The sequence below is a fragment of the Methylobacterium sp. ARG-1 genome, assembly GCF_001262595.1.
Taxonomy (GTDB): domain Bacteria; phylum Pseudomonadota; class Alphaproteobacteria; order Rhizobiales; family Beijerinckiaceae; genus Methylobacterium; species Methylobacterium brachiatum.
The window spans coordinates 1-55,467 of sequence record NZ_LHCD01000001.1; the positions used below are offsets into that span (position 1 = coordinate 1).

A 55,467-nucleotide genomic window follows, 5' to 3' on the forward strand; every position below is an offset into this window, starting at 1 on the left:
GGCCCAGATCGGCCCGTAATGCGCGCGGATCAGCTCCCCATGGCCGCGACCGGTCGCGGTCCCGAGGCGCACCGTGAGCTCCTGGACGATGTACAGGATCGGCACGAGCAGGATCTGCAGCAGCAATAGGGAGTAGCCCCAGCGGGCGCCGCTCTGCGCCGCCGTGATGAGGCTGCCGACATCCGTATCGGCCAGCATCACGACGAGACCGGGGCCGGCGGTCTTGAGCAGGGTGGACAGGCGAGGCAGGGAAGCGGCGTGCGGCACCGCATCGGAACAGCGGCGGGCGCGGGCCGTTCCGGCGGGAGCCTGCGGCGTTTTCTCGGGTCTGGCAGGTAGGAAGAGGTTGTGATGACCAAGAGCACGGATCGCGGCGGGGGCTGGAGCCTCCAGGCGAGTGCCGTCCCGGACGGGGTGCGGCTGGAACTCGCCCTCGCCGACCTCGGCGGCAGCCCGGTCACGGCGGCGATCGTGCTGGACCGGTCGGAGGCCCGCGCCTTCGCCCGCGCCCTGCTGGCGGCGGCCGGTGATGCCGCCGAACGCACGTTTCCGAAGCCCGGAACCTGACCGGGCGCGCCTAAAACATCACTGCTGGTTCAGGCCCGGATTGCGGCCGGGCAGGCGCGGCACCACCGTGCCCCGCTTCTCGATCGGTCCATCGCAGGCATAGGCGAACTCGCTCTTCTGCGGGTCGAACACCGTCTCGCCGGTGATCCGGCAATCCTCCCGCACGGTCTCGTCCAGATAGGCGCGGGCGGCGGTGCGGAACCGCTTCACCCGGCTCGCCGCCGGATCGGGATCGATCCGCACCTCGCTGAGATTGCAGCCGGCATATTCGCGCAGCGCGTTCGAGACGATCAGCATCCGGCGCAGCTGCCGGTTGTCGTAGACCTCGTAGGGCTCCTTGCAGCCGATCGTGACCACCTGCGGGGTGAGCGCGACGTAGTTCCGCGAGATGTACGAGAATCCGGTGGTGCAGCCGGCCATTGCCAGGCCGAGGGTCACCAAGCCGATGGGCAGCAGAGCCGCGCGCCGTCGCATCCTCGTCATCCCAAGCCCAGTTCCAGCCCCGTGGCGCATTGAAACGGCCCCGCTTGACCAGTCAATGCGTTTGTCGCCCCGACCGGCGCTCAGCCCCCGAACGCGTCCCCGACGAGCCGGTGCACGTACCGGAACGCCTCCGTCGCCCCGGCTGCGGCGCGGGCCTCGCCGTCGCCCGCGAGCGCGATCCGGTCGAGCGCGGTGGTGAATTGCCGCCAGTGCAGCCCGCGACCGTCCGGATGCCCGGCGAGGTGGCGGGCGCCGTGGCCCTCCGAGAGGCCGAGCTTCCGGGCTTCCTTGATCAGGATGGCCGCGCCGAGATTCGAGCCCTCCGCGACGTAGAGCCAGCCGAGCCCGGCCACGGGATCGATCGCGTCCCCGTCCTCCGCGGCTACGTCGGGGATCCGGCCGGCCACGTCGCGCAGATCCTGCGCGATCAGGGCGAGACGGCGCCTCCCGTCGAGATCGGGCAGGACGAAGCCCAGCGCGCCGTCGCGATAGAGCGGATCGACGCGTGTATGGAATCGGTATTGGACCTGCAGGAACAGCGCGTACCGTTCGAGGCTCGCGAAGGGCTGGCGTGCCATGACCCGCCGGTCGAGCTGATCATGGGCCGCTGCCGTCGCAGACCGCAGGCGCTTCACGCGGCTGCCCGGTTCGACAATATCGGATGTTGAGACGTCCATTCGACCCATGTCTTGATGGGGCACTCGACCGTTCCAGGCGGTCGAGGCCTATTCTGTCCGGGGCGAGGTCGGGACCTCGCCGTCCGGCACGAACCTTCATAGCGTCCGGACCATTCGATGCGATTCAGGTCACCGTGAGGCCGATGGGCAGAGTGCGCAGGCTTGCGCGACAGGGCGCGTCGGCCCATCAAGCTTGGCCGGATCAGGCTTGCGGAACACTTGCGGAACGTTTAACGTGTTCGTGATTTGTTTCCGAGGCCGCGCCGATGCGGTCCGCCAAGCCGCGAGTCCCCCGTCGATGCTCACGCGCAAGCAATTGGACCTCCTGCGTTTCATCCAGAGCCGCATGCAGGAATGCGGCGTCCCGCCCTCGTTCGACGAGATGAAGGACGCCCTCGATCTGAAGTCCAAGTCGGGCATCCACCGGCTGATCACGGCCTTGGAGGAGCGCGGCTTCCTGCGGCGCCTGCCGAATCGGGCGCGGGCCATTGAGGTGATCCGCATTCCCGAGAGCCTGTCGCAGGCAGCCCCGCCGCCCGCCGAGCCCCGCCGCTTCACCCCGAGCGTGGTCGAAGGTGGCAAGTCCAAGCTGCCGCCTCAACCCGCGACCACCCGGATGATCGATGATGGCGGGCGCGCCATCTCGATTCCGGTGATGGGCCGGATCGCGGCCGGTACGCCGGTCTCGGCGATCCAGAACCAGAGCCACGCCATCACCATGTCGCCGGACTTCCTGGCCGGCGGCGAGCATTACGCCCTCGAAGTGCGCGGCGATTCGATGGTGGATGCCGGCATCCTAGACGGCGACCTCGTGGTGATCCGCAAGCAGGACACGGCCAATACCGGCGACATCATCGTGGCGCTGATCGACGACGAGGAGGCCACGCTGAAGCGCCTGCGTCGCCGCGGCTCCTCGATCGCCCTGGAAGCCGCCAACCCGGCCTACGAGACCCGCGTGCTGGGTCCCGACCGGGTCCAGATCCAGGGCCGGCTCGTCAGCCTCGTCCGCCGCTACTGAAGCGGCTCGGTCGGCGCGTCGCCGGGCGTGGCGTCGGGACCGGCAGCGTCGGGCTCGGGCGGGATCGGGGTGCCGGGAGCGGGCGTTTCGGTCCGCTGCTCCGGTGACGGCCCAGCACCGGGGGACGGTCGCCAGGGAACGGAGCGGCCCTCATCATGGGCATAGCGAACCGTGAATCCCTCGCGGTCGGCCCGAAGGGCGACGGCGCCGTGGGCGGCGAGCGCCCGGCGGTCGATCACCAGTGGTGCGTGGCAGGTCGGCGGCGCGGCGAGCCGGGTAATTAGCACCGCCGCCCGGGCGCAATCCTCTGCGAAGGCGCGCCGGTCGCGGACCAGGGCGATGGCGCGGCCATCCGGCAGGCGCGCGGTGCAGCCGAGACGGTCGCAGCGTCCGCTCTGCGCGACACCGCCGATCACGGTTTTGGCCGACCGGCCGTCGCCATCCGCCTTGAGCCACTGCTCCAGCACGAAGGCCGAGGGGCTGCCCAGCGCCGCCAGGCGCCCATCGGTCCCGCGCACGGCCGCACCGCCGCCCTGCCGGTCGATATAGAGGTCGAAGCGGTCCGGCATCGCGGCGAGGCCGAGCCCCAGCAGGGCGGGCGGCAGGGCGAGCCAGCGCAGCCGCGAGACCGGGAGCGTGGCCAGGAGCAGCCCCGCCGCCAGCAGCACCAGCGCGCCGGTGCCGAAAGCCGGCAGCACCAGGGTGGCCCGATCGAAGCCGGCGATCCATTCGGCGATCGCCAGCATGCCGCCCACCGCCTGCCCCATCAGCCACCAGACCGGCCGGTCGAGGGCGAAGGGATAGGCCAGGATCCCGATCACCGCCGCGGGCATCACCACCAGCGAGACGAGCGGCAGGGTCAGGGCGTTGCCGATCAGCCCGAACGGCTGGATCGTCTGGAAATGGTAGGTGGCGAATGGCGCGGTGGCGATCTGTGCCACCAGCGTCGTCGCCAGGGTACCGGTCACGGCCGAGATCCCGTCGCCGATGAGCCGCTCGATCCGGCCTGCCCCCGGCCGCCGGAACAGGCCTCCGTCGATCAGCCGCGCGCAGGCGATCAGCCCGGCCACCGCCCCGAACGACATCTGGAAGCTCGGCCCTAGAAGCCCCTCGGGCTCCCGTGCCAGGGCGATCAAAGCGGCGAGCGCCAGGTTGCGCATCGACAGGGCCGGTCGGTCGACCAGGATCGCACCCAGCATGATCAGGGTCATGATCAGCGAGCGCTCGGCGGCGATGTCCCAGCCCGAGAAGGCGCAATAGGCGGTGACGCCCAGCATCGCGAACCCGGCGGCGATCTTCTTGATCGGCCAGACCAGGGCGCAGAACGGGATGAGAGCCAGGACCGCCCGCACCAGCCAGAACACCACGCCGGCGGCCAGCACCATGTGGAGGCCCGAGATGGAGACGACGTGATAGATGCCGGCGGCCCGGAGTGCGTCGTTGGCGGCCGGTCCGATCAGCCCACGCTTGCCCGTCACCAGCGCCGCCGCCACCGCCCCCGCCTGGCCGCCCTCGGCCTGCGCGATCCGGCGCGTCAGCGCGTTGCGGGCCTCGTCCAGCAGGGCCGCGAGCCGCAGGCCTAGCGGCGGCGGTGCGGGCGGCGCCCGAACCGTGATCGCGCCGATCAGCGAACCCACCGCACCGATTCCCTGGAAGTAGGCATCCCGGGCGAAGTCGTAGCCGCCGGGTCGTGCCGCCTCGGGCGGCGGTAGCAATCGTGCCGTGGCGGCGATGAAATCCCCGGGCCGCAGGGGCGGTGCCTTCCGGAATGAGACCCGAACCCGGTGCGGCGTCGCCGGCGGATCGAGGCCGGCGAAGCTCTCGACCCGGATCACGAGCCGGGCACCGACCTCGCGCTCGTCCAGCGCTTCGATCATTCCGGTGAGCGGCCCGATGGTGGTCCGGGACAGGATCGGGGCCGCCACCTGCCCGACCCGCCAGGTCGCCGCGGCGAAGCCGAGGAATCCGGTAGCCAGCGCCAGCGCGAGAGCCAGACTCCCCGGCCGCGCGCCCAGGAACGGCACCGGCGCGAGCGCCAGCGCCGCCCCGACGAGCGGCGCGGCGAGAAATGGCGTCCCGTCGGCGCCCGCGAAGAACACCAGGATCCCGGTGCCGAACGCCACCGCCAGCCAGGGGAACAGGCGGCGCTGCTCGACCTCCCGGGCGAGGCCGCCGGCAAACCAGTCGCGCAGCGCCGGCGCCAACGCGGGGCGCGGGCCGGCGAGCGCCACCGCGCCGCCCGCCAGCCTCGCGCCGATCCGCCGCATCCGCCCTCGCCTCGCGCCGGGCGACTCAGCTCCGGCGGGGGATTCTTAACGCACCCCTCGGCCCGTGCTACAGCGCGTACTTCGTGCTACGGGCGCCACTTGGTGCGACGGGCGCCGCCCGAATGCCCCGCCCCCTCGCCCTCCGCCCCCGAACATATCGGCCCGATGTCCTCAGCCGTCGTCACGCGCTTCGCCCCCTCGCCCACCGGCTACCTCCATATCGGAGGAGCCCGCACGGCTTTGTTCAACTGGCTCTATGCCCGTCACACGGGCGGCAAGATGCTGCTGCGCATCGAGGATACCGACCGGGAACGCTCGACCAAGGGCGCGATCCACGCGATCCTCGACGGCCTGTCCTGGCTCGGCCTCGACTGGGACGGGGACGTGGTTTTCCAGTTCGCCCGGGCCGAGCGCCACCGCGCGGTCGCCGAGGAGCTGCTGGCCGCCGGCCGCGCCTATCATTGCTACGCCTCCGCGGAGGAGCTCACGCAGATGCGCGAGACCGCCCGGGCCGAGGGCCGCGCCCCGCGCTACGACGGGCGCTGGCGTGACCGCGACCCGTCCGAGGCGCCCGCCGGGGTCAAGCCGGTGATCCGGCTGCGCGCGCCCACCGAGGGCGAGACGGTGGTCGAGGACGCCGTGCAGGGCCGGGTGACCTGGGCCAACCGCGATCTCGACGACCTCGTGCTGCTGCGCTCGGACGGCACGCCGACCTACATGCTCGCCGTCGTGGTCGACGACCACGACATGGGCGTCACCCAGATCATCCGCGGCGACGACCACCTCACCAATGCCGCGCGCCAGAGCCAGATCTTCTCCGCGCTCGGCTGGGACATCCCCAAGATGGCCCATATCCCGCTGATCCACGGTGCCGACGGCGCCAAGCTGTCCAAGCGCCACGGCGCTCTGGGCGTCGAGGCCTATCGCGACCTCGGCTACCTGCCGGCGGCCCTGCGCAATTACCTGGTGCGGCTGGGCTGGAGCCACGGCGACCAGGAGGTCTTCTCCACCGAGGAGATGATCGCGGCCTTCGACCTGCGCGCGGTGGGGCGCTCGGCGGCGCGGTTCGACTTCGCCAAGCTCGCCAACCTCAACGGGCTCTACATCCGCGGCAGCGCCGATGCCGATCTGGTCGCCGCGATCGAGACGATCCTGCCCAATGTCGGCCCTGAGCGCGGCCTTCCGGCGACGCTCCAGCCCGACCTGAAGGACAAGCTGACCCAGGCCATGCCGGGCCTGAAGGAGCGGGCCAAGACGCTGATCGAGCTCCTCGACAGCGCCTATTACCTCACCGCCCAGCGCCCCCTGGCACTCGACGACAAGGCCCGGGCGCTCCTCTCCGACGAGGGCCGGGCGCGCCTCGCCGGCGTGCTGCCGGCCCTCGAAGCCTTGCCCGACTGGAGCGCGGCCGCCACCGAGGGCGCCGTGCGCCAGTATGCGGAGACCGCCGGGTGCAAGCTCGGGCAGGTGGCCCAGCCGCTGCGAGCCGCGCTCACCGGGCGGACCACCTCCCCGCCCCTGTTCGACGTGATGGCCGTGCTCGGCCGGGCCGAGACCCTGGCCCGCCTCGGGGATCAGGTGGCCTGACGCATCGTCCCGAAGGCGAGCGTCTTTCGGGCCACGACGATGCGCATTGCGAAACCCGGCCGGCTCGCCCGGGATATGAAATCGGGGATGATCCGGTCGCGCTGATCGGGCGACCGGGAACTGCGGGCGCCGGGTTGGATTTCGCTTGGCGAAGGGGGCGGGTTGTCACCCACCCCGTTGCTGCTGCACTGCCGTTTGGGTAACCCATGGCGCGTGAGCACCCGCAACATAACGCGGCGTGCTCCGGCCCCGGGGTCGCCTCGGGCAACCCGAGGCCGGCATCCGCCACGTCGCCAGAGAAGGGTCCACGTTCCATGAGCGCATCCAGCACCATCACCGTGGACGGCAAGGAGATCGAACTGCCGGTCAAATCCGGCACCATCGGCCCGGACGTCATCGATATCGGCAAGCTCTACGCCAAGACCGGCGCCTTCACCTTCGACCCGGGCTTCACCTCGACGGCCTCGTGCGAATCGAAGATCACCTACATCGACGGTGACGAGGGCGTGCTGCTCTACCGCGGCTACCCGATCGAGCAGCTCGCCGAGAAGGGCGACTTCCTCGAGACCTGCTACCTGATGCTGTTCGGCACCCTGCCGACCGCGGCCCAGAAGGCTGATTTCGACTACCGGGTCACGCGCCACACCATGGTGCACGACCAGATGAACCGGTTCTTCACGGGCTTCCGCCGCGACGCCCACCCGATGGCCGTGATGGTGGCCTCGGTCGGCGCGCTCTCGGCCTTCTACCACGACTCGACCGACATCACGGACGAGAGCCAGCGGATGATCGCGTCGATCCGCATGATCGCCAAGATGCCGACGCTGGCCGCGATGGCCTACAAGTATTCCATCGGCCAGCCCTTCGTGTATCCGAAGAACGACCTCGACTACACCTCGAACTTCCTGCGGATGTGTTACGCGGTGCCGTGCGAGGAGTACGAGGTCAACCCGGTCTTCGCCAAGGCGCTGGACAAGATCTTCATCCTCCACGCCGACCACGAGCAGAACGCCTCGACCTCCACCGTGCGGCTCGCGGGCTCCTCGGGCGCGAACCCGTTCGCCTGCATCGCGGCCGGCATCGCCTGCCTGTGGGGGCCGGCCCATGGCGGCGCCAACGAGGCCGCGCTGAAGATGCTGATGGAGATCGGCACGCCCGAGAACGTCGGCAAGTACGTCGCCAAGGCCAAGGACAAGAACGACCCGTTCCGCCTGATGGGCTTCGGCCACCGGGTCTACAAGAACTACGACCCGCGCGCCCGCATCATGCAGAGCACCACGCACCAGGTGCTGAAGGAGCTCGGCAAGACCGAGGATCCGCTGCTGCACGTCGCCATGGAGCTGGAGCAGATCGCCCTCAAGGACGAGTACTTCATCGAGAAGAAGCTCTACCCGAACATCGATTTCTACTCGGGCATCACCCTCAAGGCGATGGGCTTCCCGACCGACATGTTCACCGTACTGTTCGCGGTGGCGCGCACGGTCGGCTGGATCGCGCAATGGGCCGAGATGATCGAGGACCCGATGCAGAAGATCGGCCGTCCGCGCCAGCTCTATGTCGGTCCGACCCAGCGCGACTACGTGCCGGTGGACCAGCGCGGCTGAGACGGCCCATCGACCCCGACGTGACCCCTGGGGCGGCCGAAGGGCCGCCCCTCTCGTTTGCGCCCGCCGGCGGGCCGCTCGTCACCCTCAGCCTTCCCTGTCGGCCGCCCTACGATTGGGCGTCGATCCGCGCCTTCCTGGCGAAGCGGGCGATCCTCGGGGTCGAATCGGCCGAGACCGGCGACCAGATCTATGCACGCACGGTCTGCATCGGCGGCCGGCCCGGCATCGTCGCGGTCGCGTTCGGCGACGATGCGCTGCACGCGACGCTCCACGGCTTCGACTCAAGCTCTGAACCGGAGATCGCCGCGCGCCTGCGCCGCCTGTTCGATTGCGATGCCGACCCGGCGGCGATCGCTGCCTGCCTGTCCCGGGACCCGACTCTGTCGGACTTGGTGGCGGCCCGCCCAGGATTGCGCCTGCCGGGCGCCTGGGACCCGTTCGAGACCGGCTGCCGGGCGATCCTCGGCCAGCAGGTGTCGGTCGCCGCCGCGATCCGGCTCGCCGGGAAACTGGTCGCGGCCTTCGGGACGCCCCTGGCGGAGCCGGTCGGTCCCCTGACCCACGTCTTCCCGACACCGGCTCAGCTGGTCGAAGCCGATGTGGCACTCGCCCTGAACATGCCCCGCTCCCGCGGCGCGGCGATCCGGGCACTGGCGGCGGCGGCACTCGCCGATCCGGACCTGTTCGCCCCCGCCGGGACCCTGGAGGCGGCGGTGCTGCGCTTCACGGCGATTCGCGGAATCGGTCCCTGGACGGCCCAGTACATCGCCATGCGGGCGCTCAAGCTGCCGGACGCGCTACCGGTGGGCGATGTCGGCCTGCTGCGCGCCCTCGAGACCGGCACCGGCCGCCCGAGCCCGGCCGCGCTCCTCGCCCGGGCCGAAGCTTGGCGGCCGTTCCGGGCCTACGCGGCCCAGCATCTCTGGGCCGCGGACGAGGTTCTTCCGCGCGCGGGGTGACGACGCCTCCTCAGCGCCCGAACCGCTCGAATTTCGGGAAGCTGCGCGCCATCATCAGGCCGACCTCGCCGCGATGGCCGAGCCACTTCTCCAGCACCGCTGCGTTGGCCAGCCGCCCCTCGGCCGAGCCGTCCTGCCAGGGCAGGCCGTCCGTCAGCTTGAAGACGTGCGCGTCCGTGAGGCCACCGCTGCGGCAGCGCTGGAGGCGGACGCCCTTGCCGCGGGAGAGTTCAGCCACCTCCGAGATCGGGAAGATCAGCAGCAGCTTCTCGGTATTCACCACCGCCACGTGATCGCCGTCGGCCGGGACGAGCACCACGGCGGTCGCGTCCCCGTCCAGGCCGAGCACGCCCTTGCCCTTGCGGGTGTTGGCCACCAGCGCGTCGGAAGGCGCCACGAAGCCGCGCCCGTCCGAGCCGGCGATGAGCAGCTTGGTCTCCGGCTTGTAAGGCAGCGCCGCCACCACCTCGGTGCCGTCGTCGAGATCGACCATCAGGCGCACCGGATCGCCGAAGCCGCGGCCGCCGGGCAGCTTGGAGGCCTCGATGGTGAAGACCTTGCCGTTCGAGGCGAGCAGCAGGATCTTCTGGGTGGTCTCGCTCGGGAAGGCGATCTTCAGCCCGTCATCGCCCTTGAAGGCGACGCCCGAGAGGTCGGAGACGTGGCCCTTCAAGGCCCGGATCCAGCCCTTGTTCGAGACGATCACGGTGATCGGCTCACGCTCGACCAGGGCCGCGGTGAAGTCGATGCCGCCGACATCGGGCGGGCTCGCGAGCGTCGTCCGGCGCTTGCCGAGCTTGGTCTCGGGCCCGAACGTCTTCTTCACGGCGCGGATCTGCGCCTGGATCGTCTTCCACTGCGCCGGTTCTGAGGCCAGGAGCGCATCGAGCTCGGCCTTCTCGGCGGTGAGCGCGTCCAGCTCGCGCTTCAGCTCCATCTCCTCCAGCTTGCGCAAGCTGCGCAGGCGGGTGTCGAGGATCGCGTTGGCCTGGACCTCGGTCAGCTCGAACCGGGCCATCAGGGCCGGCTTCGGCTCGTCCTCCTCACGGATGATGCGGATCACCTCGTCGAGGTCGAGATAGACGATGAGCAGGCCGCCCAGGATCTCGAGCCGGCGGTCGATCTGCCCGAGCCGGTAGCGGGAGCGGCGCTGCAGCACCACCCGGCGGTGGTCGACCCATTCCCGCAGGCATTCGGTGAGCCCGATCACCTTCGGCACGAGGCCGCCGACGAGGACGTTGAGGTTGAGCGGGATGCGGGCTTCGAGTTCCGTGAGCCGGAACAGCGATTCCATCAGGATCACGGGATCGACCGTGCGCGAGCGCGGCTCCAGCACGACGCGCACGTCCTCGGCCGATTCGTCGCGCACGTCGGCCAGCAGCGGCAGCTTCTTCTCCTGAAGAAGCTCGGCCATCTTCTCGATCAGCCGGCCCTTCGGGATCCCGTAGGGGATCTCGGTGACGATGATGTTCCAGGTGCCGCGGCCGAGATCCTCCTTGTGCCAGCGGGCCCGGACCCGGAAGGCGCCCCGGCCGGTCCGGTAGGCCTCGGCGATCGATTCGGGCGAATCGACCAGGATGCCGCCGGTGGGGAAATCCGGCCCCTGCACGAAGCTGTTGAGCTGGGCCGAGGTCGCCCCCGGATGGCTGATCAGGTAGAGCGCGGCGTCGCAGAGCTCGGCCGCGTTGTGCGGCGGGATCGAGGTCGCCATGCCGACCGCGATGCCCTGGCTGCCGTTGGCGAGCAGGTTCGGGAAGGCGGCCGGCAGCACCACCGGCTCCTCCTTCTCGCCGTTGTAGGAGGGGCGGAAATCGACCGTGTCCTCGTCGATCCCGTCGAGCAGCAGGCGGGCGACCTCGGTGAGCCGCGCCTCGGTGTAGCGGTAGGCGGCCGGGCCATCGCCGTCGATGTTGCCGAAATTGCCCTGGCCGTCGACCAGCGGATAGCGCTGTGCGAAGTCCTGGGAGAGCCGCACCAGCGCGTCGTAGATCGCCTGGTCGCCGTGCGGATGGAAGTCACCCATCACGTCGCCGACGATCTTGGCGCATTTCTTGTGCGCGGTGTTCGGGTCGAGACGGAGCAGCCGCATCCCGTACAGGATGCGCCGATGCACGGGCTTCAACCCGTCGCGGGCATCCGGCAGCGCCCGGTGCATGATCGTGGAGAGCGCATAGGCGAGGTAGCGCTCCTCCAGCGCGGATTTCAGCTCGACGCTCTCGATCCCGTCGCCGGACGGCGGCTCGAAGGGCTGGCCCATGACGGCTCCTGTCTCAGGGCGGGGCCGCCGACCGGCAGCACCGCCACAACGCGCGATCCGTCATTCCGGGGCGCCGAAGGCGAGCCCGGAATCCAGAACCGCCCGCCGTGCCCGGGGTGACGGACGCGTCCACCCGTTCGACGATGCGGCTCTGGATTCCGGGCTCCGCTGCGCGGCCCCGGAATGACGGGGTTGGTCTCAACCGAGGCTCGGGCGGTCCCCGGCTCGGTCGCATGCAGAACATAGCGCGAACATTACTCGGCCTCGCGACCGAGCGCAACGAATCGCGCGCGCTCCTCCGGCGCGGCGAGGCCGCGCGGGCCCCAGACGTGCCGGTCGAGGAAGTACCCCGTCAAGGTAAACCCTTGCGCAACGCCGTCCGGCCCCGGGGATCCACCTGCATGCAGGAAGGTCGGCAGCGCAAGCAGGCGATCGCGGAACGGCTCTCCGGCGGAGGCGCTGACCGCCCGGCCACTCTTGGGCGAGACGTAGGCCAGGGCGTCGTTGCCCCCGGTGGCCGCGCAGGCGGTGAGATCGAGGCCGAAGCCGAGTTCCGACAGAATCTCCAGCTCGAACCGCACCATCAGCGGCGGCGCCACGGCCGGATCGTCCAGATGTTCGACCAGGATGCCCGCCGCCTCGTAGAGGGCCGGATGCGGATCGCGCTCGGGCAGGAGACGCAGCAGCGCGGCCATGTGGCCGAGCCCGTAGAGGGCGATGCCGGAGCCGATCATCCGCGAGACCTGGGATTCGAGCGGCTCCACCGTGTAGGCGCCGAGCCCCTCGTCGAGCCGCGCCCGCCAGGTCAGCCGGACCCGGTTGCCGGGCTGGAGCACCGGCTGCATCCGGCGCGAGCGCCCGCCATGGACGAGCCCAAGATGGCGGCCGTGCGCCTCGGTCATCGCCTCCAGGATGACGCCGCTCTCCCCGTGCCGGCGCAGGCCCAGCACCAGCGCGTCGTCGGTCCATTGCATCACGGTCACATCACCGGCTGAGAAGGCGCGGATCGCGGCACCGGCGATCCGCCTCCAATCCCCTCATATAAGGGCTCCGGAGCCGCGCTGCCGCCTTTGCGCGCCCCGCGGGTGACGGTAGCTTGGCCGGGAAGGAATCACCCGCATGCGCCGCGTCGCTCCGGTTCTTGCCCTGGCCCTGACCATCACCGGCGCGCTGGCCGCCCCTAAGGCGGCTAAGCCCGCCGAGGACGCGCCCTCCCCGGCCCTGAAGCAGCGGATCGCGGCTTTGGCGCTCAAGCAGGTCGATTTCGGATCGGTCTCGCTGCTGCCGGTGCGGTTCGACGGCAGCCGGCTCGCCGGGCCGATCGAGGATGGCGGCCGGACGATCTATTGCGTGTCGAGCCGGATGAGCGGCCGCACCTTCGGCAAGCCGGAGCGGCCGAAGGCGGTGATGCGCTATGCGGCCGACCGGCTGGAGGTGATCGACGACGACGAGGTCTGCACCGGCCACCGCAGCCAGCCGTTCCCGGAACTGGACGCCCTGGGCAACGCGCGTTGAACCTGCCGCGTTGACAGGCATGCCGTCACCCCAAGCGCGCCGTCTCGACCTCAGCCTCGACCTGATCGCCCGCGCCCATGCCACCCCCATCCCGGACGACCCGAGCGCCCTCGAGGTTCTGAGCGACGCGGAGCTGCGTCCCGGGCTCGAGGCGATCACCGCGGGCCGCGAGGGGCACGACATCTGGGTCTTCGCCTACGGCTCGCTGATGTGGCGGCCGGAATTCCCGGTGGCCGAGAGCCGGATCGGGACCGTGCGGGGCTTTCACCGTCGCTTCTGCCTGCTCCAGCGCCGGTTTCGCGGCACGCCGGAGCGGCCGGGCTTCGTCCTGGCGCTCGATCGCGGCGGCCTATGCAAGGGCGTGGCGTTCCGGCTGCCCGGCCTGGAGATCCGCGAGGCGCTGATGCCGGTCTGGCGCCGCGAGATGCGCGGCCGGGGCTACGTCGCCCGCTGGCTGCCGGTGGCGACCGAGGCCGGCACCGTCTCGGCGCTGACCTTCCTGGCCAACCGTGCCAACGAGCGCTACGCCGGCCGCCTCTCGGATGCCGAGATCGCGGAAAAAATCGCGGCCGCCTGCGGGCATGCCGGCCCCAGCGCCGAGTACCTGTTCCGGACCGTCGAGGCCTGCGAGCGCCTCGGCATCCGCGACCGGCATCTCTGGAACCTTCAGGCGCTGGTGGCTGCCCGGCTCAGGGCCTGCGCGCCGGGCGCGTGAGGCTCACGCCCAGGCGCGCTTCATCGCGATGACGACACGGCCGCCTGCCTGCTCCGTATCCGGGTTGCGCGGCTCGCGGATGCCGGGCGCACGCCCGGTGGTGACGTAGACCACGAGGGTGAGGGCGAGGAGGATCTTGATGCGCATCGCGACGCTCAGGGTTGAGCAAGCGTGCATAGGATCGATCGGTTTTTACGGAGTTGCTGCGAGGCTCACAGGTTGTGGTTGTGGGCCCTTCCTGCAGCCGTGGTGAACGAACGGTTGCGGCCGAACCGCGATCGCCTGAGCATCATCTGAGGCGGCGGCTTCCGAGCTTCGGAAAAAGATGATGCAGAACCAAGGATCTAGCGCATCGCGTGAGTTCCGGTATCCGGCGCGATGCGCTATGCCGCCGGCCCGAGTTTCCCACAGGCGGAGGACAGGATGCGGCTCCGGATCGGCGTGGCCCTGGCGATTCTGGTGATTGCGGTCGCCGTGCTCGCCGCCGGGCCCTGGCCCCACGGTTTCCGGCTGTCGGACATCCTGACCGGGGGCACGCCGGTGCTGCCCGACGGGTCACGGCCGGTGCCGGGCTCCACGGACCTCGCCGGCAACGCCACCCTCGGCGCCGGCCAGCATCCGGCCACCCTGCGGCTTGCCTGCGATCCGGCCGGGGCCGGTCTCTCGGCGGTGCTGACGGTGCCGCGCTTCGCGGATTTCGCAGCGGGTTTCGACGTGGCCGGCCTGCAGGGCGGCGGAAACGCGGCGCCGCTCACAAGCATCCTGGTCTCGAACCCCGCCGGCGTCCGTTCCGTGCGGATGGCCGCGCAGGGCGCGGAAGCCCGCGATCCCGACAAGAGCATCAGCCTTACGGTGGCCGGCGCGCGCCGCGGCGAGGACCCATTGCGCGGCGTCGCGCTCGCGCTCGCCCAGGCCGGCACGCGGCTCACCTGGACGCAGGCGAGCCCGCGCGGCGGGGATCAGACCCTGACGGTGGTCTTTTCCGTGTCGGACAGCGATGCGGTGGCGTTGAAGACGGCTCTCGGAAGCTGCCTCGCCGCGCCACCGCTGTAGACGTTGTAGGGTGGTTCGGCGCCGCGCGGGGCGACGCCGCATTCGATGGGCTCAGCGGCCCTTCTTGTAAAGCTTGCTGGCGATCTCGAAAATCTCTTCCGGCGCGTAATCCGGCGCGAAGGCACCGTAATTGCCGTCGAGTTCGGGAATCTTGCCGCCCTCGGGGGCGCCGTCGATCACCTCGAGATTGCCCGGCGGATCACCCGGCAGCGCCACCTCGTCGTTCGACCAGACGCCGGCCGCTTCCTTATAATCGACCTCGCTGAAGGTGTAGAGGCGGCGGTGCTTGCCCTCGTCGAGGTACTTCTGACACTCCGGCACCCGCGACAGGTCGATGTTCGGGGTCGGCAGCATCTTCTCGATCTCGACGCCGGTCAGCTTCTTCAGGGCCAGCGCATAGGCGTGCGCGTGCAGCGAGCCACGCACCAGCAGATACGCGCAGACCTCACGGCCGGTCGGCTCGCTCATGGTCTCGTAGACCCGCAGCTTGTGGATGCGCGCACCGCATTCCAGGTGGAAGTTGTGCAGCAGGTCGATGATCAGATTGCCGGTGGTCGTGACCATGTCCATGTTCCAAGACGCGGCGTTCGAATTCATTGGCATCGCGCCGCCGCCATTCGACAGGAAGCTGCCGGCGAGACGCACATCCTGCATCTCGGCGAAGGGCGCCTTGGAGATGTCGACGTCCTTGGCCGGGTTGCCCGGGCCGTTGTTCAGCATGGCGATGCCTGTCGAGACCAGCTCGACGTGGCCGATCTCTTCGGCGAAAATGCTGGAGACGAGGCTGTAGAATGGGCGGAGCTTGGTCTTGTTCCGGAAATTGAAGCTCTGGAACATGTAGTTCCCGAGTGTCGACATCTCGCCGTACTTACCGCCGAGCAGTTCCTGCAGGGCGGCGGCTGCGTTGGGCTCGGGCTTCTTGGGCTCCGGCAACTCCGCGAGCAGGCGGTCGATCTTCATGAACATGCGGGCAGCTCCGTTTGCGCGAGGTGCGCTCGGAACTTACGGGTGAGGCGCCGACATGTTCCGACCGCCCGCCGGGCTTCTTCCGTGCCCGGCGGGGAACTTTTCAGCCCCGAGACACTGCCGCCCGTCGATCGATCCCTGCCCAAAAGGTTCAACCCCCCTCCCTCGCCACCGTTCCCCGGTTCGGTCTCCCTGCCGCGCCAATCCTGAAGCCGGCAATCGGACAGGCTCTCGGGTTCAGGACGAGGCGCGAGCCGATCCGCTTGTCAGGCGGCCTCACTGATCCCCTCGACAGCGAGCCCTTCCCGGTACCGGCGGTGGACCTGACGGGGCTCGACCCGCGCTGCCTGCGCCAGAAGGTCCGACTACGCCACGGCCGAACCGCCCGGCACGATCGTGGTCGAGCCGGGCGCGCGCTTCGCCGACCTCGTGCGGGAGAAGGGGCAAGCGATCCGCTACGGCGTGGGCGTCGGCCGGGAGGAGGCGTTCAACTTCGGGGGCCGGCCACCATCGCCCGCGATGATCCGGCGCGAGCCTCAGCGCTACGGGCCCTTCGCCGGCGGTCTGCCGGGCGGCGCCCGGCATCCCCCTCGGGCCCCGCGCGCTCTACCTCTACCGGGACGGTCAGGACACGCTCTACCGCCTGCATGGCACGATGGTGTCCTCGGGCTGCGTCCGGTTCCTGAACCAGGACATCATCGACCTCTTCGGCCGCGTGCCAGTGGGGACGCGAGCCGTGGTCCTGGCCGCGACCGGATCGGCGGCGAGCTAGACAGCTGATCCCAGGTTTCCACGAACGCTTCAGCCTTCGTCCTGTCATCCCGGGGCGCCGCCGACGGAGCAAGTTACTGATCTGTCGACGTTTCTGGATCCCGGGCTCCGCTTCGCGGCCCCGGGATGACGGGGCTGTTCTTAGACCGACCTCCGCATAGACCACGGATCGCCGGCCAAGCAGGCTTCCGGCCCGATGTCAGCTCACCTCTACCTGCACCACCCCCGGCACGGTCCGGAGCTGGCCGGCGAGCTGGGGCGAGGCCTGGAACTTGCCCGGGAGCCGGATCTCGACCTCGCGGCCGCCGCCGTCGAGCTTGAGGATCAGCGAGACCTCGCTCTCCCCCCGCATCGACAGCCGCTGCTGCACCGGCGCGACCCCGCGCGGGTCGCTCAGATGGATGCGGATGCCCTTCTGGTGGCGGGCGACCGCGTGGTCGAGGGGCTCCGCGGTCAGGATCCGGGCGCGCACGTCCTCGCCCTCCAGGTTCGCCTGGAGCTGGAGCACCAGGGGCCGGCCCGGCTCGAGGATGTCGCGGTACTGGCCGAGGCCTTCGGAGAAGATGATCGCCTCGAAATGCGCGGTCCGGTCCGAAAGGGTGACGATGCCCATCTTGTTGCCGGTTTTGGTGCGCCGCTCCGCCCGGTCGAGCACCGAGGCGGCGACCCGGCCGACGCTGCTGGTCCCGGCCCGCACCGAGCGGCAGAAATCGGCCCAGCTCTGCACCCGCAGCTTGTCCAGCAGGTCGCCGTACTCGTCGAGCGGGTGGCCCGAGACGAAGAACCCGATCGCCGTGTATTCGCGCTTGAGCGTGTCGGCCATCGGCCAGACCTCGTGCGGCGGGATCCGCAGGGACACGTCGTCCGCGACCACGCCGCCGAACATGTCGGTGACGCCCGTGGAGGCCGCCTCGGCGGCGCTGGTGGCGAGCTTCATCATCGGCTCGACCGCCGCGAAGGCCCGGGCCCGGTCGGGCTCGATGCAGTCCAACGCACCGGCCTGGACCAGGCTCTCCAGGGTGCGCTTGTTGATCATCCGCGGGTTCAGGCGGCGGGCCAGACAGGCGAGGTCCTTGAACGGGCGGTCGCCCCGGGCCTCCACCAGCGCCCGCACCGCCTCCCGGCCGACGCCCTTGATGGCGGCGAGCGCGTAGAAGATCTTGCCGTCGCGCACCTCGAACACCTCGCCGGAGGTGTTGATCGAGGGCGGCTCGACCGTGATCTTGAGGCGCTGCGCGTCCTGGCGGAATTCGGCGAGCTTGTCGGTGTTGTCGATGTCGAGCGTCATGGCGGCGGCCAGGAACTCGACCGGGTAATTCGCCTTCAGGTAGCCGGTCTGGTAGGTCAGCAGGGCGTAGGCCGCCGCGTGGCTCTTGTTGAAGCCGTAATCGGCGAACTTGGCCAGGAGGTCGAAGATCTCGTTGGCCTTGGCCTTGGTCAGCCCGCGCTCGGTGCAGCCCTTGAGGAACCGGTCGCGCTGCGCGTCCATCTCGGCGCGGATCTTCTTGCCCATGGCGCGCCGGAGCATGTCGGCCTCGCCGAGCGAGTAGCCGGCGAGCACCTTGGCGATCTCCATCACCTGTTCCTGGTAGACGATGATGCCGAAGGTCTCCTTCAGCATCGGCTCCAGCTTCGGATCCGGGTACCAGGATGCCTCGTTGCCGGCATCGCGGCCGAGCTTGCGCTCGCAATAGACCGGGATGTTGGCCATCGGGCCCGGCCGGTAGAGGGCGACGAGGGCGATGATGTCCTCGAACCGGTCAGCCTGCATCTCGCAGAGGGCCTTGCGCATGCCGGCGGATTCCACCTGGAACACCCCGACCGTCTCGCCCCGGCCCATCGGCGTGTAGGTGTTCTTGTCGTCGAGCGGCAGGCTCGCCAGGTCGATCTCGATGCCGCGCTGCTTCAGCAGGTCGGTGCAGCACCGCAGCATCGTGAGCGTCTTGAGGCCCAGGAAGTCGAACTTCACCAGGCCGGCCTGCTCGACCCACTTCATGTTGAACTGGGTCACCCGCATCCCGGTCTTCGGGTCTCGGTAGAGCGGGACCAGCTCCTCGAGGGGCCGGTCGCCGATCACCACGCCGGCCGCGTGGGTCGAGGCGTGGCGGTGCAGGCCCTCGAGCTTCTTGGCGATGTCGATGAGCCGGGCGACGATCGGCTCCTCCTCCATGGCCTGCTGGAGCTTGGGCTCGCCCTCGATCGCCTGGGCGAGCGTCACCGGGTTGGCCGGGTTCTGCGGCACGAGCTTGGTCAGCTTGTCGACCTGCCCGTAGGGCATCTCCAGCACGCGGCCGACATCGCGCAGCACGCCGCGGGCGAGCAGCGTACCGAAGGTGATGATCTGCCCGACCTGCCGCTCGCCGTAGCGCTGCTGGACGTAGCGGATCACGCGCTCGCGGCCCTCGACGCAGAAGTCGATGTCGAAATCCGGCATCGAGACGCGCTCGGGGTTGAGGAAGCGCTCGAACAGCAGGCCGAAGCGGAGCGGGTCGAGGTCGGTGATCAGCAGCGACCACGCCACCAGCGAGCCGGCACCGGAGCCGCGGCCCGGACCCACCGGAATGTCGTGATCCTTGGCCCACTTGATGAAGTCGGAGACGATCAGGAAGTAGCCCGGGAATTTCATCTTGACGATGACGTCGAGCTCGAAGGCGAGGCGCTTGCGATAATCGTCCTCCGAGAAGCCCGGCGCCGTGCCGTGCTGCTTCAGCCGCAGCTCCAGCCCGGCCTCGGCCTGGCGGCGCAGCTCAGTCGGCTCGTCGGCCGCCACCGCCTGGACCGGGGCGTCCGACGCCTCGGCCAGCGCTTCGGCCATGGGCGGCGTCTCCCCCGCCGCCACCGAGCCGAAATTCGGCAGGATCGGCTTGCGGGTCCGCGCCCGCACGGCGCAGCGCATGGCGATCTCGACCGTGGCCTGGAGCGCGTCCGGCAGATCGTGGAACAGCGCGGCCATCTCGGCGCGGGTCTTGAAGGCGTGGCGCGGAGTGACCCGGCGCCGACGCTCGTCCGAGACCAGCCGCCCGTCCGCGATGGCGAGCAGCGCGTCATGGGCGTCGTAATCGTCGGGCTTGGCGAAGAACGGCTCGTTGGTCGCCGCGATCCCGAGGCCGTGGCGACCGGCGAGGTCGAGGAGCGCCGTCTCGATCCGCCCCTCCTCGGGCAAGCCGTGACGCTGGATCTCGACGTAGAGCCGGTCCTCGCCGAACGCCGCCTTGAGCTGCTTCAGCCGGCTCAGGGCCAGCTCGGGCCGGCCGGCCCGGAATGCCGCGTCGAGGGGCCCGGACAGGCCGCCGGTGAGCGCGATCAGGCCGGCGCCGCACTCGGCCAGGGCGGCGGCTTCGACCCGCGGCGCCTCGCCGAGCGCCGTGTCGAAATAGGCGCGGCTCGCCAGCCGCAGCAGGTTGGCATAGCCGGCCTCGTCCTGGGCGAGCAGCACGACCCCGTGGCTCGTGGGCGCCGCGCGCTGGTGCGGGTCGGCCGCCTCGAACGCCACCGAGAGCTGCACGCCGGCGATCGGCTGGACGCCCTCCCCGGCTGCTTTCTCGGAGAATTCCAGCGCCCCGAACAGGTTGTTGGTGTCGGTGAGGGCCAGAGCCGGCTGCCGGTCGGCGACCGCGGCCTTGACCAGGGAGCCGACTTTCAGCGCCCCTTCGAGGAGGGAATAGGATGAATGGACGTGGAGGTGGACGAATCCGACCTCCTTGAGCTGGCGTGGCATGGCCGACCTTGATCCGGGGTCGCCCAACATCCCTGCTCGGCCTTGCCAAGTCGACGTATGGCGAAGCCATCGGCGACGATATCCACCGGTCGTGTTCCGGGCGCACCAGTTCGGACGCCCGCTGTGGACAATCCGCGCTCGAGCCCCGATCGCCTGTGCATAAGGCGTTTCGGGCGGGAACCGCACGCCAAAACGCAAAGCCCGGCTAACGGACGGGTGCCAATGCTATCGCCCAGGCGCCGACAGCCGCGAACAGCATCCCGAACGCCATGAACTCGACCATTCCGGTCAGGACCAACCGCTTCAGCATCGTCGTGCCTCCCGTGTTCCGCCCCCATTGTGTTCATGTTTTGTTCCGTTGAAAGCGCCTTCGGGTCTGCGGCGCCTGCGGCTTTAAAACGTGGTAAACAAATAGTTGCTTGATGCAGATTGGGTGGCCTGGCATGCCGCCGGCCTATACGGGCGTTCGATATTTGACCGGGGGGGTCAAAGGAGCAGGCTATTCCCGCGCAACATATGGGGGGACGGATCCAGGTCGCACTGGTGGCCGTCGGCACGCATGGCGACGTGCTGCCGTTCATCGCGCTGGGCCACACGCTTCTGGCCCGCGGGCACGGGGTCTCGCTGGCGGCACCGGCCCCGTTCGAGGCGATGGCGCGCCGCGCAGGCCTCGCTTTCCAGCCGCTCGGCTCGGCCGCCGATTACGAGTCCGTCATCGACCAGCCTGAACTCTGGCATCCGCGCTGGGGCTTCCGCCCGATGTTCGACTTTGCCATGCAGGTCGCCGAGACGACCTGCCTGTGGCTCGGTGCGACCCGGGCGCGCGGGGTCGAGCAGATCGTCGTCGCCTCACCCCTGGCCTGGGGCGCGCGGTTGGCGCAGGAACTCTACGACATCCCGTCCGCCACGCTGCACGTGATGCCGTTCCTGATCGAGAGCCGGTCCGATCCGCCCCGGCTGCCCGGGCTGCCGCTGCCCCGGATCCTCCCGGCGGCCGCGCGCGCCTGGCTCAACCAGGGGGCCGACACGGTGGCGGTCGGCCCGTTCACGCTTCCGCCCCTGAACGCGCTGCGCGCGCGGCTGGGCCTCGATCCGGTCGCCCGGCTGCGCCACTGGTGGAACAGCCCGACCCGCATGCTGCTGATGTTCCCGGACTGGTACGCCGCCCCCCAGGCGGACTGGCCGGCCCAGGCGGTGCAGCTCGGCTTCCCGCTGGTCGACCGGTTCGGCGACGTGCCGGCGATGCCCCCGGAGCTGGAGGCCTTCCTGGCCGCGGGCGACGCGCCGCTCGTGTTCACCTACGGCTCGGCGATGCGCCAGGGCGCGCCCTTTTTCGCGACCGCCTTGGCGGTCTGCCGCCGGATGGGCCGGCGCGGCGTGCTGCTCGCCCCCCAGGACGGCCAGATCCCGAAGCCGCTGCCGCCGGGGATCATCCACCTGCCCTACGCCCCCTTGAGCGCGCTGCTGCCGCGCAGCGCGGCCCTGGTCCACCATGGTGGCGTCGGCACGGTGGCGCAGGCCCTGGCGGCGGGCATCCCGCAGCTCGTGGTCCCGGTCGCGTTCGACCATTTCGACGAGGGGCAGCGGCTCAAGGATCGGAGGCTGGGCGCAACCTTGAGCCGCCGCGCCTTCCGGCCGGCCCGGGCCGCCCGCCTCCTCGGCCGCCTGCTGTCCGATCCGGCCGTGACGCGCGCCTGCGCCCGGGCCAAGGCGCGCATGGCCGAGGGCCCCGACGCGATCGGCGCGGCCTGCGACAGGGTCGAGGCGTTGGCGTTCCTGGAGGCCGAACGCGGATCCGGGCGGAACGCCGCGCAGGCCGCCCGCCGGTGAGGGGTTTCGCCATCGGGGTCGCGTGAGCTGGCCCCGGCCGTATCAGCGATACGATGGGCGATCAGGGGCGCCGGGGCATCCGAAAGGCCCGGATGCTCGGCACCGTGCCTGAGGGGGCGGCGAGCCACGCCCGGCGCTGCTCGATCAGCGCCGTGAGCCGTTCGCGTCGGGCGTTGGGGCGCCTGCAGTCGCAGCCGTCGAGGTCCGTGGGCTCGCAGCTGAGGATCGACGCCACCGCGACGACGATGGTGAGAATGGCCAACGCCGCGAACGGCCAAGCGAGGCCGAGCCCGACCAACGCGGCAATCGCGAGCTTCCCGGCCAATGAGCCCACGACCTTGGCCTTCATCAGGACGAGGAGGCTGGTGCCACCCCCCGCCCCGCCGCGCAGGGCGCGGACGATCCGTTTGCGGAAGCGATGCTGTGCGGCCAGGGCCTCCAGGCGTCGCAATTGCCGGCTGACCCGCGCGATCCCCGAACATACCGGATCGGGACCGGCGGCGGCATGGGATCGATCCGTCACCGCCTCTCCCGATCCCGGCTCTCGTCCGACCTGCATGCCCCGAGCCTAGCGCGCCCACCTGCGCGGGTCGATGCCGGCCGAATTTTTCCACGAGCGGAGACACTTTCGCCCGCCAAACCCGCACGGGGCCCTGCAAAGGCTGACGGATCTCCGAGACGGATGTCGCCGGCGGCCGGCCGGCGAATGGAGACTATGGTCCTGCATCGCTGGACATGTGGCCCGACCGCGCGATGATGCGGCTCACGGTGACTGGCGTGCCGACGCCGGGGACGAACGCTGGACGCGGGTTGTTTTTCCAAGGTCGTGGTGCGTCGATCCACGATCGTCTGATCGGGAGGCTGCGGTGATCCGCCTGCTGTCGAGTGTCATGGTGCTGGGTCTGGCGCACGGCGCCTACGTCGCGGATGTCATCGTGGATTATCGGGATGGCGGCTTCCGGGATGCCGAGCCTTCGGTGTTGCCGGACGAGCGGGTCCGGCTGGTGCGGATCATGGCGGAAGAGGCGCCGAAGGCCCTGCGCATGGAACTGGGCACCGATTTCGTGGTGCTGGGCTCGGCCGCCGGCGCGTTCACGCGGGCGGACAGCCGCGAGCGCGCCTATCTCGTCCAAGAGAAGGCACCTGTGGCCAGCGACCCGTTTCCGGATGCGGCGGCACCCGTTCTCGTCGTGGTCGGCGACGGCATGAAGGCGCGCTTCTTCCGCCTTCCCAAGGACGTCCAGTATCAGCGGCTCGTCGCGGCGGCCGATGTCGATCGCGACGGACGCAGCGAGGTGCTGCTCGAATCCGGTGCCTACAACATGGGCGAGAGCGTCACCGCGCTCACCGTCGTCAAGCTCGACCCCGCCACCGGGCTCGCGACACCGGGGCAGGTTCTCCGGGATGTCTTCACCGACAGCTGCGACGGCGGCTCGGGCCGTAAAGCCCGCACGGCCTCGACCCTCGCCCTCGACGCATCGTCGGGAGGTCTCGTCGCGCGCCGCTACCAGCTCAAGTGTCGATGAAGGACGCCGCCCTCACTCCAGCGGCGTGATCAGCCCGTCGCGGATCGTCACCCGGCGGTCCATGCGGGCGGCGAGGTCCAGATTGTGCGTGGCGACCAGGGCCGCGAGGCCCGAGGCCCGCACCAGCGACATCAGCACCGAGAAGACGTGGCCGGCCGTGCCGGGGTCGAGATTGCCGGTGGGCTCGTCGGCGAGCAGCAGCCGCGGGCCGTTGGCCACCGCCCGGGCGATGGCGACGCGCTGCTGCTCGCCCCCCGACAGCTCGGCCGGGCGATGCGGCAGGCGCTCCTTGAGGCCCAGGAAGCTCAGGAGCTCGGTGGCGCGGGCCTTGGCCTCCGCCCGGCCGAGGCCCCGGATCAGCTGCGGCATCACCACGTTCTCGAGCGCCGAGAATTCCGGCAGCAGATGGTGGAACTGGTAGACGAAGCCCATCTCCTCGCGGCGCAGGCGGGTGCGCTCGGCATCCGGCATCGCGGCCGTGGGCCGCCCGCCGATATAGACCTCACCGCCATCGGGCCGCTCCAGCAGGCCCGCGAGGTGCAGAAGCGTGGACTTGCCGGCGCCCGAGGGCGCCACCAGGGCCACGAGCTCCCCGGGCCAGATCGCGAGGTCGGCCCCGCGCAGGATCTCCAGGGCCCCTTCGGCCTGCGGGTAGCGCCGCTCGACGCGGGCAAAGAACAGGGCCGGCACCGGCGGAGTGCCGGCGGGCTGGCTTGCATCGCTCATGGGGTGCGGACCGTCAGCCGTAGCGCAGGGCCTGCACCGGATCGAGCCGGGCGGCACGCCAGGAGGGATAAAGCGTCGCCGCAAGCGACAGCAGGAGCGCGGTGATCACCACGGCGGTGATCTCCTTCGGGTTCATCTGGGCCGGGATCTCGGCGAGGAACCGCACGGTCGGATCCCAGGCGCCGGGAAACAGCACATGCTGGATCGGCTTGATGTTCAGGGTGATCAGGACCCCGAGCCCGAGGCCGCTGAGCGTGCCGACCAGGCCGATCAGCGCGCCGTTGATCAGGAACACGCGCATGATCGTGCCCGGGGTCGCCCCCATGGTGCGCAGGATCGCGATGTCGCTCGACTTGTCGCGCACGAGCAGGATCAGGCCCGAGACGATGTTGAGCGTCGCCACCACGACGATCAGGCTGAGGATCAGGAACATCACGTTGCGCTCGACCTCCAGCGCCCCGAAGAAGGTGCGGTTGCGCTGGCGCCAATCGGTGAGCAGGATCGGGCGCTCGGCCGCCATCTCCAGGGGCTCGCGCATGTCGCCGACCTGATCAGGATTGTCGACGTAGATCTCGATCATGCTGACGTCGCTCTCCCGGTTGAAGAACGCCTGCGCCTCAGTGAGCGGCATGAACACGAAGGTCTGGTCGAACTCGGTCATGCCGACCTCGAACACCGCCTTGACCGCGTAGCTCTTGGTGCGGGGCGCCGTACCGAACGGCGTCGACGAGCCCTTGGGGGTCACCAGCGTGATGTTGTCCCCGGCCTGGAGGCCCAGGGAATCGGCGAGCCGCCGGCCGATCAGGACGCCGCTGCCGTCATCGAACCCCTCAAGGGTACCGCCCCGGATCGCGCTCGACACCGCGGCGAGCGCGTCGAGATCGGCGGCGCGCACGCCGCGCACGATCACGCCGGAGCCGCCGAACTGCGACGAGGCGAAGGCCTGGCCTTCGACGAGCGGCACCGCGGCGCGCACGCCGGCCACCTTCGAAAGGCGCTCCGACAGGTCGACCCAATCGTTGAACGGCCGGTCGATCGGGGTGGCGAACAGGTGCCCGTTGATGCCGACGATCTTGGAGAGGAGTTCCGCCCGGAACCCGTTCATCACCGAGAGCACGATGATCAGGGTGGCGACGCCGAGCGCGATGCCGAGCACGGAGAAGAACGCGACCACCGAGACGCCGCCGCCCCGGCGGCGCGCCCGCAGATAGCGGCCGGCGATGATCCACTCGAACGGTGCGAACGGGGCCGTGCCCTCGCGGAAGGAGGCCGCGAAGCTCCTCACCCGGTCGATCGCCGCTGCTCCCGTCATCGGATTAGCCCTAAGCACCATTGAGCGCGCTGTCGCCGCTCCCGCGGCGAAAATGATGCATGAACACGGATTGAAGCAGAATTGCTGCTCGCAATGCTGCCTAGAGCCGTTCCCGATCGTGTTGCAATCGGAAACGGCGCGCAGGCGGTGTTGCGATGCGCTCGCCGGCACCGAACCGGGATCCGCGTCGGCCGGGAGCGCTCCGGAGTCGCTCGCTCCGCGGCCGAGCGGTCAGACGCGGCGGATGCGGGCCAGCAGGTCGACGGTGGCGAGGCTCTCGCGCTCGCCCCCGGCCCGCCGCTTCAGCTCGACCTTGCCGTCGGCCAGGCCCTTCGGCCCGACGATCACCTGCCAGGGCAGGCCAATCAGGTCGGCGGTGGCGAATTTCGCACCCGGACGCTCGTCGCGGTCGTCGTAGAGCACGGACAGGCCGGCGGCCTCGATCTCCGCCTGGATCTGCGCGCAGGCGGCGTCGGTGCCGGCATCGCCGACCTTGAGGTTGATCAGCGCCACGTCGAAGGGCGCCACCGAATCCGGCCAGATGATCCCGGCCTCGTCGTGGCTCGCCTCGATGATCGCCGCCACCAGCCGGCTCGGGCCGATGCCGTAGGAGCCCATATGGACCGGCCGCTCGATCCCGTCCGGCCCGGCGACCTTGGCGCCCATCGGCTCGGAATACTTGGTGCCGAAATAGAAGATGTGCCCGACCTCGATGCCCCGGGCGGCGAGGCGGTCGGCCTCCGGCACCTCCGCGAAGGCCTCCGGCTCGTGGATCTCGTCGGTGGCGGCGTAATGCGAGGTCCAGGCGTCGACGATGCCCTGGAGCGCGGCCACGTCGTCGAAATCGACGGTCTCAGGCGGGGTCTCGAAATCGAGATAGGCTCGGTCGCAGAACACCTCGCTCTCGCCCGTCTTGGCCAGGATGATGAACTCGTGGGACAGGTCGCCGCCGATCGGGCCGGTATCGGCGCGCATCGGGATCGCCCGGAGGCCGAGCCCCGCGAAGGTGCGCAGATAGGCCACGAACATGCGGTTATAGGCGTGGCGCGCCCCGGCCTGGTCGAAGTCGAACGAGTAGGCGTCCTTCATCAGGAATTCGCGCGAGCGCATCGTGCCGAAGCGCGGCCGCACCTCGTCCCGGAACTTCCAGGAGATCTGGTAGAGGTTCTTGGGCAGGTCCTTGTAGGAGCGCACGCTGGCGCGGAAGATCTCCGTGACCATCTCCTCGGCGGTTGGGCCGTAGAGCATCTCGCGGTCGTGCCGGTCTTTCAGGCGCAGCATCTCCTTGCCGTAGGCGTCGTAACGCCCGGATTCCCGCCACAGCTCGGCCGACTGGACGGTCGGCATCAGGATCTCAATGGCGCCGGAGCGATCCTGCTCCCGGCGGATCACCGCGCAGACGCGCTCCAGCACCCGCAGGCCGAGCGGCAACCAGGCGTAGATCCCGGCCGCCTCCTGACGCACCAGGCCGGCACGCAGCATCAACCGGTGGGAGACGATCTCGGCTTCCTTGGGCGTCTCGCGCAAGGTCGGCATGAAGTAGCGAGAAAGACGCATGTTTTCCGAGTCTTGGCCTGGATCGGGCCGGGAGGAACCACGGCACGACGGCACACAACACGCCGGGGCCGCAAATTACAAGCACCGTCGGATCACGGCGCGCGTAATCGGGCCGCGCCGCCACGGGCCGGCCAGCCGGGCCCGATGCCGCAATCGGAAGCGATCTGCCCATTTGCCGGCAAGAAAGCGCAGATTTTTCTCGCAGACCCGGTGACAACACGAATTGTTGTTCCTATAAGCGGGACGTGATGTTTGCGACGCCCGCAAGAGGCGGCGCAGGGTCCGAGTCTCGGGAGGAAAACCGACCGCCACGCAGGCAATGCGTAGGACAATTAAAGGTCGAGCCACTGCAGCTTGAAAAGCAAGGCCTTGGGCCTTGCTTTTTTTGTTGTTGGACATCCTTCGCGGCGGCGCCCCCGATCCTTCGACGGAGACGCGAACCCTGAATACGGCGCTCCCCAGCTCATCGGCCGCGAGTCTTGCCTGCCGATCAGGGTGCGTTGCCTGCCTGCGGCAATCGGCATGCTGTGAAGAGCGGTGAAAGCGCGAACAAGTCGATGGTTTGTCGACTATTGGACTTTGCCGGCGCAAGCGATTAACCCGCAACACCTTTTCGCGGCGCATGCTGGGGGATGGACCTTAACGGGTGAGCCCGCCATGCATTTTCAGATCCGCCAGGCCGAGCATCTCTGGTCCTGGGTCCTGCTCAACGAAGCCGACGAGACGGTCGCTGAATCGAACCGGACCTTCCCGTCGGCGGCACAGGCCTCCGCGGCCGCCCTCGCCTTCGCCCATCTGGTCTCGCGCGCGGGCAAGGCGCTGACGGTGCGGTCGTCTTCCGGGACGCTGCTGTAGACCGGCCGTCTTCCGTAGGGGCCCCAGCCCTACAATCCCGTCAGCGGGAACACCGCCAGAGCGGCCAGGAAGGCGACACCGGCGACCAGCGTCGTCCAGATCGCCTTCTCGCGCAGCCGCGGAGAGGCCGGAGCGCCGAGGTCCTGTCCCGGAACCACGTGCCCGGGCCGGGTCTCGGGCTGGTTGCGCAGGGGCAGCACCGCGAAGAGCAGCGTCCACCACACGACGAAGTAGAGCGCGATCGCCCCGCCGATGGTGAGCCTGAACTGGCTCACCCCGACGGCCACGAAGGCGGCCACGAGCACGGCCACGGCGACCAGGGTCGCCGGGGTCGAGCGCGTCAGCGTGGTCAGGATCCGGCTCACACCTGCTCCAACTCGACCAGCGTGCCGAGAAAGTCCTTGGGGTGCAGGAACAGGACCGGCTTGCCATGGGCGCCGATCCGCGGCTCGCCCGTGCCGAGCACCCGGGCGCCCTGCGCCTTCAGCCGGTCGCGGGCGGCCAGGATGTCGTCGACCTCGTAGCAGACGTGGTGGATGCCGCCGCCCGGATTGCGGGCCACGAAGGCCTCGATCGGCGAGCCCTCGCCGAGCGGCGCCATCAGCTCGATCTTGCTGTTCGGCAATTCCACGAACACCACCGTGACCCCGTGCTCGGGCTGCGGCAGCGGCGGTGTGAGTGTGGCGCCCAGCGTGTCGCGATAGACCGCGCAGGCGGCGTCGAGATCCTGCACGGCGATGGCCACGTGATTGAGCCGCCCGATCATTTTTTGATTCCTCCCACCATCGAAGCTCTCTTTCCGAGAGCGTCTTGTCCGGGCTGCGGCTCAGCCACTGCGAGCTGACGCCACGTGCCCCCCTCCCGTGCGGGAGAGGGTTGGGGTGAGGGATCCGCCCTATCCGGAAGATCCTGCCCCCTCACCCTGTCCCTCTCCCAATCGGGAGAGGGGGCCTGCGCAGCGTCCGGCTGTCGTCAGACAAGCCGGTGCATCCCACGCCCGAGACACTAGAGCGCCGTCGGGTCGGCAACCAGTGTCACACCTCGACGACCTGCACGTGGCAGGCGGGCTTCTTGCCCCAGACCTCGTTGACGGCCGTGCGCACGGCCCGGTCGACCGTCTTCTCGACGCCCTCCGAGTCCTTGAGCTTGCCGCGCGACATCCCCGACAGGGTGCGCGAGACCGCATCGACCACCGTCTCGATCAGCGGCTCGCCGGAACGGCCGCGGTTGGGCAGGCCGATGATGTCCACCGCCGGATCGCCCAGCACGACGCCGTCCTCGTCGATGGCGATCGCCACCGAGACCAGGCCGGCCTGCATCAGCTTGCGCCGCTCCGGGATCGCCCGGTCCTTCTCGTCGATCAGGACGTTGCCGTCCTTGTACAGGCGGCCGGCCTTCACATGGTCGATGACCTCGGGCTTGCCGGGGCTGAGGCGGACCAGGCTGCCGTTGCGGGCCTTGACCACGTTCTGGACGCCCTGGGCCCTGGCGAAGCGGGCATGCTCGTCGAGGTGCAGCGCCTCGCCATGGACCGGGATCGCGGTGCCCGGCCGGGTCCACTTGTACATCTCGACCATCTCGTCCCGCCGGGGATGGCCGGAGACGTGGACCAGTTCGGTCCGGTCGGTGATGACCTCAACGCCCTGCTCGACCAGATCGTTGATGATCGAGCCGACATCGCGCTCGTTGCCGGGGATCGCCCGGGAGGAGAAGATCACCCGGTCGCCGGCGGCCAGGCTGATATCCGGATGGTCCCGGCGGGAGACCCGGGCCAGCGCCGCCCGCGGCTCGCCCTGCGAGCCGGTGAGCAGGGCCACGACCCGCTCGCGGGGCAGGTTCTTCCAGGAATCCGACCGGCGGAACTCGGGCAGGCCGTCGAGGTAGCCGCACTCGCGCGCCACGTCGATCACCCGGTCCATGGCCCGGCCGACCGCGACGACCTCGCGCCCGCAGGCGGCGGCCGCCTCGGCCACCGCGCGGATGCGGGCGACGTTCGACGCGAAGGTGGTGACCGCGACCCGGTGAGGGGAATCCGCGATCAGGGTCTTGAGGGTGGCGGCAACTTCCTTCTCGCTCGGCGAGAAGCCCTCGCGGACCACGTTGGTCGAGTCGCAGACCAGCGCCAGGATGCCCTCGTCGCCGAGTGCCGTGAACGCCTCCGGCGAGGTGATGTCGCCGGCCACCGGGGTCGGGTCGATCTTCCAGTCGCCGGTATGGACCACCAAGCCCGCAGCCGTGCGGATCGCGATGGCGTTCGACTCGGGGATCGAGTGCGAGACCGGGACGTAGTCGATCTCGAACGGGCCGACGGTCACGCGCCGGCCGGGCTTCACCTCGCGCAGCTCGACCTTCGGGGCGCCGGGCTCGGAAAGGCGGCGCGTCTCCAGCAGGTTCTTGGCGAAGCGCGTCGCGTAGACCGGCACCTTGAGGCGCGGCCACAGCTCCGAGATCGCCCCGATATGGTCCTCGTGCGCGTGGGTGATGAAGATCCCCAGCAGGTCCTTCCGCCTCTCCTCGATGAAGGAGAGATCGGGGAACATCAGGTCGATCCCCGGCATCTGCTCCTCGCCGGCGAAGCCCATGCCGCAATCGACCATGATCCACTTCCGGCCCTTCTCCGGACCGAACCCGTAGAGGGCCGCATTCATCCCGATCTCGCCCACGCCGCCGAGCGGCAGGAAGACCAGCTCCTCCTGTCCCATCACCATCTGTCGTCGTCCAACGTCATGCCGCCGTCGCGGCCGTTCCGAAATGCACCTCGCCCGCCGTCACGGTATGCCGTTTTCCGTCGGGGGCGAGGATCACGAGCCGCCCCCCCTCGTCGATGGTCTCGAACACCCCCCGCAGGATGTGCTCGCCGCTGCGCACCGCGATCTCCGACCCAAGACCCGCGGCCCGCGCGAGCCAATCCTCGCGCAGGTCAGCGAAATTCCGTCCCCGGTCCCAGGCGCGTGCACGCACCGCCATCCGGTCCGAGAGATGTTCCAGTAGCGCTTCGGCGTTGCCGGCGTAACCCGTCGCGGCCAAGCTCGCGGCCTCGAGCCCCTGCGGCGCCGCCGCGACGTTGACGCCGAAGCCGATCACCGCCGCCCTGCGGCCACCCGGCAGCGTCTCCGCCTCGAGCAGGAGCCCGGCGAGCTTCCGGCCGTCGAGCAGCACGTCGTTCGGCCATTTCAACCAGACAGATCGGGCTCTGCGGCCGGTTCGGGTATCCGGCAGGGTGCCGCAGGCCGTCTCCAGCGCCTCGATCAGGGCGAGGCCCGCGACGAAGCCGAGTTCGGCGAGGTGACCCGGCGCCACCCCGGCCACCGGCCAGAGGACGCTGGCGGCCAGGTTGCCCGGCAGCGACGCCCAGACGTTGCCGCGCCGACCGCGGCCCGCCTCCTGCCGATGCGTGACTACCCAGAGCGGGCCGGTCTCCCCGGCCCGAGCCTGCGCCATGGCCTCCGTATTGGTCGAGCCGAGACTGTCGTGGACGTGCAGGCGGTGGCCCTGGGCGCGCGCCTCGGACCCGAGACGGTAGCTCAAGGCGTTCTTTTCTGATCGCGCCGCAGGCTCATCGGAAGCGAGGCTGGGTCTAGAATAGGGACCGGGCCGCCCGGCCGGCGACGCCGACCAGCGGTCCGGGGAGCAGGAAGAACAGCACCACCACGACGCTCGACAGTGCGAGCACGACGCGCAGGCCCGGGGCCATCGCCTCGTAGGGCTCCTTCGGCTCGTCGAAATACATGATCTTGACCAGCCGCAGGTAGTAGTAGGCGCCGACCACGCTGGTCACCACGCCGATCACCGCCAGGGTCACAAGGCCGGCCTTGATGGCGGCGGCGAAGACGTAGAATTTGGCGAAGAACCCGGCGAGCGGCGGGATGCCGGCCAGCGAGAACATCATCGCGGCGAGGCAGAAGGCCACCCAGGGATGAGTGCGCGACAGGCCCGACAGGTCGTCGATCGACTCGAACATCACCTCCCGGCGCCGCAGCGACAAGATGATCGCGAAGGTGCCCAGCGTCATCGCCAGGTAGATGATCATGTAGGTCACGAGCCCGCTGATCCCCTCCTCGGAGCCGCAGGCGAGCCCGATCAGCGCGTAGCCGATATTGGCGATCGACGAGTAGGCCATCAGGCGCTTGATCGAGCGCTGGCCGATGGCCGCGAACGAGCCGAGCGCCATCGAGACCACGGCGACGAAGATGAAGATCTGCTGCCAGATCGCCGTCACGTCCGGCATGGCGCCGATGAAGACCCGTACCGTCATGGCGACGGCGGCCATCTTGGGCGCGGTGGCGAAGAAGGCGGTCACCGGGGTCGGCGAGCCCTCGTAGACGTCGGGCGTCCACATGTGGAACGGCACCGCCGCCATCTTGAAGCAGACGCCGGCGGCCAGGAACACGATGCCCAGCACGATGCCGAGCCCGGCCGTCTCGTTGAGCGCCGAGACGATGCCGGGGAACGAGACCGTGCCGGTGAAGCCGTAGACCAGGGAGGCGCCGTAGAGCAGCATCCCGGAGGAGAGCGCACCGAGCACGAAGTACTTCAGGCCGGCCTCGGTGGAGCGGGCGTCGTCCCGGTGGAACGCCGCGATCACGTAGGCGGCCAGCGATTGCAGCTCGAGGCCGAGATAGAGCGCGATCAGGTCGTTGGCCGAGACCATGACCATCATGCCGATGGTGCAGAGCACGATCAGCACCGGAAACTCGAACCGGTCGATATGCTCGCGCTTGAAGAAGTCGTGCGCCAGCAGGATCGTCGCCGCGGAGCCGAGCAGCACCAGCGACTTCATCACCTTGGAGAAGGCGTCCGAGACGAAGGCGCCCGACAGGGTGGTCACCCGGCCGGCGGTCGGCTGCGACAGCACCACAAACAGGGCGAACAGCAGCAGGACCAGGGCGCCGATGCTGACGCTTTCGGCGGAGCGGTCGCCGCGCCAGGCGCCGTAGAGGATCAGGAGCAGCACCCCGACGCCGAGGATCAGCTCGGGCAGGAGCGGGGCCAGCGAGGGCAGGACGGAGTGGACGGTGGGCATCTGTTCCGTCTCAGCGTGCGAGCGGCAGCGCGGCGGCCGCGGTCTGGGTGTTGGCGAGGGCGGCCTTCATGCCGGCCATCAGCGCGTCGGTCGAGGGCGCGAAGACGTCGAGCACGGGGGCCGGATGCACGCCGTAATAGATCGTCAGCACGACCAGCGGCGCCAGGATGATCTTCTCCCGCGTGTCGAGGTCGAGGATGCCCTGCAGGTTCGGCTTCTCCAGCTTGCCGTAGATCACCCTTGCGTAGAGCCACAGGGCGTAAGCCGCCGACAGGATGATGCCGAAGGTCGAGAAGAAGGCGACGTTCGGGTTCGCCTTGAAGGCGCCGAGCATCGACAGGAACTCGCCCACGAAGCCGGAGGTGCCGGGCAGGCCGACATTGGCCATGGTGAACACCATCATGGCCACCGCGTAGAGCGGCATCCGCTTCACCAGGCCGCCATAGGCGGCGATCTCGCGGGTGTGCATCCGGTCGTAGACCACGCCGACGCAGAGGAAGAGCGCCGCCGCCACGATGCCGTGGGAGATCATCAGGAACAGCGCGCCCTGGATGCCCTGCTCGTTCAGGGTGAACAGGCCGAGCGTCACGAAGCCCATATGGGCCACCGACGAGTAGGCGATCAGCTTCTTGATGTCGGTCTGCATCATCGCGGTGAGCGAAGTGAAGATGATCGCGATTACCGAGAGAGCGAAGACCAGAGGGGCGAAGTCGTGGCTCGCCACCGGCAGCATCGGCAGGGAGATCCGGATGAAGCCGTAGCCGCCCATCTTCAGCAGGATGCCCGCCAGGATCACGGAGCCGGCCGTGGGCGCCTCGACGTGCGCGTCGGGCAGCCAGGTATGGACCGGCCACATCGGCATCTTCACCGCGAAGGAGGCGAAGAAGGCCAGCCAGAGCCAGGTCTGCATCCCCACCGGGAAGCGGTACTGGAGCAGGGTCGGGATGTCGGTGGTGCCGGCCTGCCAGTACATCGCCATCACGGCGAGCAGCATCAGCACGGAGCCCAGCAGGGTGTAGAGGAAGAACTTGAAGCTCGCGTAGATCCGCCGCGCCCCGCCCCAGATGCCGATGATCAGGAACATCGGGATCAGGCCGGCCTCGAAGAACAGGTAGAACAGCAGCAGGTCGAGGGAGGCGAACACGCCGATCATCGTCGTCTCGAGGACGAGGAAGGCGACGAAGTATTCCTTAACGCGGACGTGGATCGAGGTCCACGACGCGCCGATGCAGAACGGCATCAGGAAGGTGGTGAGCAGGATCAGCGGCATCGAGAAGCCGTCGACGCCCAGCTTGAACCGGATTGTCTCGGCCAGCCACGGATGGCTCTCGACCAGCTGGAAGCTCGCCGACGAGGCGTCGTAGCGACCCCAGGCCACCAGCGAGAGCAGGAAGGTGACGATCGTGGTGGCGAGCGCCGCCCAGCGGCTGTTGCGCGCCACCGACTCGTCGTCGCCCTTGAGGGTGAGGATGAAGGCCGCCCCGCAGAGCGGGACGATCAGCAGGCCGGAGAGGATGCCGAGGCCGAGCATATCAGTGAGCACCCTTGGGCAGGCCGGCCATCAGGTACCAGCTGATCAGGCCGGCCACGCCGATGAGCATGACGAAGGCGTAGTGGTAAACGTAGCCCGTCTGCAGGCGGACCACGCCGCGGGTCACGTCGACGACGCGCGCCGCGATGCCGTTGGGGCCGAGTCCGTCGATGATCTTTCCGTCGCCCTGCTTCCAGAGGAACAGGCCGAAATCCTTGGCCGGACGGACGAAGATCCGGTCGTAGAGCTCGTCGAAGTACCACTTGTTGAGCAGGAACCGGTACAGCGACGGCTGCTGCGCGGCGAGCGCCCCCGGCAGTTCCGGACGGCGGATATACATCCAGAAGGCCAGGACGAAGCCGAGGATCAGCATGATCAGCGGCGCGTAGGAGACCAGCGCCGGGACCTCGTGGATCTCGTGCATGATGTGGTTCTCGGGGCCGTGCGCCAGGGCATGGCCCCAGAACGCATCCATGCCGGATCCGATGAAGCGATCGTGGAAGATGATCCCGGCGAACAGCGCGCCGAAGGCGAGGATCGCCAGCGGGATGGTCATCACCAGCGGGCTCTCATGGGGCGTGTGGTCCCCGTGATGGCCGTGGCCGTGATGATCGTCCGCGACGAGGTCGCTCTTGTGGGCCGGCTCGACGTCGTGGCCGTGATCGTCGTGGGCCACGCCCTCGGTATGGCCCGGGGCGCCGTCGGCCTCGTGGGCCAGGGCGGCAACAGAGGTGCCTGAATGCGCGACCGCCGGGGCGGCGTGGTGGTCATGCGCTGCGTGGACGCCCCAGCGGGCCGGCCCCTCGAAGGTCATGAAGAACAGGCGCCAGGAATAGAAGGACGTGAAGAACGCCGCCACCACGGTGCACAGGAAGGCGAGCGTGTGGCCGGGTCGGGTCGAGGCGTAGGCGGCCTCGATGATCGCGTCCTTGGAATAGTAGCCGGCCGTGTAGGGAAAACCGATCAGCGCCAGGGAGCCGATCGCCATCATGGCGCAGGTGAACGGGATGTGGGATCGCAGGCCGCCCATGTTCCGCATGTCCTGCTCGTGGTGCATCGCGTGGATGACCGAGCCGGCTCCGAGGAACAGCAGCGCCTTGAAGAAGGCGTGGGTGAACAGGTGGAACACCCCAGCCGAGTAGGCGCCGACGCCGAGCGCCACGAACATGTAGCCAAGCTGCGAGCAGGTCGAGTAGGCGATCACCCGCTTGATGTCGTTCTGCACCAGCCCGATCGTGGCTGCGAAGAAGGCCGTGATGCCGCCGATCACCGTGACGACGATCAGCGCGTTCGGCGCCTCCTCGAACAGCGGCGACAGGCGGGCGACCATGAACACGCCGGCGGTCACCATGGTGGCGGCGTGGATCAGCGCGGAGACCGGGGTCGGGCCCTCCATGGCGTCCGGCAGCCAGGTGTGCAGCAGGAACTGCGCCGACTTGCCCATGGCGCCCATGAACAGCAGCAGGCAGGCCAGCGTCAGCGCGTTCCAGTCATGGCCGAGCAGGTGGAAGCTCAGGGTCTTGATCGCGTCGACCTTGGCGAAGACCGCATCGAACGCCACCGAGCCGGTCAGGACGAAGACCAGGAAAATGCCCAGCGAGAAGCCGAAATCGCCGACCCGGTTGACGATGAACGCCTTCATGGCGGCGGCGTTGGCCGAGGGCTTTTCGTACCAGAAGCCGATCAGCAGGTAGGAGGCGAGACCGACGCCCTCCCAGCCGAAGAACATCTGCACGAGGTTGTCGGCCGTCACCAGCATCAGCATGGCGAAGGTGAACAGCGACAGGTAGGCGAAGAACCGCGGCCGGTGCGGATCCTCGTGCATGTAGCCGACGGAGTAGAGGTGGACGAGGGTCGAGACCGTGGTGACGACCACGAGCATCACCCGGGTCAGCGCATCGACCTTGAAGGCCCAGTCGACCGTGAGGTCGCCGGCCGAGAACCAGGACGCAACCTGCACCCGTTCGGCGTGCCCGCCCTCGAGGAACACGCCCCAGGCGATCAGGGCCGTGAAGGCGAGGAACGCCGTCGTGATGTACTCGCAGGCCCGGGCCCCGATATACCGACCGAACAGGCCGGCGATCAGGAAGCCGATGAGCGGGAAGAAGACGATCGCGTGATACATCGCTCTCTTGCAGTCCGTCCTCCGGGCCGGCCGCGGGGCGGCGGCATCCGGATTGTCACTCGGGGCCCGTCAACTCAGGGCGCGCGAAAAAGGGCGCCCTAGCCCTTCATCATGCTCACGTCCTCGACCGCGATGGAGCCGCGGTTGCGGAAGAAGACCACGAGGATGGCGAGGCCGATGGCCGATTCGGCGGCCGCGACGGTCAGCACGAACAGGGCGAAGACCTGTCCGGTGATGTCGTTCAGCTGCGTCGAGAAGGCGACCAGGTTGATGTTGACCGCGAGCAGGATCAGTTCGATCGACATCAGGATGACGATGACGTTCTTGCGGTTGATGAAGATCCCGAGCACGCCCAGCGTGAACAGGATCGCCGCGACGGTGAGGTAGTGGCTCAGGCCGATCATCGTTCGAAACCTCCGGCGGGCATCAGACCTCGACACCCTGGCGGGAGGGCACCTTGCGGGTCTCCACCGCCATGCTCTGGGTGCGGGCGTTCTGGACCGAGATGTTCTGGCGCTTGACGCCCGGGCGGTCGCGCAGAGTCAGCACGATCGCGCCGATCATCGCCACCAGCAGGATCAGGCCCGCAAGCTGGAAGAAGTAGGCGTATTCCGTGTAGATCACCCGGCCGAGGGCCTGAGCGTTGGTGACATTCTCGGCCGCCGCGACGTTGCCGAGTGGCGCCTGCACCGAGCCCGGATCGATCGTCCAGGAGCCGACCACCAGGAGCAGCTCGACCAGGAAGATCGCGCCGATCAGGCCGCCGATCGGCAAGTATTGCTGGAATCCCTGGCGCAGCTCGGCGAAGTCCACGTCGAGCATCATCACGACGAACAGGAACAGCACCGCGACCGCGCCGACATAGACGACGACGAGGATCATCGCCAGGAACTCGGCGCCCATCAGGACGAACAGCCCGGCGGCGTTGACGAAGGCGAGGATCAGGAACAGCACCGAGGCGACGGGATTGCGCGAGGCGATCACCATGAAGCCCGACGCGACCGTGACGCTCGCGAACAGATAGAAGAAGGCGGCTGCTGCGGTCATGCGCTCGTCGGGATCGGCCGCCGAAGCGGCCCCTTCTGCCTTGCGTGGAAACGGGCCGCAGCGGGCGGCCCGTCTATAGAACCCGGTCGGCGGGGGCACAACAGCGCCCCCGTCATGGCCTCACCGGTAAGGCGCATCCATCGCGATGTTGCGCGCGATCTCGCGCTCCCAGCGATCGCCATTCAGGAGGAGCTTCTGCTTGTCGTAGAGCAGCTCCTCGCGGGTCTCGACCGAGAACTCGAAGTTCGGCCCCTCGACGATGGCGTCCACCGGGCAGGCCTCCTGGCACATGCCGCAATAGATGCATTTTACCATGTCGATGTCGTAACGCGTCGTCCGGCGCGTGCCGTCGTTGCGGCGCGGGCCGGCCTCGATGGTGATGGCCTGGGCCGGGCAGATCGCCTCGCAAAGCTTGCACGCGATGCAGCGCTCCTCGCCGTTGGGATAGCGGCGCAGGGCATGCTCTCCCCGGAAGCGCGGGCCGCGATGGCCCATCTCGAAGGGATAGTTGATCGTCGCCTTCGGCTTGAAGAAGTAACGCATGCCGAGGATCATCCCCGACACGAACTCCTTCAGCAGCAGGCTCTTTGCGACCTGATCGAGCTTCATGGCCCGGATCTCCGATTCGGCGGGTGGGCTCAGGCGCCCGGCGCGAGGCCGGTCAGCTTGAGCACGAAGGCGACGACGACGACCGAGACCAGCGAGATCGGCAGGAAAACCTTCCAGCCGAGGCGCATGAGCTGATCGTAGCGGTAGCGGGGCACGATGGACTTCACCATCGCGAACAGGAAGAACAGGAAGCTGGCCTTCAGGGTGAACCAGATCACCCCCGGCACCCAGGTGAAGGGCGCGAACGGGATCGGCGAGAGCCAGCCGCCCAGGAACAGGATGGTCCCCAAAGCGCACATGCTCATGATCGCGACGTACTCGCCGAGCATGAACAGCAGGTACGGGGTCGAGGAATACTCGACCATGTAGCCGGCCACCAGCTCCGATTCCGCCTCCGGCAGGTCGAAGGGCGGACGGTTGGTCTCGGCGAGCGCCGAGACGAAGAACACCACGAACATCGGGAACAGCCACAGCCAGTACCAGCCGAACAGGCCGAGGCTTGTGTCCTGCGCCATCACGATGCGCGAGAGGTTCAGCGAGCCGGCACAGAGCAGCACGCAGATGATCACGAAGCCGAGCGAGACCTCGTAGGAGATCATCTGGGCCGCCGAGCGGAGCGCGCCCAGGAAGGCATATTTCGAGTTCGACGCCCAGCCGCCCATGATGACGCCGTAGACGCCCAAGGACGAGATCGCGAAGATGTAGGTGATGCCGACATTGATGTCGGCGATCGCCCAGCCGTCGGCCAGGGGAATCACCGCCCAGCTCGACAGGGCCAGCATGGCGAAGACCAGCGGCGCCAGCAGATAGATCGCCTTGTTGGCGCCCGCCGGAATCACCGGCTCCTTCAGCACGAACTTCAGAAGGTCGGCGAAGGATTGGAACAGACCGAACGGCCCGACCACGTTGGGGCCGCGCCGGAGCTGCACCGCCGCCCAGATCTTGCGGTCGGCGAGCAGCGCGTAGGCGATGAACACGAGGAGCGCAGAGAGCAGCACGAAGCTCTTCAGCACGATCAGGAGCACGGTCCCGAGGATTTCGAGCGGCGTCATCGTCGGATCCCTACTCCTACTCTGCCGCCGCGAGCGGCTGTGCCTCGGCGGCGCGCTCGCGGGCGAGGCGCGAGCACTCGGCCAGCACCCGCGAGGCGCGGGCGATCGGGTTGGTGAGGTAGAAGTCGGTCACCGGCGAGGCGAAGGAGGGGCCGCCCGTCACGCCGCCGAGGCCGGCGAGCCGATCCACGGCCGCTGCGACGTCGCCGGTCTCCACGGTCCCGACCGCCGCGAAATGCGGGTGCGCGGCGTAGAGCGCCCGACGGAGCGCGGTGAGCGAATCGAACGGCAGGCGGTGGCCCAGCACGTCCGACAGGGCGCGCAGGATCGCCCAATCCTCGCGGGCATCCCCCGGCGGGAAGCCGGCGCGGTTGCCCATCTGGACCCGGCCCTCGGTGTTCACCCAGGTGGCGGACTTCTCGGTATAGGCCGCGCCGGGCAGGATCACGTCCGCCCGGGAGGCGCCGCGGTCGCCATGGGTGCCCTGGTAGATCACGAAGGCGCCCGGGGCGACGTCGCGCTCGTCGGCACCGAGATTGAACAGGACGTCGACGCCGCCGGCTTCCAGCATGGCCGGGAAGCCGAGTCCGCCCTCCCCCGGCACGAAGCCGAGATCGAGGGCCCCGACCCGGGCGGCGGCAGTGTGCAGAACGCCGAAGCCGTTCCACGCGGGCGTCACGGCGCCGATCTCCTTGGCGAGGGCCGCGGCGGCCGCCAGGATACCGGGCTCGACATTGGCGCCGACGATGACCAGCGGCGCCTTCGCCTCCTTGAGCACGTCCAGGAAGCTGTGCTCGCCGCGGGCGAGGCCCGCGAGCGAATCGGGGCCGGCGCCGATGTAGTGGCTCGGATAGGTCAGATCGACCGGCTCGCCGATCACCCCGACCGCGAGCGGCGCCATGCGCCAGCGCTTGCGGATGCGGACGTTGAGAAGCGAGGCCTCGGTGCGCGGGTTCGCGCCGACGATCAGGATCGCGTCCGCGGTCTCGATGCCCGGGATGGTCGGGTTGAACAGGTACGAGGCGCGGCCCAAGGCCGGATCGAGCCCGGGCTCGGCCTGACGGCAATCGAGGTTGGGCGTCCCGAGCGCGCGCATCAGCTCGCGCAGGGCGAAGATCTCCTCGACGCCCGCGAGGTCGCCGACCACGGCGCCGATGCGCTTCGAATCGGCGCCCGTCACCTTGGCGGCGATGGCCTGGAACGCCTCGCCCCAGGAGGCCGGCCGCAGCCGTCCGTTCTCGCGCAGGTACGGCCGGTCGAGGCGCTGCATCCGCAGCCCGTCGACATGGTAGCGAGTTTTGTCCGAAATCCACTCCTCGTTGATCTCTTCGCTGACCCGTGGCTCGATCTGCATCACCTCGCGGCCGCGGGTGTCGACGCGAATCGACGAGCCGACCGCGTCCATCACGTCGACCGATTCGGTCTTGTTCAGCTCCCAGGGCCGGACGTTGTAGCTCTGCGGCCGGTGCACGAGGGCGCCCACCGGGCAGAGATCGGCGACGTTGCCCTGGAGCTCCGAGGCCATCGACTGCTCGAGATAGCTGGTGATCTCCATGTCCTCGCCGCGCCCGATGGCGCCGAGGTCGGGCACGCCCGCCACCTCCGCCAGGAAGCGCACGCAGCGGGTGCAGTGGATGCAGCGGTTCATCGCGGTCCGCACCAGCGGGCCGATATGCTTCTCCTCGACCGCGCGCTTGTTCTCCTGGTAGCGGGTCGAATCGACCCCGTAGGCCATCGCCTGATCCTGCAGGTCGCAATGGCCGCCCTGGTCGCAGATCGGGCAATCGAGCGGGTGGTTGATGAGGAGGAACTCCATCACCCCTTCCCGGGCCTTCTTGGTCAGGCCGGAACGGGTGAGGACCTCCGGCGGCTCGCCGTTCGGGCCGGGCCGGCAATCCTTCACCGCGTAGGCGCAGCTCGCCACGGGCTTGGGCGCGCCCTTCAGCTCCACCAGGCACATCCGGCAATTGCCGGCGATCGACAGGCGCTCGTGGAAGCAGAAGCGCGGGATCTCAGCCCCCGCGGCCTCGCAGGCCTGGAGCAGCGTGTATTCGGCCGGAACCTCGACCTCGGTGCCGTCGACGAGGATTTTTGTCATCGGTGCCATCTCAGTGCGGGGCGTCGGCGAGATCGAGGCGTCGCTCGATCCGTTCGATGCGAAGCTCGACCCTGTCGATCCGCCGGTGGACACCGGCGAGGTTTTCTTCGACCGCAGCCATCCGGCCCTTCAATTCGCGGACATCATCGCTGAGGCGATCGACCTTCTCGTCAATCCGCCGCAGGTACACGAGCATCAGGTTGTCAGGCTGGCCCGTCATGGCTTCTACTCCGCGGCCATCGGGATCGGGTCGGAATGCGGGTTGGCCGTGTAGCGGTCGATCCGCCTCTCGATCTCGGGACGGAAGTGCTTGATCAGGCCCTGAATCGGCCAGGCCGCCGCGTCGCCGAGCGCGCAGATCGTGTGACCCTCAATCTGCTTGGTGACCTCGAATAGCATGTCGATCTCACGCTTCTGCGCGCGACCCTCGGTCATCCGCTGCATCACCCGCCACATCCAGCCGGTGCCCTCCCGGCACGGCGTGCACTGCCCGCAGGATTCGTGCTTGTAGAAGTACGAGATGCGGGTGATCGCCGCGACGATGTCGGTGGACCGGTCGAGCACGATCACCGCCGCGGTGCCCAGGCCCGAGCCGAGGTTGCGCAGGGTGTCGAAATCCATCTTGGCGTCGATGATCTGCTCGGCCGGCACCAGCGGCACCGACGAGCCGCCCGGGATCGAGCAGAGCAGATTGTCCCAGCCGCCGCGCATGCCGCCGCAATGCCGGTCCACCAGCTCACGGAAGGTGATGCCCAGCTCCGCCTCGACGTTGCACGGCTTGTTGACGTGCCCCGAGACGCAGAACAGCTTGGTGCCGGTGTTGTTCTTGCCGCCGAGCCCGGCGAACCAAGCGCCGCCCCGGCGCAGGATCGTGCCGGCGACCGCGATCGACTCGACGTTGTTGACCGTCGTCGGGCAGCCGTAGAGGCCCATATTGGCCGGAAACGGCGGCTTGAGCCGCGGCATACCCTTCTTGCCTTCGAGGCTCTCGATCAGCGCCGTCTCTTCGCCGCAGATATAGGCGCCGGCGCCGTGGTGGACGTAGATGTCGAACGGGTAGTCGTGCACGTTCGACTGGCCGACGAGACGGGCCTCGTAGGCCTCGTCCACGGCCTTCTGGAGCGCGTGCTTCTCGGCCACGTACTCGCCGCGGATATAGATGTAGCAGGCATGCGCGCCCATGGCGAAGCAGGCCAGCATGCAGCCCTCGATCAGGAGATGCGGATCGTGCCGCATGATCTCCCGGTCCTTGCAGGTGCCGGGCTCCGACTCGTCGGCGTTGACGACAAGGTAGTGCGGGCGCCCGTCCGACTTCTTGGGCATGAACGACCATTTCAGGCCGGTGGGGAACCCCGCGCCGCCGCGCCCGCGCAGGCCCGACGTCTTCATCTCATCGATGATCCAGTCGCGGCCCTGCTCCAGGAGGAACTTGGTCCCATCCCAGGCCCCCCGCTGCTTGGCAGCCTCCAGGCCCGGCGAATGCAGGCCGTAGAGGTTGGTGAAGATGCGATCCTGATCCGACAGCATGGTCTTTGTTCCTCAGCTGACCGGAGCGTCGACGGTATCGAGTCGGAAAGCGCGCGAGGCGCGCACGCCCTCCTCGGTGCCGCTGAGGCGCACCGGCATGGCCGTCAGCACCTCGTCGATCAGCGCGTTTGTGACGGCGGACATGGCGGTCAGTTCCCGGTGCCCGACAGCGTTTGAGCCTGCCCGACCCAGTTCTCCCGGTCGATGCGACCCGGGAACGCGAGGTAGGTCCCGACCCAGGTGATCTCGTCGCGGGTCCAGGCGGCGATCTGGTCGAAATGGTAGATGCCGAGGCCGTTCAGGCGCTGGCTGTTGCCCGGGCCGACACCCTTGATCCGGGTGAGGTCGTCCGGCTTTCCGGCGCGGGCCCCGTCGAGACCCGGCGGACGGGTGCCGACCGCGTTCGCCCTCTGCTCGGGGGTCGCGTCCTGCGGCAGGGCGGCGAGCGCCCCGGCGACGCGGGCCTCCTCGGCTTCCGCAGCGACCTCGCCTTCGCTGGCCCCGGAGGCTTCCGGCTGCTGCGGGACGGTGCCGCGATCGGGCGTCTCCTGGCTGCCCTGGTCGCCGCCGGCCTGCTCGCCTTCGGAGATCGCCTTGGCGGGCGCTGCCTGCACATCCGCGTCGCCCTGGCGGGGCGCACCTTCCTTAGCCGTGGAACGGCCGGTCTCGGCCGCGTCCGCCTGGTCCTGCTCCTTGACCGGGATCTTGCCGTCGGCCGCGCGCTGGGCCGGCGCGTCGCTTACCGAGCGCTCGACCGTGCGACCGGCATCCGGCCGGGCGGGCTTCGGCTGGTCGGCGGCGCGCCGGTCGGTCGAGGCGGCCTCGTCGGACTTCGCCGCCGGTTCGTCCGGCTTCGCGGTCTCTTCGAAGCGTTTGCGCCAGGCGCCGACCCGCGAGCCGTCGAACAGGGCCGGGTCGGTCAGGGTGTCGGGACCTCCCAGCGGCTCCGAGGCGTTACGCCCTGTCTGCGAGCCGACCTTGACCGGCCGTCCGGCGGCCAGGTCGTCCATCAGGGTGCCAAGCGATTCGGGCGTCAGGTCCTCGTAATAATCCTGATTGATCTGCACCATCGGGGCGTTGCAGCAGGCGCCCAGGCACTCGACCTCGAGCCAGGAGAAGTTGCCGTCCGGCGAAACGTGGCCGGGGGGGCCCAGCCGCGCCTCCAGCATCTCCTTCAGGCCCCGGGCGCCGCAGGAATCGCACGGCACCGTGCCGCAGACCTGGATCCAGAAGCGGCCCACCGGCTCCAGGGCGAACATCGTGTAGAAGGTCGCCACCTCCAGCACGCGGATGTTGGGCATGCCGAGCTCGGCCGCCACCGCCTCGATGGCCGCCCGCGGCAGCCAGCCGCCGTTCTGCTCCTGCGCCTTCCAGAGCAGCGAGATCACCGCGGAGGCCTGGCGGCCCTCCGGGTACTTGGCGATCTGGGTCTTCGCCCACTCGGCATTCTCAGGGGAGAACGCGAAGCTCTCGGGCTGCTCAGAGGCCGGCGCGAGTCTGCGGTTTGCCATCCTGCTAACGCCTTACCGATCCACTTCGCCGAACACGATGTCGAGGGTGCCCAGCACGCACGACACGTCGGCCAGAAGGTGCCCCCGGCACATCCAATCCATCGCCTGAAGATGCGCGAAGCCCGGCGCGCGGATCTTGCAGCGGTACGGCTTGTTGGTCCCGTCGGACACGAGATAGACGCCGAACTCGCCCTTGGGTGCTTCCACGGCGGCGTAGACTTCGCCTTCCGGTACGTGGAACCCCTCGGTGTAGAGCTTGAAGTGGTGGATGAGCGCTTCCATCGAGCGCTTCATCTCGCGGCGCGGCGGCGGCGCGAACTTGCCGTCGATGGCGGCGATCGGGCCCTGCCCGGCCGGCTCGCGCAGCTTGGCGCAGCACTGCTTCATGATCTTGGCCGATTCCCGCATCTCTTCCATGCGGATCACCTGCCGGTCGTACGTGTCGCCGTTCCGGCCGACCGGGATGTCGAACTCCATCTCCTCGTAGCACTCGTAGGGCTGCGCCTTGCGCAGGTCCCACGGGATGCCCGAGCCGCGGAGCATGACGCCGGAGAAGCCCCATTCCATGCACTCGTCCACTGACACGATGCCGATGTCGACGTTGCGCTGCTTGAAGATGCGGTTGGCCATGACGAGGTCGTCGAGATCCTGGACGACCTGCAGGAACGGGTCGCAGAACGCGTCGATGTCGTCGATCAGCTTGGGCGGCAGGTCCTGGTGGACGCCGCCCGGCCGGAAATAGTTGGCGTGAAGCCGAGCGCCCGAGGCGCGCTCGTAGAAGATCATCAGCTTCTCGCGCTCCTCGAAGCCCCAGAGCGGGGGCGTGAGGGCGCCGACATCCATCGCCTGCGTGGTGACGTTGAGCAGGTGCGACAGCAGCCGGCCGATCTCGCAGAACAGAACGCGGATCAGCTGCGCGCGCCGGGGCACCTCGATGCCCGCAAGCTTCTCGATCGCCAGGCAGAAGGCGTGCTCCTGGTTCATCGGCGACACGTAGTCGAGCCGGTCGAAATAGGGCGTCGCCTGCAGGTAGGTCTTGTGCTCGATCAGCTTCTCGGTGCCGCGATGCAGCAGCCCGATATGCGGATCGACCCGCTCGACCACCTCGCCGTCCAGTTCCAGCACGAGGCGCAGCACGCCGTGCGCCGCCGGGTGCTGCGGGCCGAAATTGATCGCGAAGTTGCGGATGTTGTGCTCGGTCATCGGGCGGTTCCGCTCCTCAGGCCGACTTCTTCTCGTCGCCCGGGAGCACGTAATCCGTGCCCTCCCAGGGCGAGAGGAAATCGAAGTTCCGGAATTCCTGCGTCAGCTGGACCGGCTCGTAGACGACCCGCGCCTCGTCCTGGTCGTACCGGACCTCGACGAAGCCGGTGAGCGGGAAGTCCTTGCGCAGGGGATGCCCCTCGAACCCGTAATCGGTGAGCAACCGGCGCAGGTCCGGATGCCCCGAGAACAGGATGCCGTAGAGGTCGTAGGTCTCGCGCTCGTACCAGTTGGCGGCCGGGAACACCTCGATCGCCGAGGGGACCGGCGTCACCTCGTCGGTCTGCACCTTCACCCGGATGCGCGCGTTGTGGCGTAGCGAGAGCAGGTGGTAGACCACGTCGAAGCGCTTCCCGCGCTGCGGGTAGTCCGCGCCGCAGATGTCGATGAAGCTGCGGAACGCGCAGGCCGGGTCGTCGCGCAGGTAGGTCAGCGCGTAGATGATGTCGGAGGCCTGGACCACCAGGGTCAGCTCGCCGAACGCGATGGTGTACGACACCACCGCCGGGCCGAGCGCGCCGGTGATGCGCTCGGCCATCGCCGTGAGGGCGGCCGCGCCGCTCTCCGGCTGCGTGTGCGACAGGATCGAGATGCCGTTCGTCATGGCCGTCCCTCAGCGCTCGATCGTGCCGGTCCGGCGGATCTTCTTCTGGAGAAGCAGCACGCCGTAGAGCAGCGCCTCGGCGGTGGGCGGGCAGCCGGGCACGTAGATGTCCACCGGCACCACCCGGTCGCAGCCGCGCACCACCGAATAGGAATAGTGGTAGTAGCCACCGCCGTTGGCGCAGGAGCCCATCGAGATCACGTAGCGCGGCTCCGGCATCTGGTCGTAGACCTTGCGCAGGGCCGGGGCCATCTTGTTGGTCAGGGTGCCGGCGACGATCATCACGTCCGACTGGCGGGGTGAGCCGCGCGGCGCGAAGCCGAAGCGCTCGCAATCGTAGCGTGGCATCGACATCTGCATCATCTCGACGGCGCAGCAGGCGAGCCCGAAGGTCATCCACATCAGCGAGCCGGTGCGGGCCCAATTGATCAGCTCGTCCGTGGTGGTGAGCAGGAAGCCGCGATCAGCCAGCTCGTCGCTGATCGACAGGAAGGTCGGGTCGTCCGCGCCGATCGGCCGGCCGGTATTGGGATCGATGATCCCCTTGGGCTGGGGCGCGACCGCGGGGGCGCGGGACAGGCTGTGGGTCGTGTCGGTGATCAGGGCCATCGGCGACTCGGAAAACGGTGCGGGCAGGCGGCTGTTGCGAATCAATCCCACTCGAGGGCGCCCTTGCGCCACTCGTAGACGAAACCGACCGTCAGCACGCCCAGGAAGACGATCATCGACCAGAAGCCGAACCAGCCAAGGTCTCCGAAGGTGATCGCCCACGGGAACAGGAACGCGACCTCGAGATCGAAGATGATGAACAGAATCGCCACGAGGTAGAACCGCACGTCGAACTTCATGCGGGCATCGTCGAAAGCATTGAAGCCGCACTCGTAGGCCGAGAGCTTCTCCGGATCCGGGCTCTTGAAGGCGACCAGGAACGGCACGACCAGCAGGGCGGTGGCGATGAACAGAGCCACGCCGATGAACACGATGAGCGGAAGGTAGTCCGCCAACAAGCCGGTCATGCCAGGGCCTCGCGAGAGCGTCTCGATCTGACGTGGGAAACCGCGGTGCGCCGCCGAACCGGATTCGCCCGTGGAATTGTTCTTATGCCAGGATGCGCGCGGCCGGAGGCTTAGTCGAGCCGCCGACCCGTGACAATGGCTTGTCGCGTCGCACAAAGTGCACGTCCTGTCTTGTGTAGGGATGTGGGCGTGCGCGGCAGCCCTGCAACACGACGCAAGCGCGCAGGCCATCCGGTCGCGTCCCGCACGAAACCGCCACGGACGCGCTTGACAGTCCCCTGCCTGGCCCATAAACCCCGCCCCGTCGCCGGGCGAAACGCCCCTTCGAGGCGACCACGCCGTGCGGGCGTAGCTCAGTTGGTTAGAGTGCCGGCCTGTCACGCCGGAGGTCGCGGGTTCGAGCCCCGTCGCCCGCGCCACTTCCACGATCCTTCAATATCGGAACCGAACCGCGCCGCCGATTCTATCGGGGGCCGTTTGACGTTTGCGCTGCGGCTGGGGGCCTGACGGCTCGGTGTATCCGCCCCGTCGAACCCGACCGGTTCGTCCAGGGCTCCTGTGCGGCCCGACAAGCGCTCCCCTATCCGCGACGCGACCATCGCCGTGTCATCCCGGGGGCCCTTCGTGTCCCGGGATGATACGGCGGCGGCATGGGCGCCTGTGCAAGTCTGCCAAATGTCACGCGCCTATGGGCGGCTCAGCTGACGGCCTGCGGTGGCGCATCGACCGCCACGCGCATCGGATCCACGGCACGCCTGCGGCTGCCGCGGATGCTGAGAGCGATTCCGGCGCGGATCAGGCTTCCGCTCGCCAGGATGTCGGGGCTCAGCGGCTCGCCGAGCATCAGGCGCGTGCTCAGGATGCCGGCCACTGGCACAAGCAGCGCGAACGGCGTCACGGCCGCCGCGGGATAGCGCGTCAGGAGCCGGTTCCACAGGCCGAAAGCCAGCAGGGTCGTCGGATAGGCTTGGAAGGCGATCAACGTCACCGCCGTCCAGCCCGATGCGCGAGAGTGGCGAGGGCGGCCGGTCCCTCGACGTTCAGGGACAGGCCCAGCAGCGGCCCCGCGGTGGCGAGGCTGCCCCAGACTCTCCGGGCGAGCATGTCGACCCGCCCGATCCGCTTCGCGGTGACGTTCGCGCGGGCCCAGGCCGACGCGGCCGCGACCGACCAGCAGGAGCAGCCCGAGCGGTGCGCCCCGGCTCGACCGAGGGCGATCGTCGCGGTGCCCAGGAGGGCGACCACGCCCCCGAGCACCTGGAGCCCGCGCGGCCGCTCCCGAAGGAACAGCCAGGCGAGTGCCACCGTGAACGGCACCTGGACCTGGATCAGCAGCGACGACAGGCCGGCATGCCCAGTCGGATCGCCATGAACAGCAACCCGAACTGACCGAGCCCAAGGGCCAGGCCGAACCCGATCACCAGGGTGGCCGGGGCCCGGGGCGGCCGGATCACCAGCACGGCCGGTATCGCCGCGAGGGTGAAGCGCAAGGCGCAGAGCAGCAGCGGTGGGGTCGTCTCGAGGCCGATCTTGATCGCCACGAAGTTGGCGCCGCGGATCGCGACCACCAGGATCGCCGACAGCGTGTCGCGCAAGGTCATCCGACTGTCCTCGCGACCGTCCCAGCCCAGGCCGGCCTCACCACGCGCGCGAGGCCCGCGCCTGGCGGCGGGCCTCGCGCCGGCCGATCAGCAGGTCGGTGGCGTCGCGCAGACCCGGCACCGCCGCGTCGGCGACGTCCTGGGGCGTCAGACCGATATCCTTCAACTCCCGCTCGGACAGCGTCGAGAGCCGGTGCAGGACGCGCCGGTTCATCGCCGCGCGCGAGACCTCGGCCCGCACCTCCGCAGCGGCCTCGGTGATCGCGTCGACGACCCGGGCGATCCAGGACGGCGGGGTGCCGGTGCGGGCGGTCTGGGTGAAGCACTGGTCCATAGCGCGATCCTCCATCTCCTCAGGACGCGACGATCCTGACCGGGCCGGGCTGGCGGCGACAGGAACAGTTCGGTACGCTTTCGAAGAATTGTCCGGTCGGAAAGGCAGTACGGATGCAGGTCGCGCCCAAGCCCACCGGGACGCGCGTCGAGATCGTGGCCGGCGAGATCCGTGAGCGCATCGCGGCGCGCCACCTCGTGCCCGGCGTCCGGATCCCGTCGGTGCGGGCCTTCGCGGAATCCATGGGCGTGTCGAAATCGACCGTGGTGGAGGCCTATGACCGGCTGGCCGCCGAGGGCACCCTGGTGGCGCGGCCGGGCTCGGGCTTCTACGTCGCCGGCAAGACGCGGCCGCTCTCGCTCCAGGCGATGGGGCCGCGGCTCGACCGGATCGTCGACCCGCTGTGGATCACCCGCCAGGCGCAGCAGGCCGGCTCGGACCAGCTCAAGCCCGGGGCCGGCTGGCTGCCGGATTCCTGGATGCCCCACGAGGCAATCCGGCGGGGCCTGCGCCGGGTGGCGCGGGCGGATCTGGCCGAGATGACCAATTACGACCGGCCGCTGGGCTACGAGCCCCTGCGGATCCAGATCGCCCGCAAGATCGCCGAGAAGGGCGTCGGCGCCGAGCCGGACCAGATCGTGCTGGTCGAATCGGCCACCCAGGCCCTCGACCTGGTCTGCCGGTTCCTGCTCCAGCCGGGCGACACCGTCCTGGTGGACGATCCCTGCTACTTCAACTTCCTGGCGCTGCTGCGGGCGCACCGGGTCTCGGTGGTCGGCGTGCCGCTGACCCCGGAGGGGCCGGACCTGCGGGCCCTCGGCGCCCTGCTCGAGCGGCACCGGCCGCGCTTCTACCTGACCAACGCGGCCCTCCAGAACCCGACCGGCGCGAGCCTCGCCCCGGCCATCGCCCATCGGCTGCTGAAGCTGTGCGAGGCGCACGACACCCTGATCGTCGAGGACGAGATCTTCGGCGATCTCGAGCCCGAGCCGGCGCCACGGCTCGCCGGGTTCGACGGGCTGGAGCGGGTGATCCAGATCGGCAGCTTCTCAAAAACCCTGTCGGCGGCCGCGCGCTGCGGCTGGATCGCCCTGCGAGCCGATTGGGTCGAGCCCCTGGTCGACCTGAAGCTCGCGCTCAGCCTGGGCAACGGCCACGTCACGGCGGCTTTGGTGCACAGCCTGATCACCGAGGGCTGCTATCGCCGGCACCTCGCCGAGACCAAGCGGCGGCTCGCCGGCGCCATGGTCCAGGCCTCGGCCGAACTCGGCGCCTGCGGCCTGGAGCCGTGGGCGCAGCCCCGGGGCGGCTTCTTCCTGTGGATGCGCCTGCCGGACGGACGCGACGGCGCCGACGTGGCGCGCCGGGCGCTGGCGCAGGGCATGGTCCTGGCCCCGGGCACGGCCTTCAGCCTGTCCGACGACTGGAACGGCTACATGCGCTTCAACGTCGCCCATTGCATCGACCCGCGCATCCGGCCGATCCTGCAGGCGGCGCTGGCTTGATCGATTCGGGGCCATCCCGGCTATGCGAAGCGAAGCAATCTGGCCGGGCTCCACGTTTGGTCGTGATGCCGCACCCGAGGGTCTGCGCCCGCTAAGTTTGAGCTTAGGGTGACAGCTTTCGACCCTAAACAGGCCTTTGGAAGGGCCGCTTGCCTGCAATCCAAGTGTTCCAATCGGACAATCTTGATCGGAAGCAGGGTGTTCACTTCGGATCACAAGGTTAGCAGGCGGATGTTCGCCGAGGGTTCCCGATCCTGTCCGGGAGCCGCAACATCCGCTTGTGCGATAGGCTGTTCAGGCGGCCTCGGCCTCAATCTCCGCTTCGAAGCGGCTGACGAACTCGTCCATCCCGGTCTCTCCCATGTCGACCGACTTGGCGTTCCCGGCCGCCACGAACGTCACGTCGGTGATGCCGACAACGTTCAGGATCAGGCGCAGGTACTGGGTCGCGATGTCCCGATCCCGGATCGGAGAGCCTTCCGTGTAGACGCCACCGGAGGCCAGCAGCACGGTGGCTTTCTTGCCCGTGACGAGGCCCTTCCCGTCTATTCCCAGCGTCAGCCCCTTGCGCACCACGTGGTCGATCCACGCCTTCAGCACGGCCGGGACGTTGTAGTTATAGACGGGCGTCGCGATGACCACGTGATCGGTCGCCAGCAGCTCGACGACCAACTCGTCCGACAAGCGCAGCACCGCCTTCATCTCCTCCGAATGCCGGTCCGGCGGGGTGAAGTAGGCCTGGAGCCAGGGTGCGGTCACGAAGGGCAAGTCCGTCTGCATCAGGTCACGCTCGATCACTTCCCCATCCGGGTGGGTGGACCGCCACCGGGCGACGAAGCGACGGGTCAGATTGCGTGAGATCGAGTGGCCGCCGCGCGGGCTGGCCTCGACGACGAGTAGGCGGCGCATGATAGTCTCCACGATGGTGCTAGGGCGCGTGGCGGCTCGGTGTGAACCGTCTGGGTCAGACGTGTTTGCCTGCTGGTTCTCCCGCATGGGAGTGATAAAAATCCGATACACTCTATCAGCTCAGGCGATGGATGATCGGCAGCCTCACCCTCGACCAGCTTCGCGTGCTGGTGACCATCGCCGACCTCGGCAGCTTCTCGGCGACCGGCCGGCGGCTGCAGCGCGCCCAGTCGGCGATCAGCCAGAGCGTGGCTTCGCTGGAGAGGGCTCAAGGCGTCACGCTGTTCGACCGCTCCGGCCATCGCCCGCGGCTGACGGAGGTCGGCCTCGCGCTCGTCGGACAAGCGCGCCTCGTGTTGGCGAGTGCCAGCCGCTTCGAGGCTGTGGCGGCGGGGACCCGCGAGGGGATCGAGGCCGAGCTTGCCGTCGCCATCGACCCGCTGGTGCCTACGGCCCCGCTGATCGAGAGCCTGCGCGCACTCCGGGACGCCTTTCCCCATCTGCCGGTCAGCTTCTCGACCGAGGGCCTGCGTGGTGCCGAGCGGCGTCTCCGCCGGGGTGAGGCCGCACTGGCCTTCTGTCTCCTGCTCCCGGCCGTACCTGAGGACCTCGTTGCACTGCCGCTGCTCGGGGCGCGGCTCCTGTCCGTCGCCGCACCGAGCCATCCCTTGGCGCAGCTTGGCCGGGCTGCCACCCGAGCGGACATCGAGGAGCACGTCCAACTGGTTCTGTCCGACCCATCCGCTACGGAGGGACCGAACTACGGCGTCATCAGCTCCAAGATTTGGCGCTTCGTCGACCTCGGTCGTCGGCTGGACTTCCTCCTCGCCGGGCTCGGCTGGTGCCGAATGCCGGAGGATCTCGTCGCGCCTTTCCTGAAGGACGGACGCCTTGCAATGCTCCGCATCGACGAGGAGCTTGCCGCCACGGCCGGCGCCCTGACAGTGTACGCCGCGCACATGCGTGACCGCCCGCTCGGACGCGCGGGAAGATGGCTTCTCAACGACCTGCAAAACCGCGTGGAGATGTCTCTCTTGGCGCCGGTACGATGAACCGGCGAGCCACTCAGTTTAGGGCCTTCGCCATGACGGCCGCGCTGCACCCCCTCTGCGGAGGCGGCCAGAACGGCTGAACGCCAGAGAATGATAGAGAGCCGAAGGTCGGCTTACGGAATCGGAGCCAACTTCCGTTTGCCACCCTTCTCGGACACCACCAGAGCCGAACGGATCGCGTCCAACCCCGCAATCACGTCCCAACCGCGCGTGATGACGGTGAGCGGCGCAGCGAACAGATTGAGGTCGGCCTCACGTCGGCAGGGTCAGCTCCGCCCGCAGCCCGCCCAGCTCCGAGCGCCCGAGGGTCAACCCGCCTCCGTAGAGCTCGGCGAGTTCGAGGGTGATCGGCAGCCCGAAGCCGTGGCCCGGTACGCCCTCGTCGAGGCGGCGGCCGCGGGCCATCACCGAGGCGGCGGCCTGCGGATCGAGGCCCGCCCCGTCATCCTCAACCCGGATCCGCACGCCGCCCGCCTGCAGCGCGACCGCGACCCGGACCCGGCTGCGGCACCAGCGGCAGGCATTGTCCACGAGGTTGCCGAGCATCTCGTCGAGATCCTGCCCTTCGCAGGGCACGGATAGGTCCTCCGGCACGGCGAGGTCGATCGCCACGCCCTTCTCGGCATAGAGCCGCACCAGCGCGTCGCGCAGGTCCGAGACCCGGGGCGCCAGGGGCGTGCGTCCCCGGGCCGAGCCGGCCAGCGCCGCCGCCCGGGCCCGGCGCAGGTGGTGTCGGACCCGCCGGTCCATGTCGTCGACCTGGAGGCGCAGCGCCCCGTCGGGATCGCGGGCCCGATCGGCCAGGGCCATCGACAGGGTCGCGAGCGGCGTCTTGAGGGCGTGGGCCAGGTTGGCGACGTGGCCGCGGGCGCGCTCGAGGTTCTGCGCGTTCTGGTCGAGCAGCGCGTTGAGCTCTGCCACCAGCGGCTTGATCTCGGCGGGCTGCTCCTCCGGCACCCGCTCCCGGTGCCCGGCGCGCACGGCAGCGAGGTCGGCCCGCAGGCGCCGCAGCGGCGCCAGGCCGAGGCGCACCTGCAGGGCCAGCCCGGCGATCAGGCAGAGGCCGAGCACCCCGAGCGCCAGGGCCAGGCTGGTCAGGGCCTCGCGCAGGGGCCCGTACAGGGCCGCCCGCGGCGCCGCCGCGATGATCGTGGCGGGGGGCGTGCCCGGTACGTCGAGGATGCGCAGGATCAGCCGCTCCCCCCGCGGCCCGGTGCCGTCCGCCGGATGCGGGTGATCGTCCGCGTCGTCGGGGCCCGGCTCGGTGACGGTGATGTGGCCGCCCCGCAGGGAGCCCGATCCGTAGGTCTCGGCGCCGCGGCGGACCTCCCAGGCCCAGCCCGGCCCGTCCCGGTCGAAGGGCGGCGCGTCGCGGTTCTGGGATAGGAGCCCCGCCTCCAGCCCGGCCCGGAGCGCGACGATCTGGGCGTCGAGATGCCCCTCGATCTGCCCGCGGACGAAGCGGTGCAGGATCACCCCGATGGCGAGGCCGGCCACCACCAGCGCCGCCAGCACCAGCGCCAGGGCGGCCGCGAGCAGGCGGGTCCGCAGGGAGCGGCGCGGCGGGGGGCCCTTCTTCGTCGGCGGCATCAGGCCGGATCCGCGTGCAGGCGGTAGCCGTGGCCGCGCACGCTCTCGATCCGGGCCGGGGCGATCTTCCGGCGCAACCGGGTGATGATCACCTCCACGGAATTCGAATCGACATCCGCGTCGCCCTCGTAGACCCGCTCGATCAGGTGCGGGCGCGGCACCACCGCGTCGCGGTTGAGCATCAGGCAGGACAGGACCCGCCATTCGAGGCCGGTGAGCTTGAGCGGCAGGCCCTCGTGCTCGAAGGCGCCCAGCCCGGTGTCGAAGCTCAAGGGGCCGCAGGCGATCCGGCTCGCCCCGCCGCCCTGCGACCGGCGCACCAGGGCGCGCAAGCGGGTCACCAGCTCCTCCACCCGCACCGGCTTGACCAGGTAATCGTCCGCCCCCGCCTTGAAGGCCGCGACCTTGTCGCTCCAGCCGTCCCGGGCGGTGAGCACCAGCACCGGCAGGGTCCGCCCGGCGGCCCGCCAGGCGCGCAGCACCGAGACGCCGTCGCCCTTGGGCAGGCCAAGGTCGAGCACCACGGCGTCGTAGCCCTCGGTCTCGCCGAGATGCTGGGCATCCTCGCCGGTGGCGGCCCGGTCGAGGACGAAGTTCTCCGCGCGCAGGACCTTGGCCAGTTCGGTGGCCAGGGCCGCGTCGTCCTCGACCAGCAGGATCTTCACGGATGCGCCCTCCCCCAAACCCGGCCCAGTGCCGGAAAGCGCGCGGCGATGGGAAGTTAGGGCCGATTTCTCACGCGGCCCGTCAATCCGGCATCCCGCATCGGCACGCGCGGCCAAGTCCTTGATCGCCCGCGCGTCTCGGCGCCGATCCGGCCATAGGGAGCCGGGTTTAACCGGGGCTGAACCGGGCGGTTCAGGCCGGATTCGTGGGGGCGACTTACGAAGGCGCCACGGACCGATCGGGTCCCCAGCCTTCGGAAGGACGATTCAGATGACCGACCACACCACGATCGACGGCACCGCTCGGGAGATCCGCGAGCCTGCCCTCGCCAAGACCGTCAAAACGATCCCGACCCGGACCTGGGTGGTGGCCGCGATCGCGGCGCCCCTGGCGCTCGGCGCCGCCGGCCTGTCCCTGGCTCAGGGGACGGCGTTCCAG

At 69.3% G+C, this 55,467-nt stretch carries 54 protein-coding genes, 1 tRNA gene and 1 pseudogene (1 of these 56 only partly in view); 16 read left to right on the plus strand and 40 right to left on the minus strand.

The window, feature by feature from the left end; genetic code table 11:
* Positions 1–267, minus strand: a 267-nt coding sequence (locus tag AKJ13_RS00005) for a divalent metal cation transporter (protein ID WP_200905558.1), incomplete at its 3' end; no start/stop codon positions are given.
* Between the two features lie 84 nt (positions 268–351).
* Between AKJ13_RS00005 and AKJ13_RS00010 the strand changes: the two genes are divergently transcribed.
* Entirely contained in the window at positions 352–567 is a 216-nt protein-coding gene (locus AKJ13_RS00010; protein WP_050731571.1) for a hypothetical protein, read from the plus strand.
* An 18-nt stretch (positions 568–585) separates the two neighbouring features.
* Here the strand turns inward: AKJ13_RS00010 and AKJ13_RS00015 are convergent, their stop codons facing one another.
* Positions 586–1,041, minus strand: coding sequence for a hypothetical protein (locus tag AKJ13_RS00015; RefSeq protein WP_050731572.1), 456 nt, complete (start codon positions 1,039–1,041; stop codon positions 586–588).
* An 89-nt stretch (positions 1,042–1,130) separates the two neighbouring features.
* Positions 1,131–1,736, minus strand: coding sequence for a biliverdin-producing heme oxygenase (locus tag AKJ13_RS00020; protein WP_348270928.1), 606 nt, complete (start codon positions 1,734–1,736; stop codon positions 1,131–1,133).
* A 289-nt stretch (positions 1,737–2,025) separates the two neighbouring features.
* On the opposite strand from AKJ13_RS00020, the gene lexA reads away from it, so the two are divergent.
* The gene (gene lexA / locus AKJ13_RS00025) at positions 2,026–2,745 is read left to right on the plus strand and encodes a transcriptional repressor LexA (RefSeq protein WP_050731574.1); all 720 of its coding nucleotides are present in this window, start codon (positions 2,026–2,028) and stop codon (positions 2,743–2,745) included.
* Here the strand turns inward: lexA and AKJ13_RS00030 are convergent.
* Positions 2,739–5,012: a ComEC/Rec2 family competence protein gene (locus tag AKJ13_RS00030; RefSeq protein ID WP_050731575.1), complete on the minus strand. Its 2,274-nt coding sequence runs from the start codon at positions 5,010–5,012 to the stop codon at positions 2,739–2,741. The two genes, lexA and AKJ13_RS00030, sit on opposite strands and share 7 nt — an antisense overlap.
* 165 nt (positions 5,013–5,177) lie before the next feature.
* Here AKJ13_RS00030 and gltX point away from each other — a divergent pair, with 165 nt between their 5' ends.
* From gltX to AKJ13_RS00045, 3 genes are all read left to right on the plus strand, one after another.
* Positions 5,178–6,599: a glutamate--tRNA ligase gene (gene gltX / locus AKJ13_RS00035; protein WP_050731576.1), complete on the plus strand. Its 1,422-nt coding sequence runs from the start codon at positions 5,178–5,180 to the stop codon at positions 6,597–6,599.
* A gap of 314 nt (positions 6,600–6,913) precedes the next feature.
* On the plus strand, positions 6,914–8,203 hold the full coding sequence (gene gltA, locus AKJ13_RS00040) for a citrate synthase (RefSeq protein ID WP_007560684.1): 1,290 nt from the start codon (positions 6,914–6,916) through the stop codon (positions 8,201–8,203).
* 20 nt (positions 8,204–8,223) lie between these two features.
* A complete protein-coding gene (locus AKJ13_RS00045) occupies positions 8,224–9,165 on the plus strand; it encodes an AlkA N-terminal domain-containing protein (protein ID WP_050731577.1) in 942 nt (313 codons plus the stop codon).
* Positions 9,166–9,175: 10 nt separating this feature from the next.
* On the opposite strand, the gene parC is transcribed toward AKJ13_RS00045, so the two are convergent.
* Both parC and recO read right to left on the minus strand, forming a co-directional pair.
* Positions 9,176–11,422: a DNA topoisomerase IV subunit A gene (gene parC / locus AKJ13_RS00050; protein WP_050731578.1), complete on the minus strand. Its 2,247-nt coding sequence runs from the start codon at positions 11,420–11,422 to the stop codon at positions 9,176–9,178.
* Between the two features lie 254 nt (positions 11,423–11,676).
* Positions 11,677–12,396 (minus strand): DNA repair protein RecO, encoded by a 720-nt coding sequence (recO, locus tag AKJ13_RS00055; protein WP_050731827.1) that lies wholly within the window; start codon positions 12,394–12,396, stop codon positions 11,677–11,679.
* A gap of 145 nt (positions 12,397–12,541) precedes the next feature.
* Between recO and AKJ13_RS00060 the strand changes: the two genes are divergently transcribed.
* Positions 12,542–12,937 carry a hypothetical protein gene (locus AKJ13_RS00060; protein WP_050731579.1) on the plus strand — a complete coding sequence of 132 codons (396 nt, stop codon included), beginning with the start codon at positions 12,542–12,544 and terminating at the stop codon, positions 12,935–12,937.
* Positions 12,938–12,956: 19 nt separating this feature from the next.
* Entirely contained in the window at positions 12,957–13,652 is a 696-nt protein-coding gene (locus tag AKJ13_RS00065; RefSeq protein ID WP_050731580.1) for a gamma-glutamylcyclotransferase, read from the plus strand.
* A gap of 3 nt (positions 13,653–13,655) precedes the next feature.
* On the opposite strand, the gene AKJ13_RS32085 is transcribed toward AKJ13_RS00065, so the two are convergent.
* Positions 13,656–13,799 carry a hypothetical protein gene (locus tag AKJ13_RS32085; protein ID WP_007560701.1) on the minus strand — a complete coding sequence of 48 codons (144 nt, stop codon included), beginning with the start codon at positions 13,797–13,799 and terminating at the stop codon, positions 13,656–13,658.
* 276 nt (positions 13,800–14,075) lie between these two features.
* On the opposite strand from AKJ13_RS32085, the gene AKJ13_RS00070 reads away from it, so the two are divergent.
* Positions 14,076–14,705 (plus strand): hypothetical protein, encoded by a 630-nt coding sequence (locus tag AKJ13_RS00070; RefSeq protein WP_050731828.1) that lies wholly within the window; start codon positions 14,076–14,078, stop codon positions 14,703–14,705.
* A 51-nt stretch (positions 14,706–14,756) separates the two neighbouring features.
* Here AKJ13_RS00070 and AKJ13_RS00075 read toward each other — a convergent pair whose 3' ends face one another.
* Entirely contained in the window at positions 14,757–15,671 is a 915-nt protein-coding gene (locus tag AKJ13_RS00075; RefSeq protein WP_007560704.1) for a manganese catalase family protein, read from the minus strand.
* Between the two features lie 296 nt (positions 15,672–15,967).
* On the opposite strand from AKJ13_RS00075, the pseudogene AKJ13_RS29955 reads away from it, so the two are divergent.
* Positions 15,968–16,443, plus strand: a pseudogene (locus tag AKJ13_RS29955) (L,D-transpeptidase); the annotation flags it as partial.
* Between the two features lie 198 nt (positions 16,444–16,641).
* Here the strand turns inward: AKJ13_RS29955 and dnaE are convergent.
* The gene (dnaE, locus tag AKJ13_RS00080) at positions 16,642–20,160 is read right to left on the minus strand and encodes a DNA polymerase III subunit alpha (RefSeq protein ID WP_050731581.1); all 3,519 of its coding nucleotides are present in this window, start codon (positions 20,158–20,160) and stop codon (positions 16,642–16,644) included.
* Between the two features lie 516 nt (positions 20,161–20,676).
* Here dnaE and AKJ13_RS00085 point away from each other — a divergent pair.
* A complete protein-coding gene (locus AKJ13_RS00085; protein ID WP_064774591.1) occupies positions 20,677–21,990 on the plus strand; it encodes a nucleotide disphospho-sugar-binding domain-containing protein in 1,314 nt (437 codons plus the stop codon).
* A gap of 61 nt (positions 21,991–22,051) precedes the next feature.
* On the opposite strand, the gene AKJ13_RS00090 is transcribed toward AKJ13_RS00085, so the two are convergent.
* The gene (locus AKJ13_RS00090) at positions 22,052–22,513 is read right to left on the minus strand and encodes a hypothetical protein (RefSeq protein ID WP_244471459.1); all 462 of its coding nucleotides are present in this window, start codon (positions 22,511–22,513) and stop codon (positions 22,052–22,054) included.
* A 343-nt stretch (positions 22,514–22,856) separates the two neighbouring features.
* Here AKJ13_RS00090 and AKJ13_RS00095 point away from each other — a divergent pair, with 343 nt between their 5' ends.
* Positions 22,857–23,516, plus strand: a complete 660-nt coding sequence (locus AKJ13_RS00095; protein WP_050731582.1) for a hypothetical protein — start codon at positions 22,857–22,859, stop codon at positions 23,514–23,516.
* Between the two features lie 12 nt (positions 23,517–23,528).
* Here AKJ13_RS00095 and AKJ13_RS00100 read toward each other — a convergent pair whose 3' ends face one another.
* The 3 genes from AKJ13_RS00100 to proS form a co-directional block, all read right to left on the minus strand.
* The gene (locus AKJ13_RS00100) at positions 23,529–24,242 is read right to left on the minus strand and encodes an ABC transporter ATP-binding protein (RefSeq protein ID WP_007560718.1); all 714 of its coding nucleotides are present in this window, start codon (positions 24,240–24,242) and stop codon (positions 23,529–23,531) included.
* Positions 24,243–24,255: 13 nt separating this feature from the next.
* Positions 24,256–25,554 (minus strand): lipoprotein-releasing ABC transporter permease subunit, encoded by a 1,299-nt coding sequence (locus tag AKJ13_RS00105; protein ID WP_050731583.1) that lies wholly within the window; start codon positions 25,552–25,554, stop codon positions 24,256–24,258.
* A gap of 231 nt (positions 25,555–25,785) precedes the next feature.
* Positions 25,786–27,111, minus strand: coding sequence for a proline--tRNA ligase (gene proS / locus AKJ13_RS00110; protein ID WP_050731584.1), 1,326 nt, complete (start codon positions 27,109–27,111; stop codon positions 25,786–25,788).
* A gap of 657 nt (positions 27,112–27,768) precedes the next feature.
* On the opposite strand from proS, the gene AKJ13_RS00115 reads away from it, so the two are divergent.
* Positions 27,769–27,966: a hypothetical protein gene (locus tag AKJ13_RS00115; RefSeq protein ID WP_050731585.1), complete on the plus strand. Its 198-nt coding sequence runs from the start codon at positions 27,769–27,771 to the stop codon at positions 27,964–27,966.
* A 29-nt stretch (positions 27,967–27,995) separates the two neighbouring features.
* Here the strand turns inward: AKJ13_RS00115 and AKJ13_RS00120 are convergent, their stop codons facing one another.
* The 20 genes from AKJ13_RS00120 to AKJ13_RS31815 form a co-directional block, all read right to left on the minus strand.
* Positions 27,996–28,331: a DUF1467 family protein gene (locus AKJ13_RS00120; protein ID WP_007560726.1), complete on the minus strand. Its 336-nt coding sequence runs from the start codon at positions 28,329–28,331 to the stop codon at positions 27,996–27,998.
* Positions 28,328–28,732 carry a methylmalonyl-CoA epimerase gene (gene mce / locus AKJ13_RS00125; RefSeq protein ID WP_007560728.1) on the minus strand — a complete coding sequence of 135 codons (405 nt, stop codon included), beginning with the start codon at positions 28,730–28,732 and terminating at the stop codon, positions 28,328–28,330. The genes AKJ13_RS00120 and mce overlap by 4 nt, the downstream gene beginning before the upstream one ends.
* A gap of 268 nt (positions 28,733–29,000) precedes the next feature.
* Positions 29,001–30,674 (minus strand): ribonuclease J, encoded by a 1,674-nt coding sequence (locus tag AKJ13_RS00130; RefSeq protein WP_050731586.1) that lies wholly within the window; start codon positions 30,672–30,674, stop codon positions 29,001–29,003.
* Between the two features lie 16 nt (positions 30,675–30,690).
* A complete protein-coding gene (locus AKJ13_RS00135) occupies positions 30,691–31,494 on the minus strand; it encodes a biotin--[acetyl-CoA-carboxylase] ligase (protein WP_050731587.1) in 804 nt (267 codons plus the stop codon).
* 49 nt (positions 31,495–31,543) lie between these two features.
* Entirely contained in the window at positions 31,544–32,989 is a 1,446-nt protein-coding gene (nuoN, locus tag AKJ13_RS00140) for an NADH-quinone oxidoreductase subunit NuoN (RefSeq protein ID WP_050731588.1), read from the minus strand.
* Positions 32,990–32,999: 10 nt separating this feature from the next.
* Positions 33,000–34,520, minus strand: a complete 1,521-nt coding sequence (locus tag AKJ13_RS00145; RefSeq protein WP_050731589.1) for an NADH-quinone oxidoreductase subunit M — start codon at positions 34,518–34,520, stop codon at positions 33,000–33,002.
* A gap of 1 nt (position 34,521) precedes the next feature.
* Positions 34,522–36,645 (minus strand): NADH-quinone oxidoreductase subunit L, encoded by a 2,124-nt coding sequence (gene nuoL / locus AKJ13_RS00150; RefSeq protein WP_050731590.1) that lies wholly within the window; start codon positions 36,643–36,645, stop codon positions 34,522–34,524.
* Between the two features lie 98 nt (positions 36,646–36,743).
* Positions 36,744–37,049 (minus strand): NADH-quinone oxidoreductase subunit NuoK, encoded by a 306-nt coding sequence (gene nuoK, locus AKJ13_RS00155; RefSeq protein ID WP_007560740.1) that lies wholly within the window; start codon positions 37,047–37,049, stop codon positions 36,744–36,746.
* A 22-nt stretch (positions 37,050–37,071) separates the two neighbouring features.
* Positions 37,072–37,692, minus strand: coding sequence for an NADH-quinone oxidoreductase subunit J (locus AKJ13_RS00160; RefSeq protein WP_050731591.1), 621 nt, complete (start codon positions 37,690–37,692; stop codon positions 37,072–37,074).
* Positions 37,693–37,812: 120 nt separating this feature from the next.
* Positions 37,813–38,301, minus strand: coding sequence for an NADH-quinone oxidoreductase subunit NuoI (nuoI, locus tag AKJ13_RS00165; RefSeq protein WP_007560744.1), 489 nt, complete (start codon positions 38,299–38,301; stop codon positions 37,813–37,815).
* A 29-nt stretch (positions 38,302–38,330) separates the two neighbouring features.
* Entirely contained in the window at positions 38,331–39,353 is a 1,023-nt protein-coding gene (gene nuoH / locus AKJ13_RS00170) for an NADH-quinone oxidoreductase subunit NuoH (RefSeq protein WP_050731592.1), read from the minus strand.
* Positions 39,354–39,369: 16 nt separating this feature from the next.
* Positions 39,370–41,451 (minus strand): NADH-quinone oxidoreductase subunit NuoG, encoded by a 2,082-nt coding sequence (nuoG, locus tag AKJ13_RS00175; protein WP_050731831.1) that lies wholly within the window; start codon positions 41,449–41,451, stop codon positions 39,370–39,372.
* 10 nt (positions 41,452–41,461) lie between these two features.
* Positions 41,462–41,671, minus strand: coding sequence for a hypothetical protein (locus AKJ13_RS00180; protein WP_050731593.1), 210 nt, complete (start codon positions 41,669–41,671; stop codon positions 41,462–41,464).
* 5 nt (positions 41,672–41,676) lie between these two features.
* The gene (gene nuoF, locus AKJ13_RS00185) at positions 41,677–42,978 is read right to left on the minus strand and encodes an NADH-quinone oxidoreductase subunit NuoF (protein WP_050731594.1); all 1,302 of its coding nucleotides are present in this window, start codon (positions 42,976–42,978) and stop codon (positions 41,677–41,679) included.
* 12 nt (positions 42,979–42,990) lie between these two features.
* Positions 42,991–43,122, minus strand: a complete 132-nt coding sequence (locus AKJ13_RS33025) for a hypothetical protein (protein WP_280137095.1) — start codon at positions 43,120–43,122, stop codon at positions 42,991–42,993.
* A gap of 5 nt (positions 43,123–43,127) precedes the next feature.
* Complete coding sequence (gene nuoE / locus AKJ13_RS00190; RefSeq protein WP_050731595.1) at positions 43,128–44,489, minus strand: NADH-quinone oxidoreductase subunit NuoE; 1,362 nt, start codon at positions 44,487–44,489, stop codon at positions 43,128–43,130.
* A gap of 12 nt (positions 44,490–44,501) precedes the next feature.
* A complete protein-coding gene (locus tag AKJ13_RS00195; protein WP_007560751.1) occupies positions 44,502–45,692 on the minus strand; it encodes an NADH-quinone oxidoreductase subunit D in 1,191 nt (396 codons plus the stop codon).
* Between the two features lie 16 nt (positions 45,693–45,708).
* Positions 45,709–46,356 (minus strand): NADH-quinone oxidoreductase subunit C, encoded by a 648-nt coding sequence (locus AKJ13_RS00200; RefSeq protein ID WP_050731596.1) that lies wholly within the window; start codon positions 46,354–46,356, stop codon positions 45,709–45,711.
* Between the two features lie 9 nt (positions 46,357–46,365).
* Entirely contained in the window at positions 46,366–46,965 is a 600-nt protein-coding gene (locus tag AKJ13_RS00205; RefSeq protein WP_007560753.1) for an NADH-quinone oxidoreductase subunit B, read from the minus strand.
* A gap of 41 nt (positions 46,966–47,006) precedes the next feature.
* Complete coding sequence (locus AKJ13_RS31815; RefSeq protein WP_007560754.1) at positions 47,007–47,372, minus strand: NADH-quinone oxidoreductase subunit A; 366 nt, start codon at positions 47,370–47,372, stop codon at positions 47,007–47,009.
* A gap of 342 nt (positions 47,373–47,714) precedes the next feature.
* Between AKJ13_RS31815 and AKJ13_RS00215 the strand changes: the two genes are divergently transcribed.
* Positions 47,715–47,791: transfer RNA gene (locus AKJ13_RS00215), tRNA-Asp, on the plus strand.
* 278 nt (positions 47,792–48,069) lie between these two features.
* Here the strand turns inward: AKJ13_RS00215 and AKJ13_RS32455 are convergent.
* Genes AKJ13_RS32455 through AKJ13_RS00225 form a run of 4 tightly spaced genes read right to left on the minus strand, consistent with a single transcriptional unit; the run spans position 48,070 to position 49,307 of the window.
* Positions 48,070–48,360, minus strand: coding sequence for an EamA family transporter (locus tag AKJ13_RS32455; protein WP_244471460.1), 291 nt, complete (start codon positions 48,358–48,360; stop codon positions 48,070–48,072).
* Positions 48,357–48,689 (minus strand): hypothetical protein, encoded by a 333-nt coding sequence (locus AKJ13_RS32460; protein ID WP_244471461.1) that lies wholly within the window; start codon positions 48,687–48,689, stop codon positions 48,357–48,359. Before AKJ13_RS32460 ends, AKJ13_RS32455 begins: the two co-directional genes overlap by 4 nt.
* 11 nt (positions 48,690–48,700) lie before the next feature.
* Complete coding sequence (locus AKJ13_RS32465) at positions 48,701–48,973, minus strand: hypothetical protein (protein WP_244471462.1); 273 nt, start codon at positions 48,971–48,973, stop codon at positions 48,701–48,703.
* Positions 48,974–49,010: 37 nt separating this feature from the next.
* The gene (locus AKJ13_RS00225; protein WP_050731597.1) at positions 49,011–49,307 is read right to left on the minus strand and encodes a DUF1127 domain-containing protein; all 297 of its coding nucleotides are present in this window, start codon (positions 49,305–49,307) and stop codon (positions 49,011–49,013) included.
* Between the two features lie 113 nt (positions 49,308–49,420).
* Between AKJ13_RS00225 and AKJ13_RS00230 the strand changes: the two genes are divergently transcribed.
* Positions 49,421–50,812: a PLP-dependent aminotransferase family protein gene (locus AKJ13_RS00230; protein ID WP_050731598.1), complete on the plus strand. Its 1,392-nt coding sequence runs from the start codon at positions 49,421–49,423 to the stop codon at positions 50,810–50,812.
* A 294-nt stretch (positions 50,813–51,106) separates the two neighbouring features.
* Here AKJ13_RS00230 and AKJ13_RS00235 read toward each other — a convergent pair whose 3' ends face one another.
* A complete protein-coding gene (locus tag AKJ13_RS00235; protein ID WP_050731599.1) occupies positions 51,107–51,721 on the minus strand; it encodes an NAD(P)H-dependent oxidoreductase in 615 nt (204 codons plus the stop codon).
* 131 nt (positions 51,722–51,852) lie between these two features.
* Between AKJ13_RS00235 and AKJ13_RS00240 the strand changes: the two genes are divergently transcribed.
* Positions 51,853–52,773, plus strand: a complete 921-nt coding sequence (locus tag AKJ13_RS00240) for a LysR family transcriptional regulator (RefSeq protein WP_050731600.1) — start codon at positions 51,853–51,855, stop codon at positions 52,771–52,773.
* A gap of 252 nt (positions 52,774–53,025) precedes the next feature.
* On the opposite strand, the gene AKJ13_RS00245 is transcribed toward AKJ13_RS00240, so the two are convergent.
* Both AKJ13_RS00245 and AKJ13_RS00250 read right to left on the minus strand, forming a co-directional pair.
* A complete protein-coding gene (locus AKJ13_RS00245) occupies positions 53,026–54,363 on the minus strand; it encodes a sensor histidine kinase (protein WP_050731601.1) in 1,338 nt (445 codons plus the stop codon).
* Positions 54,363–55,028: a response regulator transcription factor gene (locus AKJ13_RS00250; protein ID WP_050731602.1), complete on the minus strand. Its 666-nt coding sequence runs from the start codon at positions 55,026–55,028 to the stop codon at positions 54,363–54,365. The genes AKJ13_RS00245 and AKJ13_RS00250 overlap by 1 nt, the downstream gene beginning before the upstream one ends.
* A gap of 271 nt (positions 55,029–55,299) precedes the next feature.
* On the opposite strand from AKJ13_RS00250, the gene AKJ13_RS00255 reads away from it, so the two are divergent.
* Positions 55,300–55,467, plus strand: the 5' end (the start) of a protein-coding gene (locus tag AKJ13_RS00255) for a hypothetical protein (RefSeq protein WP_050731603.1). 513 nt of this gene lie beyond the right edge of the window; the window shows 168 of its 681 coding nt (coding positions 1–168); it begins with the start codon at positions 55,300–55,302; its stop codon lies beyond the right edge, outside the window.

What these genes read in the sequence shown, in the direction of transcription:
- AKJ13_RS00010 (WP_050731571.1), top strand. Translation starts at nt 352, where the DNA reads ATGACCAAGAGCACGGATCGCGGCGGGGGCTGGAGCCTCCAGGCGAGT.
- AKJ13_RS00015 (WP_050731572.1), bottom strand. Translation starts at nt 1,041, where the DNA reads ATGCGACGGCGCGCGGCTCTGCTGCCCATCGGCTTGGTGACCCTCGGC.
- AKJ13_RS00020 (WP_348270928.1), bottom strand. Translation starts at nt 1,736, where the DNA reads ATGGGTCGAATGGACGTCTCAACATCCGATATTGTCGAACCGGGCAGC.
- lexA (WP_050731574.1), top strand. Translation starts at nt 2,026, where the DNA reads ATGCTCACGCGCAAGCAATTGGACCTCCTGCGTTTCATCCAGAGCCGC.
- AKJ13_RS00030 (WP_050731575.1), bottom strand. Translation starts at nt 5,012, where the DNA reads ATGCGGCGGATCGGCGCGAGGCTGGCGGGCGGCGCGGTGGCGCTCGCC.
- gltX (WP_050731576.1), top strand. Translation starts at nt 5,178, where the DNA reads ATGTCCTCAGCCGTCGTCACGCGCTTCGCCCCCTCGCCCACCGGCTAC.
- gltA (WP_007560684.1), top strand. Translation starts at nt 6,914, where the DNA reads ATGAGCGCATCCAGCACCATCACCGTGGACGGCAAGGAGATCGAACTG.
- parC (WP_050731578.1), bottom strand. Translation starts at nt 11,422, where the DNA reads ATGGGCCAGCCCTTCGAGCCGCCGTCCGGCGACGGGATCGAGAGCGTC.
- recO (WP_050731827.1), bottom strand. Translation starts at nt 12,396, where the DNA reads ATGCAATGGACCGACGACGCGCTGGTGCTGGGCCTGCGCCGGCACGGG.
- AKJ13_RS00060 (WP_050731579.1), top strand. Translation starts at nt 12,542, where the DNA reads ATGCGCCGCGTCGCTCCGGTTCTTGCCCTGGCCCTGACCATCACCGGC.
- AKJ13_RS00065 (WP_050731580.1), top strand. Translation starts at nt 12,957, where the DNA reads ATGCCGTCACCCCAAGCGCGCCGTCTCGACCTCAGCCTCGACCTGATC.
- AKJ13_RS32085 (WP_007560701.1), bottom strand. Translation starts at nt 13,799, where the DNA reads ATGCGCATCAAGATCCTCCTCGCCCTCACCCTCGTGGTCTACGTCACC.
- AKJ13_RS00070 (WP_050731828.1), top strand. Translation starts at nt 14,076, where the DNA reads ATGCGGCTCCGGATCGGCGTGGCCCTGGCGATTCTGGTGATTGCGGTC.
- AKJ13_RS00075 (WP_007560704.1), bottom strand. Translation starts at nt 15,671, where the DNA reads ATGTTCATGAAGATCGACCGCCTGCTCGCGGAGTTGCCGGAGCCCAAG.
- dnaE (WP_050731581.1), bottom strand. Translation starts at nt 20,160, where the DNA reads ATGCCACGCCAGCTCAAGGAGGTCGGATTCGTCCACCTCCACGTCCAT.
- AKJ13_RS00085 (WP_064774591.1), top strand. Translation starts at nt 20,677, where the DNA reads ATGGGGGGACGGATCCAGGTCGCACTGGTGGCCGTCGGCACGCATGGC.
- AKJ13_RS00100 (WP_007560718.1), bottom strand. Translation starts at nt 24,242, where the DNA reads ATGAGCGATGCAAGCCAGCCCGCCGGCACTCCGCCGGTGCCGGCCCTG.
- AKJ13_RS00105 (WP_050731583.1), bottom strand. Translation starts at nt 25,554, where the DNA reads ATGACGGGAGCAGCGGCGATCGACCGGGTGAGGAGCTTCGCGGCCTCC.
- proS (WP_050731584.1), bottom strand. Translation starts at nt 27,111, where the DNA reads ATGCGTCTTTCTCGCTACTTCATGCCGACCTTGCGCGAGACGCCCAAG.
- AKJ13_RS00115 (WP_050731585.1), top strand. Translation starts at nt 27,769, where the DNA reads ATGCATTTTCAGATCCGCCAGGCCGAGCATCTCTGGTCCTGGGTCCTG.
- mce (WP_007560728.1), bottom strand. Translation starts at nt 28,732, where the DNA reads ATGATCGGGCGGCTCAATCACGTGGCCATCGCCGTGCAGGATCTCGAC.
- AKJ13_RS00130 (WP_050731586.1), bottom strand. Translation starts at nt 30,674, where the DNA reads ATGGTGATGGGACAGGAGGAGCTGGTCTTCCTGCCGCTCGGCGGCGTG.
- nuoN (WP_050731588.1), bottom strand. Translation starts at nt 32,989, where the DNA reads ATGCCCACCGTCCACTCCGTCCTGCCCTCGCTGGCCCCGCTCCTGCCC.
- AKJ13_RS00145 (WP_050731589.1), bottom strand. Translation starts at nt 34,520, where the DNA reads ATGCTCGGCCTCGGCATCCTCTCCGGCCTGCTGATCGTCCCGCTCTGC.
- nuoL (WP_050731590.1), bottom strand. Translation starts at nt 36,645, where the DNA reads ATGTATCACGCGATCGTCTTCTTCCCGCTCATCGGCTTCCTGATCGCC.
- nuoK (WP_007560740.1), bottom strand. Translation starts at nt 37,049, where the DNA reads ATGATCGGCCTGAGCCACTACCTCACCGTCGCGGCGATCCTGTTCACG.
- AKJ13_RS00160 (WP_050731591.1), bottom strand. Translation starts at nt 37,692, where the DNA reads ATGACCGCAGCAGCCGCCTTCTTCTATCTGTTCGCGAGCGTCACGGTC.
- nuoI (WP_007560744.1), bottom strand. Translation starts at nt 38,301, where the DNA reads ATGAAGCTCGATCAGGTCGCAAAGAGCCTGCTGCTGAAGGAGTTCGTG.
- nuoH (WP_050731592.1), bottom strand. Translation starts at nt 39,353, where the DNA reads ATGACGCCGCTCGAAATCCTCGGGACCGTGCTCCTGATCGTGCTGAAG.
- nuoG (WP_050731831.1), bottom strand. Translation starts at nt 41,451, where the DNA reads ATGACAAAAATCCTCGTCGACGGCACCGAGGTCGAGGTTCCGGCCGAA.
- AKJ13_RS00180 (WP_050731593.1), bottom strand. Translation starts at nt 41,671, where the DNA reads ATGACGGGCCAGCCTGACAACCTGATGCTCGTGTACCTGCGGCGGATT.
- nuoF (WP_050731594.1), bottom strand. Translation starts at nt 42,978, where the DNA reads ATGCTGTCGGATCAGGATCGCATCTTCACCAACCTCTACGGCCTGCAT.
- AKJ13_RS33025 (WP_280137095.1), bottom strand. Translation starts at nt 43,122, where the DNA reads ATGTCCGCCGTCACAAACGCGCTGATCGACGAGGTGCTGACGGCCATG.
- nuoE (WP_050731595.1), bottom strand. Translation starts at nt 44,489, where the DNA reads ATGGCAAACCGCAGACTCGCGCCGGCCTCTGAGCAGCCCGAGAGCTTC.
- AKJ13_RS00195 (WP_007560751.1), bottom strand. Translation starts at nt 45,692, where the DNA reads ATGACCGAGCACAACATCCGCAACTTCGCGATCAATTTCGGCCCGCAG.
- AKJ13_RS00200 (WP_050731596.1), bottom strand. Translation starts at nt 46,356, where the DNA reads ATGACGAACGGCATCTCGATCCTGTCGCACACGCAGCCGGAGAGCGGC.
- AKJ13_RS00205 (WP_007560753.1), bottom strand. Translation starts at nt 46,965, where the DNA reads ATGGCCCTGATCACCGACACGACCCACAGCCTGTCCCGCGCCCCCGCG.
- AKJ13_RS31815 (WP_007560754.1), bottom strand. Translation starts at nt 47,372, where the DNA reads ATGACCGGCTTGTTGGCGGACTACCTTCCGCTCATCGTGTTCATCGGC.
- AKJ13_RS32465 (WP_244471462.1), bottom strand. Translation starts at nt 48,973, where the DNA reads ATGACCTTGCGCGACACGCTGTCGGCGATCCTGGTGGTCGCGATCCGC.
- AKJ13_RS00225 (WP_050731597.1), bottom strand. Translation starts at nt 49,307, where the DNA reads ATGGACCAGTGCTTCACCCAGACCGCCCGCACCGGCACCCCGCCGTCC.
- AKJ13_RS00230 (WP_050731598.1), top strand. Translation starts at nt 49,421, where the DNA reads ATGCAGGTCGCGCCCAAGCCCACCGGGACGCGCGTCGAGATCGTGGCC.
- AKJ13_RS00235 (WP_050731599.1), bottom strand. Translation starts at nt 51,721, where the DNA reads ATGCGCCGCCTACTCGTCGTCGAGGCCAGCCCGCGCGGCGGCCACTCG.
- AKJ13_RS00240 (WP_050731600.1), top strand. Translation starts at nt 51,853, where the DNA reads ATGATCGGCAGCCTCACCCTCGACCAGCTTCGCGTGCTGGTGACCATC.
- AKJ13_RS00245 (WP_050731601.1), bottom strand. Translation starts at nt 54,363, where the DNA reads ATGCCGCCGACGAAGAAGGGCCCCCCGCCGCGCCGCTCCCTGCGGACC.